The following is a 57,202-nucleotide window of genomic DNA, read 5'->3' on the forward strand; positions in this document are numbered from 1 at the left end:
CCGGCACCGGCGGCCGGACCGGCCGAGGAGCAGCTCCTCAAGCGGACCAGCGCGTTCGCCCACGTCGACGACGCCGAGCGGGTGGCGGTGTACCTGCGCCTGCTCGGCGACGGGTGGACCTACGACCAGCTGTCGGAGCGGGAGCAGCGGCTCGCGCGGATGATGTTCTTCTCGCTGTGGCCCAACGGCGGCGGTCACGCCAGCTACCAGGACGCGTTCGACGTCCTCGCGGCGCACCCGGCGGTGCGGGACGAGCTGCGCCAGGTCATCGAGCTGGGTCTGGCGAACGCCGAGCACGTCACCCTGCCGCTGGAGGCGGGGCTGCAGCAGGTGACCCTGCAGACGCACGCCCATTACGGCCGCGACGAGATCCTCGCTGCGCTTGACTGGGCCGGCATCGACGGCGACTCACCCCGAAAGACCCAGGGGCACGCGTCCGGAGTCGTGTGGGCGCAGGAGGCTGGGGCGGACGCCTTCCTGGTCACCCTGAACAAGGACGAGAAGCACTTCTCGCCGCAGACCATGTACAGCGACTACGCCATCAGCCGGGACACGTTCCATTGGGAGTCGCAGAACGCCACCGCGGCAGCGTCCCCGACGGGTCAGCGTTACGTCCGCCACGCGGAGCGGGGGAGCCACGTGCTGCTGTTCGTTCGGCCGACCCGGAGCAACAGCTGGGGCGGGGCGGCGACGTACCAGTGCCTGGGGCCGGCGACGTACGTGTCGCACGAGGGGGAGCGGCCGATGGCGATCACGTGGCGGCTGCGGCACGGGATGCCGGTGGACACGTTCCGGGTGGCGTCGGTGGTGGCTTGATGCCCTGAACCTGCTAGGTCCGAGCTAGCAACGAGACCGAACGCCTGAACACGCGCCAACCTGATGGTGTTCCCCCAACCGGCTGACGCCACCCCCCGCCGTCCCACACGATGCCCGCAGCGTCCGACGTCGTGGGCGAGGGGCTGGGGGAGCACATGAACGCGGGAGCAGGGGCGGAAGAGCAGTCCCGCCGGCACGGCACGAGGATCGCGGACCTGGAGGCGCAGCTCGAGGCCGAGCGCAGGCGGCAAGCGGCGTGGGAGGCCGGCGCGGAGGGCGAACGCCGGGTCGGCGCCGCCCTGGAGGTACTCGGCCCGGAATGGCGGACCGTCCACGACGTCCACTGGCCCGGTCGGCCGAAGGCCAACCTGGACCACGTCGCGGTCGGACCGACGGGTGTCTGGGTCGTCGACGCCAAGAACTGGACGGGACGCGTCACGACCACCGACGGCATGCTCTGCCAGAACGGCTACCGGCGGAACGAGTGCGCCGAGGCCGCCGAACGAGCCGCGGCGGCGGTGGCCGCTCTCCTCGAGCCGCGGCATCGGATGCTGGTCCGACCGGTCATCTGCCTCGCCGGTTCCGGGGCCGACCTCGCGGCGGTCCCGTCGACGAGTTCGATGACGGTGGTGGGGCTCCAGAACCTGTCCGGGTTGCTCAGCGCGCGGGAGGAGCGTTTGTCCCCGGCCGAGGTCATTACGATCGGCCGGTACCTGGCTCGGCACCTGGGTGGAGCGACGAGCCCGGCTCAGCTGACCTCCGCCGTCGTGCCGGCCCCCGGTGAGGCCGTCCTGCGGGAGATGACCGGCTCGGCGACCCAGCCGCGAGTGAGTCGGGGCGGATCGACGCGAGCGGCGCGACGGCAGCCCCGCAGCGGCACACCTCGCGCTTCCAAGCGCAGTGCGGCCGGGCGGCCGACCCGCGGCCTGTTCGCGGGCTGCCTGGTCGTGATGCTCAAGGTGGTCGCGATCATCGTGGCGTTCTGGCTGTTCGCCGGACTGCTGATGGTGCTGATGCCGCACCTGGTCGAGCTGGTGACGAGTTCGCTCGTGCCGGCGATGACCCCTGACCTGACGACCCCAACGCCAGGACCCACCCCGTGACCGCGCACTCCCACCCCGAGTAGCCCGACATCGCGTCCGAGGCCGAACGGGTCGTCTGTCAGGCGCTCCTGCAGGCCCTGCCCGTCGACCCCGTCGACCCCGTCGGACAGGCGTCCCGGGCCAAGCACGCGGTGGTCTCCCACCGCACCACCGGGAACTCGTGCGCGAGCAGCTCGGGCATGCCGGCGTGCCAGGTCCAGCACGTCGAGCGTGTCCTGCAGGTGGAAGCAGACTCAAAGGCGCAGAACCCGGCGGATCACCTGCTCGACCTGTGCCAACACCACCGGGTCCACCTGGCCGGCGCGGGTGGTGAGGCGCTTCCTGCTGACGGTCCGCACCTGCTCAGCCTGCACGTACGACACCTCGGCCAGGCCGGAGCCTCCGGCCTCGAGCTCCACGCGGGTGGGGTAGCTGCTCCTGGTCCGCGTGATGGGGCAGAGGCTCACGAGACCGTGCACGTTGAACCGGTCGTCGCTCAGCACCAGTCCCGGTCGCACGGCGGCGGCCTCATGACCGATGGGCTCTCCGAGGTCGACCCACCACACCTCACCCCGCCGGACGACCGGCTCGCTCACGCCGGACCGTCGGAGGAGGTGCGCTCCCACAGCTCGTCGTCAGGGTCCACCTGCGTCCCGGTCTCGGACTCGTTCCGGGCCGCTTCGGCGTAGCGGGCCCAGAACTGGTCGTCTTCGTAGCGGTCGAGCGCAGTGGTCAGCAGGTCGTTGGTGCTCGTCTGCCGCTCGTGCCTCAGTCGGTTGATGCGGTCGCGCAACTCAGTCGTGACGCGCAGCGTGGTGCTCATGCGTTCAGCCTACGATTAAGTAGCCGTAGCGGTCTACAGATCTGGCTACGGCGCTCGGGTGAAGAGTGAATGGACCTACGCGAAGGCCGAGATCCCCGTGATGTCGCGCCCGACGATGAGCGCCTGGACCGTCTCGGTGCCTTCGTAGGTGTGGATGGCCTCGATGTCGGCGAAGTGCCGGACGACGCGGTGACGCAGCAGGATGCCGTTGCCGCCGAGCAGGTCACGGGCCTCGGAGGCGATGACGCGGGCGGTGCGGGTGGCGGTGTACTTGGCGAGCGAGGCCTGGGCGCCGCGGATGTCGCCGGCCTCGGCGAGGCGGGTGAGCGACATGAGCAGGGCCTGCAGCGAGGTCAGCTGGCTGAGCATCCGGGCCAGGCGTTCCTGCACCACCTGCGAGGCGGCCAGCGGTCGGCCGAACTGCACCCGCTGCCGGGCGTAGTGCACCGCGGACTCGTAGCAGGCGGTGGCGTGCCCGAGCGCCGACCAGCCGACGCCGAGGCGAGTGGCCGCGAGCACGCGCGCCGCGTCCTTGAAGCTCTGGCCGCCCGGCAGCATCGCGTCCGCGTCCAGGCGGACCCCGTCCAGACGGATGTGCGCCTGCCAGATCGCCCGGAGCGCGACCTTGCCCTCGATGGTGCGCCCGTCGTAGCCGGGGGAGTCCTGCGGGACGAGGAAGCCGTGGACCTGCTCGTCGTCGCCGCGGGCCCACACCACGGTCATGCCGCCGGCCGACCCGTTGCCGATCCACTTCTTCTGCCCGTCCAGCACGTAGCCGTCCGCGACGGTCCTCGCCCGGGTCTCCAGGCTCACCGAGTCCGAACCGTGCGTGGGCTCGGTCAGCGCGAACGCCCCGAGCTCGCTCGCCGACGCGAGCGGCTCTAGCCAGCGCTGCTTCTGCTCGTCCGAGCCCAGCATCGCGACCGACCGCAGCGCCAGGCCGCCCTGCACCCCGACCATGGTGGCGACCGAGCCGTCGCCCCGGCTGAGCTCGTGCTGCACCAGGCAGGAGGCCAGCAGGCTCATCGGCGGCCGACCGGGCACGTCCACCCCGTCCCGGACCAGGTCCAGCTCGCCGAGGCGGCGCAGCAGGTGCACCGGGTACTCGGCGCGGTCCCAGAAGCCGTCGATGACCGGCAGCACCTCGTCCTGGACGAAGGCGCGCGCCCGGTCGCGGTAGGCCACGTCAGCGGCGGGCAGGTCGCGGAAGACGCCGGCCATGTCCGGGTCGAGCGGCTCCGTGAGGTCGTAGTCGGGCTCCTCGACCCCGACCTCGGTGTGTGAGCGGGCCGGCGGGGGCGACGGTGCGTTCGGGGCGGCGGGCGCGTCGGTCGTCGACATGCCCCATCCTCCCGCGGCCGTCCCGGGTGCGCCCGGCGAGCGCCTGCCCCGCAGCTCGTCGTGCGGCGTGATGCCTCAGCATCACGGTGGACACGTGGCGTCCTGGTGAGGCGTCCGGGCGGGCTGAGCACCGGCGACCGGACTTCCCGGCCGGCCGGGCCCGGTGGCTACCAGGCGGTAGGGACCCCGTACCGGCGCACGGCGTCGTCCTTGGACACCAGGACCAGGTTCTCCACCCGGGCCTGGGCGACGAGCATCCGGTCGAACGGGTCGCGGTGGTGCAGGGGTAGGTGGGCCGCGGCGGTGGCGTGCTCCGCGCTGATGGCCAGCACCTCGACGTCTGCGCGCCGTGCCGACCCGGCGACCGGGGGGACAGCGAGGTGGCCCGCCGCCCGCTTGATCTCCGCCTCCCACACCGACGCCGCGGACAGCAGGACGACCTCTGCTCCCGCCACCAGCGCCCGTGCGCTGGCCGGGAGACGTTCGTCACCGGCCACGAGCCACAGGAACGCGTGGGTGTCCAGCAGCAGCCTCACGGCAGCGGGATCCCGAAGAGGTCGGCCATCTCGTCCTCGTCGGCCCAGTCGCCCGGGTCCTCGATCTCGGCCGCAAGCAGCCCGAACCGGTCGACGTGGCTCGGGGTGGCCTCCACCGGGACCAGGCGCGCGACCGCCCGCCCACCGCGGGTGACCACGACCTCGCCTCCGGCCTCGACCTCGCGCAGGAGCTCGGACAGTCGGGTCTTGGCGTCGTGGACGCCCACCTCGGTCATCTGGTCAGGTTAGTCGTGGTAGTCCGCATCAACAACCAGTCTGGTTGTCGGGCCATCGGTGGAGGCCTGGGCGACGGTGCGGAGAGGTGAAAGGATCCGACATGGCCCAGACCCTGTCCTCACGCCTGCTGCCAGCCCTGGTGTCCGGCGCCGCCACCGCCGCGTACTACGCCACCCCCGACGTGATCGGCTCGCGCGCGGCCCGGGGCTGGGCCAAGACGGGTCTGACGGTCGTCGTCCTGGCGACGGCCGTGCCGGAGTCCCTCGCCGCGCTGGCGGACATACGCCGGGCCCGCCGCGACGTCGCGGACGCCATGGCCGACGCGGAGCCTGTGCCCCCGCGCGGCAAGGCGGTCGCGGTCCTGGCCGGTGTCGTCGCGGTGGGCGGCGCGATCGCCGGGGTGGTCGCCACCGAGCGATGGATCTTCCGTCGGGGGCAGGCGCGCGCGGCCGCCGGGCAGAGCTGGCCGCACACCCGGACGGGCCTCGCGATCGGCGCGGTCGCCGCCGGCCTGGCCCTCGTCCCTCTGCCCCCGGCCCCGGAGGCGTCGAGCCACGACCGCTAGAGGGTTAGGCTCCCCACAGGTCCAGGTGCAGCCGGTGGACCGGGCGTTGTCCACGGTTCCGGACAGCCGGTCGCCGTCCACAGCGCTGGACGCGGCGAGGTCCCGGGGGACGGCGCACCGGGCATGATCGGGCCCGTGCCCGTCACCGCCGAGGACCTCCGCCAGCTGGACCCCGACGCCCTGGCCTTGCTGCTCGCCCTTCGTCCGGACGCGCTCGGCCCCGCCGACCCTCGATCGCTGGACGAGGTCGCCGCCCGGCTCAACCACCACGCGTCGCTCGAGCGCGCCGTGCGGACCCTGGACACCCCGACGCTCCAGGTCGCGCGGGCCCTGGTGCTCGTCGGCTGCCACGACGACCCGACGACACTGCCGCAGTTCCTGCGGCTGTCCACCGCCGCTGAGCTCGAGGCCCTCGAGCTGTGCCTGGAGGTGCTCGACCACCTGCTGCTGCGCGAGGACTGCGGGTGCCTCGCCGACGGCCTGGCCGAGCGGTGGATCCCCTACGGACTGGGCCCTCACGTCCTCCGGGCCCTGGGGTGGCGCACCAACGACCGGCTGCGCGAGGCGTTGCGGGCCTGGGGCGAGCCCACCGACGGCAACAAGCTCGACCTCGTCGAACGCCTGGCCGCCGTCCTCACCGACGGCGAGCGGTTGCACCAGGCGCTCACCCGGGCGCCGGAGCAGGACCGGCGGCTCCTGGCCGACGCTGTGGCCGGTGACGGGATGGTCGCCCTGGGGTGGTCGACCTACGGTCCACGGCGGGGTCCGGGGGCCTGGCTGGTCGAGCGGGGCCTCACCGACGCCGACCGGTTCGGTCCCGACCAGCTGCCCGCCCAGGTGACCATCGCGCTGCGGGGGCAGCTGTGGCGGCCGCCCTTCGACTGGCAGGAGCCCCTGCTGCCGACGACCACGCTGGCCCGGGAGCAGGTCGACCGGGACGCCGCCGCGGCTGCCCTCCGTGGGCTGCGGCTGGTCACCGACCTGGTGCGTGAGGCCGGGCGTGCCCCTCTGCGGCTCAACCGCGACGGCACGCTGGGCAAGCGGGAACGGGCCCGCCTGGCCGGCCTGCTGCGCGCCGAGCCGGCGCACGTGACGTTCGCCGTCGCACTGGCCTACGCCGCAGGGTTCGTCGGCCACCTGGACGACCGGTTGTCACCCACCGCCGAGGCGTCCGAGTGGGCGGGGATGCCCCCGGCGCAGCGCCACGCCCAGGTGGTCCTGACCTGGCTCGGGATGCAGCAGGAGGTCCTCGCCGACCCAGGCACCACGTGGTGGCCCGCGTCGCACCTGACCTCGGCCGGCAGCAAGCACGTCCTGCTGCGGGTGCTCGCCGCCGAGCCGGACCGGGCCGCCGTGGACCAGGACGACCTCGTGCGGCTGTGCGCCTGGGTGGCGCCTGTCCGCCTGGGCGCTGAGGACGGCGCCGCCCTGGTGGCGGGTGCGCTCGCGGAGGCCACCGCGCTGGGGGTGGTCGGGACCGGGGCGCTGTCGAGCCTAGGCCACGCCCTGCTCAGCGGGGACGACGCCGTCGCGGTGCTGGAGCGGTGGCTGGGGTCGGCGGCCGGGACGGCGCGGCTGCAGGCCGACCTGACCGCGGTCGTCCTGGGTGACCCGTCGGAGCGGCTCGCCCGGGTGCTCGACCTGATGGCCACCCGGGAGTCCAGCGACCAGGCCACGACGTGGCGCTTCGACGCCCGGTCGTTGGCCGGGGCGCTGGACGCCGGGCACAGCGCGGACGGCCTGCTGGGGGCGCTGGCCGCCGTCGCCGAGGGCGAGGTCCCGCAGCCGCTGACGTACCTGGTCCGCGACACGGCGCGACGCCACGGGGTGCTGCGCCTGGGCGAGGCGGCCTGCTACCTGCGTTCCGAGGACCACGCGCTGCTCGCCGAGGTCGCCGCGGACTCCCGGCTGCGCGGCCTCGGCCTCCGGTTGCTGGCCCCCGGCGTGCTGGTCGCGGACGCGCCGGCCGGGCGCGCCCTGGAACGCATCCGAGCCGCCGGGTACCTGCCGGTGCACGAGGGCGCCGACGGGACCGCGGTCGTCCCCGACGGCGAGTCACCCCTCGCGGAGGTGTCCGACTACGTCAGCGAGACCTCGCTGCGGCTGCAACCGCCCGGGTCCGCGCCGTCACCCCACGACGAGGCGGTGCTCCTGCTCGCGCTGCCCGATCGGGCTCCGTCGCCTCTGGTGGAGTTCGGTGGCAGCGTGGTCGACAGCGAGTCGATGGGCGAGCTGTTCTCCCGGCAGGTGCGGGACCTCGGTGGGTGAGTGGTGACGCCGACGCGAGACCTCGTCGTCCGGGGCGGCCGGAACGGGCACCAGCCCGTCGAGGCCACCGACCGGTTCATCCCGTACCTGCAGGCCAACGGGCGTGACGATCGAGCAGGACGAGGTGGCCGGGCTGCGGGCCGCGGTCGAGGCCGGGGCGCCCCTCGTCCGACGAGGCCAGGCGGTCAGGCCTGTCGCTGAACCAGTACCTGCTCGTCCAGTACCAGCGCCTGGCCCACCGCGCTGACAACCGCCGCGTGCTCGAAGGGCTCGCCGAGCTCGAGGGGCCGCGCCCCACGCGGGAGCAGATCCTGGAACAGCTGGACCGTGACCGGGGCCGCGGCGTGTGATCGTCGTCGACGCCTCCGTCATGGTCGAGGCGCTGCTGCGCGGCGGCCGGTCGCGCGACAGGATCGCGGCGGCGGACCTCGCGGCACCGCATCTGCTCGACATCGAGGTCGCGGCGGCCGTCCGAGGACAGCTGCTCGGCGGCGTCGTCGAAACGGCGCTCGCCTCCGCTGCTCTGCAGGCCTACCGCCGCCTCGAGGTCGACCGCTTCGACCACGCGGGGTTGCTGTCCCGGGTGTGGGAGCTCCGCGGCAACCTCACCGCCCACGACGCCACGTACGTCGCCCTCGCGGAGGCGCTGGCCGTGCCGCTGGTCACCGGCGACGCCCGGATCGCGGCGGCCCCCGGGCTCCGGGCGGCGATCGAGGTCGTGCCCGCCTGAGCCCAGGCCGACGACGCCCGGACCCTGGTCCGCGGCCACCGCCCCTGGGACCCTGGATCGTCCGAGGCGCCGCGCGCGGCGCCGGACCAGCAGGGGGTGCCCGAGACCCGCACCGATGCTGCGTCTGCCCGGCCCCTCGGGCTCCCTGCCCGTCCACCTGGGAGGTTCCTTCACGACCACGGCCCGGGCGAGGTGACGGTCGTGTTCCGGGTGCTCGGGGCGACGGTGCACGACGGCTTCCACGGACCCAGCGCGGCTGGCACCCGGTCGCGGATCCTCGAGCTCTTCCGCCGGCACCTGGACCCGGCCTGACGTCACTCCGACGACACGGCGACGCCCGGCCCGCCGACGGCCCCGCCCAGCACGAACTGCTCCCGCGCCAGCCACTCCCGCAGCCGTCCCGGACCCAGCGCCCGGACCAGCTGCGGCGTCTGCGAGCGGTGGGCCCTCAGCGCCGACACCTTGCGGTCGAGCACACGGCCGTCCAGCTGCAGGTCCAGGGCCAGCTCGTCGTCGGCCACGCCGTGCGGCAGCCGCGGGTCGTCCAGGTCCATCCGGACGTCGAGCCAGCTCCCGGGTCCCTCCTGCCACCAGTGCCGGGTGCGCGCCACGTGCAGTAGCCGGGAGCCGTCCCGGCCCGCGAGCCGGAACGCGGCGTCGGTCCAGGCGCCCACCCGGCGGTGGTCGCCGTGGCCGGTGAACCCGTCGGGGGCGAACGTGACGACGGTGTCCGGGGCCGTCCGGGCGATCAGGTCGGCCACGGCCACCACGCCCCGCTCCCACGGCACCTCGTGCAGCCGGCCGTCGACCAGGCCCGCCCCGGGCGCCCGCAGGTACTGGTGCTCGTCGACGCCGAGGCGGCGCAGCGCCCGTCGCAGCTCCCGGTCCCGTTGCGCCGCCAGCCGGTGCGGGGGCCAGCGGGCCGGGTCGTCGGTGCCGCGCTCGCCGCGGGTCGCCGTGGCGCAGACGACGCGGGAGCCGCCGCCGCGCAGCAGGTGCATGAGCCCGCCGGCCAGCATGGTCTCGTCGTCGGGGTGCGCCCACACGCCGAGCACCGTGCCGAGCCGACCGGGGTGCAGGTCGGCGACGACGACGGGTCGACGGGTGGCGAGCTCCGGCACGGGCGCTCCTCGGTCGGCGCCGCCCGCGGGTCGCGGTGGGCGGCGGTGACGGCTGGTTCCTGCCGACATGGAGGGCCGTGGGGCGGGCGGTGATACCCCGGTCGGGTGCGAGGGGGCGGCCGCGCCGCGGGCGACGACCCGGCCCCGTATCACGCGATCCGCACCTGACCTCCTGAGGCTGCCCGACCTCCGCCGGGCACCACCCACTCGCCTCGGAGGCACCGATGAGCCTTGACCCTCCCGAGCCGACCGGCGGGACGGACGGGCAGCCGCCCGTCACCCCCGCGGTCCGGCTGATCTTCACCTACGACGGCGACGAGGTCCGGCTGCTCCAGCAGCAGCCCGTGGACGTCGCCGTCACCGGCTTCGACGTCGACCAGCCGGCCCCGCTGGACGGTCATGTCGTCGAGGTCCGCGCCGACGACGGCAGCGCCCTGGCGCGCGTCGTCGTCCGCTCCGGCCCCCCCACCAGCGCCGAGGTGTTCCCGGAGCAGCCGGGGGAGCCGATCGTGCGCGTCGAGGCCCCGACGACGGGGGCCTTCACCGTGGTCGTCCCCGCCCCGGAGGCCGCCGCCCGCATCACGTTGCTGCGCGTGACCCCCGCGCCGGAGGCCGACGTCGACGCCGACGCGCGCGCGGAGTCGGGCGACGGCGCGGCCCCGCCCCCCGGGGACGGCGCCCCGTCGGTCGCCACCGAGCTCGGCACCTACGAGCTGGAGCGCTGAGCCATGACCACCGCAGACGGTGCCGTCATCGGCACGACCCAGGTGTTCGGCAGCGCCCCGCGCAACCGGGCGTTCAACGTCGTCCTGCTCGGGGACGGCTTCACCGCGGCCCAGCAGCCCGCGTTCGACGCGGCCGCGGCCGCGTTCGTCACCGCGTTCACCACCACGCCGCCGTTCGACGACCTGCGACCGGCCATCAACGTGTTCCGGGTCAACGTGCGTTCCACCGACTCCGGCGCCGACGACCCCGCCTCGGCGGGCGGCACGGGGGCCACGGCCCGCACGTACTTCGACGCCACGTTCGGCGGGGCCGGCATCCGACGGCTGCTGCTGTGCAACACCGCCACGGTGCTGGCCACGGCCGCGGCGCAGGTGCCGGAGTTCACCCTCGCCCTGCTGGTCGTCAACTCGACCGTGTACGGCGGGGCGGGTGGGGCGGTCGGCACGTACTCCCTGGCGAACGGCGCGACCGAGATCGCCATCCACGAGGCCGGGCACACCGCCTTCGGCCTCGCGGACGAGTACCCCTACTGGGCCGGCGGCAACGAGCCGGACCGGGCCAACCACCCCGGCCCCGAGCCCACCGAGCCCAACGTCACGCGCAACCGCAACCGCGCCACCCTCAAGTGGCGCTGGGCCGTCGCCGCGGCGACACCGATCCCGACCATGACCAACCCGGACTGCGCCACCGAGGACTACCGGCCCAGCCCGCTGCCCGCCGGGACCGTCGGCACGTTCGAGGGCGCGCACTACTACCACTGCGGCGCGTTCCGGCCCGAGCACGACTGCAAGATGCGCAACCTCGGGGCCCCGTTCTGCCGGGTCTGCCGGCAGGTCATCTGGAACCGGCTGGGGCCGCTGACCACGCTGCTCGCGCGGGCGAAGGCACCCATCACGGTGCTGGCCCGCTTCCCCGAGCACCTGGACGTGTTCGCCGTCGCCACCGACGGGCGCACGATGAGCAACTGGTGGAGCCCTCCGGTCGGCTGGGCCGGCTGGTTCCACGTCTCCGGCGGCATCGCCTCACCCGGCGGCGAGGGTTCCCCCGTCACCGGCGTCCACCGCTACGCCGGTCACCTCGACCTGTTCACCGTCGGCACCGACAACCGCGTGTGGAGCGCCTGGTGGGACCAGTCCACGGGCTGGTCCGGCTGGTTCCGGGTGGGCACGCTCGTGGCCCGCGCCGGCTCCACCGTGGACGTGGTCTCGCGCTACGACGACCACCTGGACCTGTTCACGACCGCCTCCGACGGGCGCACGATGTCGACCTGGTGGAACGCCCGCACCGGCTGGGCGCGGGACTGGTTCCACGTCTCCGGCGGCGTCGCCGCGGCCGGGGCCCCGGTGACGGCCGTCGCCCGCTACCCGCACCACCTCGACCTGTTCACCGTCGGGACCGACAACCGGGTCTACTCGACGTGGTGGGACGAGCGCTCCGGCTGGGCCCGGTGGTTCGCGCTGCCGGGCATCACCTGCCGACCCGACTCCAAGGTCACGGTCGTCACCCGGCACAAGGACCAGATCGACCTGTTCACCACGGCCGCCGACGGCAAGATCATGTCGACCTGGTGGAACGCCCGGACGGGCTGGGGCCGCTGGTTCCAGGTCTCCGGCGGGGTCGCCTCGCCCGGCTCGGACGTCACGGCGGTAGCCCGCTACGACCACCAGCTCGACCTGTTCGTCGTCGGCACCGACAACCGGGTCTACTCCACGTGGTGGAACGCCTCCGGTGGGTGGGCGGGCTGGTTCAACGTGTCCGGCGGGGTGAGCCGCCCGGGCGGTCAGGTGGCCGCGATCTCACGGGTCACCGAGCACCTGGACGTGTTCGTCGTCGGCAGCGACGAGCGGGTGTACTCGACCTGGTGGAACGCCACCGGCGGGTGGGCCGGCTGGTTCGCGCTCGGGGTCACCTGAGGTCCGGGGGGTCAGGCGACGGCCTGCCGGACCAGCGCCGCGATCGTGTCGGCGGCCTGCTCGGTGAGCTCGGTCACGGCGTAGGCGGTGGGCCACAGACCGCACTCGTGGTCCAGCGCCGCCTCGGTCGAGAAGCCGAACGTCGAGTACCGCTCCTTGTCGCCCTGACCGCTGCGGAAGAAGCAGACGACCGTGCCCTTCCTGGCGTAGGCCGGCTGCCCGTACCAGAGCTTGGGGGACAGCTCCGGGGCGGTGGTGGTGACGATGAGGTGGATGCGCTCGGCGATCTCGCGGTCGCCGTCGGCCATCGCCGCGATGGCGGTGAGGACGTCCAGCTCCTCGGCGGCCTTCTTGCCGCCGCGAGGGCGGGCGGCCTCCTCCTGCAGCTCCTTCGAGCGCTGCTTCATCGCGGCTCGTTCCTGCGCCGAGAACCCTCCGGTGCTGGTGCTCGCGGTCATGGTCGTCGCCCTCCTGCCGATGCCTGCCTGCCTGCGTCACGCTAGGCGGGCCGGGACCCCGCGCGCTTCTCGGTTCGTGACCGGTCCTGCCTCCGCAGCCAGGCTCCGGCGAGGTCAGCCGCGCAGCCCCGCCCGCAGCTCGGCCATCGCGTCGGCCAGCCCGACCTGCGGCGTCCAGCCCCACCGTCGCGCCCGGTCCGCCCGCAGCCGACCGGTCCACACCGGCTCGTCCGTCCACTCGGGCGCGACGCCCAGGGCGTCGGTGACCGTGCCGTGGTAATCGCGCCACGTCGCGTGCTCGCCCGCGACCACCACCGCCGTGGTCCCGCCCGCCACCGGTCCCTGCTCTGGGTCGTCGGAGACGACGGTCGCCCCGGTGGCCAGGTCGGCGACGAGGCTCGCCAGGTCGTCCACGTGCACCCACGCGAACGACCTGTCGGGGTTGGCGCCGCGCTCGCCGTCCCGCACCTGCGCCGGGCGCAACGTGTTCCAGACCGACGTCCGGCCCGCGCCGAGGACGGCGGGCGGGCGCACCAGCACCGTGGTCAGGCCGTCGACCCCGGCCAGGGCACGGTCGGTGTCGAGCTTGGTCACGGCGTAGTCGCCCCCGTCGGCCCCGACCAGGGCGCTGTCCTCGCTCACGTCACCGACACCGGCCGAGCGGTCGTACACCCCGGCCGTCGACACGTGGACGAACCGGTCCACGCCGGCGTCACGGGCGGCCCGGGCCAGGACCGGCGTGCCCTCGACCGCGACCTCGTGCTGGACCTGCCGGTCGGAGCCCATCGGGTGCACGGTCGTCACGACCGCGTCGGCGCCCGAGACCACCTCCCGGGCCAGGTCGGGGTCGGCGAAGTCGCCGACGTGCTCGGTGACGCCGGTCAGGTCGGGGGCGGTACCCGGACGTCGGACGACCGCCCTCACCCGGGCCCCACGCTCGACGAGGGCGGCGCAGACCTGGGCCCCGACCAGTCCGTTGGCACCGGTCACGACCACGACGGGGGAGGTGTCAGCCATGCCTCCAGCCTGCCAGCGGCCCGGCGCTCCCGCCGTCCGTGACGACGCGTGTGGGGTGCGGCGGTGGGCACACCCCGGCAGCACCCCCTGGCCGCACCCTCTCGTCTGCCCCGGGGTCGCGGGTCACTGCACCGCTGACGTCAGCCGCAGCAGGTTGTCCAGCACCCGCTGCCGTCGCGGACGGTGCTGCCACTCCGCCAGCGTCAGCTCCCGGCTGGTGGCCCGGTAGTCGTCCTCGACCCGGCGCAGCTCGTCGACGAACGACCGGCCCTGGATCAGCAGCGACGACTCGAGGTCGAGCTCGAACGAGCGGATGTCGAGGTTGCTGGACCCGACCACGGCGACGTCGTCGTCGATGCTGACGTGCTTGGAGTGCAGCACGAACGGCTCCGGGTACAGGTAGATCCGGACGCCGGACAGCAGCAGCACCTCGAAGTACGAGCGCTGGGCGTGGTGGACCATGAACTGGTCGGCCTGCTCGGGCACGAACAGCTCCACGTCCAGCCCGCGCAGGCCCAGGGCCACGATGGCGTTGAGCAGGGACTCGTCCGGCACGAAGTAGGGGCTGGTGATGCTGACCCGGGTGCGGGCGGAGTAGAACAGCGCGTTGAACATCAGCAGGTTGTTGTCCGTCTCGAACCCGGGACCGCTCGGCAGGACCTGGATGGCCAGGGGGCCCTCGTCGGCGGCGCCGTCGGGGTCGACGCTGCGCTGCGGCGACCGCACCGGCAGCAGCTCGTCGCTCTCGCTGAACCAGTCGGTGACGAACACGGCGTCGAGCTCCTGCACCACCGGACCGCGCACCCGCACCATCAGGTCCTGCCACTGCAGCCCCTTCCTGATGTTCTTCGGCTTGCCGTAGGAGCGGTCGATCATGTTCATCGACCCGGCCCAGCCGACGACGCCGTCGACGACGACGAGCTTGCGGTGGTTGCGCAGGTCGGGGCGCTGGTAGCGGCCCTTGAGCGGTTGCACCGGCAGCATCAGCCGGTAGGGGATGCCCGCCGCCCCGAGCCGGGCCAGCGTGGCCTTGTAGCCGGGGTAGCCCGCCGAGCCGATGTGGTCGAGCAGGACCCGCACCTCGGCGCCGTTGGCCAGGGCCTGCTCGAGCGCGGCGAAGAACGGCTCCGTGGCCGCGTCCAGCGACAGGATGTAGAACTCGACGTGCACCAGCCTCGTGGCGGCGGCGATGTCTGCGGCCATCGCGGCGATCCCGCCGTCGTAGTCGACGTGGATGACCGCGTCGTTGCCGCGCAGCATCGGCAGGTGGCCGACGTTCTGGTTCTGCCGGGCCACGCCCTCCAGCCACGGCGGGCCGGGCGCCACCTCGTGGGCCAGGCCCTCGGCCACGGCCCGGTCGGCCAGACGGCGGTCCATCTCCTTCTGCCGGGCGCGGCGGGACGCGGGCAGGCGCGGGCTGCCGATGACGAAGAACGCGAGCAGCCCCAGCAGCGGCACCAGGTAGATGAGCAGGATCCACGCCAGGGCCGACGTCGGACGCCGGTCCTTGGGCACGACCACCACGGCGGTCCACGTGGCCGTGACCGCGAGGGCGAGCACCAGGACCAGGGCGATGACGTTGCCGATCTGGATGCCGGCCTGCTCCTCGCTCACGGCGGTGACGCTACGGCGGCGGACGACCCGGCGACCAGACCCGTGGCGGACGACTTCAGCCGGCGGCGACGTCCAGCACCAGCCGCCCGCGTGCCTGCCCGCCCTGCAACCGCTGCAGCGCCGGGACCACGTCGTCCAGCGGGAAGGTCCGGTCCACGACCGGGCGGAGCCGGCCCCGGGCGACCAGGTCGGCCAGCCGGGCCAGGCGCTGCGGGCGGGGTGTCGAGCGTCGGGGCCGGGGCAGCTGGGGGACCACGAGCGAGGCGGCCGTCATGGCCAGCACGGGCGCGATGCTGCCGGTCACCCGGTTCATGCCGTGGCCGTAGTGGTCGTGGCCGACGCGGACGTAGCCGCCGCCCGGCTCGACCACGCGTCGCCAGTCGCGGAACGGTCGGTTGCTCGGCACGTCCACGACGAGGTCGTACCGCTCGGCGCGCCGGGTGACGTCCTCGGCCCGGTGGTCGACGGCGTCGTGCGCACCGGCCGCCCGCACCAGGTCGAGCCGGTCACCGGCGTCGACGCCGGTCACGCGGGAGGCGCCCAGCGCCACCGCGAGCTGGACCACGAAGCCGCCCAGCGCGCCCGCCGCGCCGTTGACCAGGACGCTGCGGCCCGCCTGGAACCGGCCCTGGTCGACGAGCACCTCCAGGGCCAGCAGCGCGGGCGTGCCGAGGGCGGCCGCCTCGACGTCGCCGAGGTCGTCGCCGGTCGCCACCAGGCCGTCCTGCGGTGCGGTGGCGAGCTCGGCCCAGGCCCCGCCGTTGACCCACTGGATGCCGCGGACGGTCTCGCCCCAGACGCGCTGACCGGGCCGGAACCGGGTGACGTCGGCCCCGACGGCCTCGACCGTCCCGGCCACGTCGGTGCCGGGGACCCGGTGCCGGGGTGCGCGGACGCCGTTGCCCATCAGCCGCAGCGCGTAGGGCAGGCCGGTGACGGTGTGCCAGGCGTCGACGTGCACGGAGCTGGCCGCCACCCGGACCAGCACCTCGTCGGCCGCCGGCGCGGGGACGGGGACCTCGCCCAGCCGGAGCCCCTCGACCGGGCCGTACCTGTCGTGGACCACCGCGCGCACGGCGCTCATCCTGCTGGCGCGCGGACGTGTCCCACCAGGTGTCCGTCCGATCGGGCACCCAGCGACCCGGACACGTACGCCTGCACCGCCAGGGCCGCCGCACCGCCGGCCCACACCTCCGGCGGGCAGCGCAGGAACTGCACCTCCAGCTCTGCGGCGGCCGGGTCGCGGTGGGCCTGCACCTCCGCCCGCACCCGGTCCTCCACCAGCAGGGCCAGGTCGACACCCTCCCCGGACACCAGCACCAGCGGTGACAGCGTGGTGTTGGCGACCAGGGCGACCAACCGCCCCAGCGACACCGCGACCCCCTCCAGCAGCCGCTCGACCGCGGGGTGGCCGCCCTCGCGGGCCAGGTCGTGGAGCTGCCGCGACGTCACGGGCCGCTGCAGGGCGGTGGCGGCCGAGGCCAGCAGCGACCCGTCGGTCAGGCTCACCTCCGCACAGCCCTGGTGCCCCCGTGAGCACAGCGGCCCGGGCACGCCCAGCAGGGCGTGGGCGAGCAGTCCCACCCCGGCCTCGGGCCCGGACAGCACGCGCCCGCCGACCACGAGCCCCTCGCCGATGCCGGCGCCAAGGGTGACCACCGCGAAGTGGTCCCGCCCGGCCCCGGCCCCGAACCAGTGCTCGGCGGTGGTGAGGGCCACCAGGTCGTTCTCCACGCAGGTGGGCACCCCCGTCGCGTCCGCCAGCAGGTCGGCCAGCGGGACCCGTCCCCACCGGAGGAACGGGGCCCGCAGCACCACCGACGTGTCCTGGACCTGGCCCCCGAGCCCGACCCCGGTCGCGCTCACGCCGCCGTCGGGGGCCAGCCGCTGCACCAGCCCGGCGACGACGGCGACGACCGCTTCGGGCGCCAGGTCAATCAACGGGGCGTCGACCACGTCGAGCTGACGGGCCCGCAGGTCCGTGAGCACGGCGGTCGCGGCGGTCCGCGTGAGGCGCACCCCCACGAAGCGGTGCCCGTCGGCCACCACGTCCAGCGGGCGGACGGGTCGGCCGAGCGGGGCGACGCGCGGGGTGGCGTCCTCGACGAGCACCCCCCCGTCGAGCATCGGACGGGTGAGCCGGGTGAGCGACCCCGGCGACAGGCCGAGCCGGCGGGCCAGCTCGCTGCGCGACAGCGGCCCGTGACGCAGCACCTCCAGCGCGACGGAGCGCGAGGTGCCGTCCAGGGACGTCCAGGCGTCGCTCGGCGTCGTCATCGGGCCTCCTCGCCGCGTCGGGTCGCACTTAAAGTTCTATCACGGCACGAATGCGCGACACAGGACGGTACGGAGATGGTTGACGACCGCCCTTGACCCTCTGAGGCTTTCGTGGTGAAACTAACTCATCCACATCACCTCGATGGAGAGGGAACCCGTGAGGACACCACCCGTACCGCTCGCCGCGGTCGCCGCGACCGCCCTGCTGCTGGCGGGCTGCTCCGGCGGCGAGCAGCGCACCGAGCTCGTGTTCTTCCAGTTCAAGCCCGAGGCCGTGGACTTCTTCGAGGCCGCCGCGGCGGAGTTCGAGGCCGCGAACCCGGGCGTCGACGTCGTCGTCGACAACGTCCCCGACCCCGAGGTCGCCCTGCGGACCCGGCTGGTCAAGGAGGACGTGCCCGACGTGATGACGCTCAACGCCAACGGCACCTACGGCGAGCTGGCCTCGGCCGGGATCTTCGCCGACCTGGCCGCGCTGCCGGTGGTCGACGACATCATCCCGGGCTACCTGGACGTCGTGGCCGACCTGGGTCGCAGCGGCCCGGACGCCGTGGACGGCCTGCCCTACGCGGCCAACGCCAGCGGGGTGCTCTACAACGTAGAGCTGTTCGAGGAGCACGGCCAGGAGGTCCCGCAGACCTTCGACGAGCTGGTGGCCACGGCCGAGGCGTTCGAGGCCGACGGCGTCACCCCGTTCTACGGGATGCTCGGCGACGCCTGGACCGCGCAGTCGCCGCTGGCGCCCCTCACGGCCCAGACCGCCCCCGACGGCTTCTTCGAGGCGCGGTTCGCCGGCGAGACCACGTTCGCCGAGGGCTGGCGGGAGTCCTTCGACAAGCTCGAGACCCTGTTCGGTTTCACCCAGCCCAACGTCGGCGCCGCCAACTACGTGGACGGCACCAGCGCCTTCGCCCGCGGCGAGTCGGCGATGCTGCTGCTCGGCAGCTACGCGGTGCCGCAGATCCGCAGCTTCGAGCCCGAGTTCACCATCGACACGTTCGCGCTGCCGGCCACCGACGACCCGGCCGACACGACCCTGGTCTCCGGCGTCGACGTGGTCCTCACCGTGGGCGAGGGCACCGACGTCCCCGACGAGGCCCGCGCCTTCGTGGAGTTCCTGCTGGAGCCCGAGCGGGTGCAGCGCTACAGCGAGGAGCAGGTCGCCATCCCGACCCTGCAGGGCCTGAGCAACGACGACCCCGCCCTGGCCGGTGTCCAGGACCTCATCGCCGAGGACCGGCTCGTCGGGTTCACCGACCACCAGTTCATCCCCGCCGTCCCCCTGACGGCCCTGCTGCAGGAGTTCCTCGTGACCGGTGACGCCGACGCCTCGCTGTCCCGCCTGGACACCGCCTGGGACCGCGTCGCCCAACGACGCACCTGGGGCATCGGGTCGGTGACGTCGTGAGCGCCCCGACCACCACCCGCCCCGCCTCGGCCACCGCCCCGCCCGCCCGGCGGCGCCGGCGGGCGGGCGTCCCCGGCGCGTTCTACCTGATGGTTCTGCCGGCCGCGCTGCTGTTCGTCGTGTTCCACACCGTCCCGGTCGTCAGCGGGGCGTTCTACAGCCTCACCGACTACCCCGGCTACGGCCCGTGGGAGTGGGTGGGCCTGTCCAACTACCAGGCGCTCCTCACCGACAGCCGGGTGCGGGACTCCTACCTGTTCACGTTCCAGTTCGCCCTGGTCGCCACCATCGCCGTCAACGCGCTGGCCCTGTCGCTCGCGGTCGGCCTGAACAGCCGGATCCGGCTCAAGAACACGCTGCGCGGGGTGTACTTCATCCCCAACGTCCTCGCGGTGCTCGTCATCGGCTACGTGTTCAACTACCTGTTCGCGCAGTCGGTCCCGGCGATCGCCGGCACCCTGGGGATCGAGCGGCTGTCCAGCTCGATCCTCGCGGACCCCGACCTCGCCTGGGTCGGCATCGTGGTCCTGGCGGTCTGGCAGGCCACGGCCTTCAACATCATCATCTACATCGCCGGGCTGCAGACGGTCGACCCCGAGCTGTACGAGGCGGCCGCCATCGACGGCGCCGGCCCGTGGCGTCGGTTCCGCAGCATCACGTTCCCGCTCATCGCGGGGTTCTTCACCATCAACATGGTGCTGTCGCTGAAGAACTTCCTGCAGGTCTTCGACCACATCGTCGCCACCACCAACGGGGGTCCGGGGACGGCGACGGAGTCCGTCGGCCTCGTCATCTACCGCGGCGGGTTCCAGGGCGGCGAGTACGGCTACCAGATGGCCAACGCCGTGGTGTTCATGGCCGTCATCGTCGTGTTCGCCGTCGTCCAGCTGAAGGTCCTGACCCGTCGGGAGGCGGACGTCTGATGAGCACGACCAACCTCGAGTCCCGTCCGGCCGTGGCCGGCACCGACCGCCCCCGTCGCCGTCGCCGGGGTCCCGGCCTGAGCGGCCCCAGCTGGTGGCTCACCGCCCTGCTGGCGGTGCTGTCGCTGACCGTCCTGGTCCCGCTGTACTTCACGGTCGTCACCGCGCTCAAGACCCCGGACCAGCTCGGCGGCAGCGGCTTCGGCCTGCCGACCGAGGTGCGCTGGGCCAACTTCGCCGACGCGTGGACGCTGACCGACTTCCCGCGGGCGCTGATGAACTCCGCGCTCATCACCGTGTCCACCGTCGTCCTCACGCTGCTGACCAACTCGATGGTGGCCTACGCCATCGCCCGCAACTGGGACCGGCGCCGGTTCCGGGTGCTGTTCTACTTCTTCGTGTCGGCGCTGTTCGTGCCGTTCCCCATCCTCATGCTGCCGGTGGCCAAGCAGACCGCGATGCTGGGGATGGACAACCAGGCCGGGCTGATCTTCCTCTACGTGGTCTACGGGCTGTCGTTCAACGTGTTCCTGTTCGTGGCCTACATCCGGTCGATCCCGCTGTCGCTGGAGGAGGCCGCGCACGTCGACGGCGCCGGCACGTGGACGGTGTTCTGGCGGATCATCTTCCCGCTGCTGGCTCCCATGAACGCCACCGTCGGCATCCTCACCTGCCTGTGGGCGTGGAACGACTTCCTCCTGCCGCTGGTCATCGTGTCCGACCCGGCCGCGGCCACCATCCCGCTGGTGCAGTACGTGTTCCAGAGCCAGTTCAGCGCCAACTACACCGTCGCGTTCGCCTCGTACCTGATGGCGATGGCACCGTTGCTGGTCGTCTACGTCATCGCCCAGCGCTGGGTCATCTCCGGCGTCACGAGAGGAGCCGTCAAGTGAGCAGCCGGACCCAGCAGGACGCACCGTGGTGGACGAAGGCCGTCGTGTACCAGGTCTACCCGCGGTCGTTCGCGGACTCCGACGGCGACGGCGTCGGTGACCTGGGCGGCATCCTGCAGCGTCTGGACCACCTGGCCGACCTGGGCGTGGACGTGCTGTGGCTGTCGCCGCTGTACCCGTCCCCGCAGGACGACAACGGCTACGACATCAGCGACTACCAGGACGTCGACCCCACGTTCGGCACGCTGCAGCAGCTCGACGAGCTCGTCGCCGGGCTGCACTCCCGCGGCATCAAGCTCGTCATGGACCTGGTCGTCAACCACACCTCCGACGAGCACCCGTGGTTCGTGGAGTCCCGGTCGTCGACCGACAACCCCAAGCGCGACTGGTACTGGTGGCGCCCGGCCCGCGAGGGCATGGCCGCGGGCGCCCCCGGCGCGGAGCCGACCAACTGGGAGAGCTTCTTCTCCGGGCCGGCCTGGGAGCTCGACGAGGCCAGCGGCGAGTACTACCTGCACCTGTTCAGCCGCAAGCAGCCCGACCTCAACTGGGAGAACCCCGCGGTCCGCGCGGCCGTCCACGAGATGATGCGCTGGTGGCTGGACCGGGGGGTCGACGGCTTCCGGATGGACGTCATCAACCTGATCTCCAAGCGGGTCGAGGCCGACGGCGGGCTGCACGACGGGCCGTCGCACGACGGGTCCCCCTACGGTGACCGTGGTCCGGAGACCGTGTGCGGGCCGCGCATCCACGAGTTCCTCGCCGAGATGCACCGCGAGGTGTTCGCCGGCCGGGACGCGCAGCTCATCACGGTGGGCGAGATGCCCGGCGTCACGGTCGAGCAGGCCCGGCGGTTCACCGACCCGGCCCGGGCCGAGGTCGACATGGTGTTCCAGTTCGAGCACGTCGGCCTCGACCACGGGCCCGGCGGCAAGTTCGACCCGAAGCCGCTGGCGTTGCGGGACCTCAAGGCCTCGTTCGGGCGGTGGCAGGCCGGTCTGGCCGAGGTCGGTTGGAACTCGCTCTACTGGGACAACCACGACCAGCCGCGGGCGGTGTCACGCTTCGGCGACGACAGCCCCGAGCACCGTCGGGCCTCCGCGACGTGCCTGGCCACGCTGCTGCACCTGCACCGCGGGACGCCCTACGTCTACCAGGGCGAGGAGATCGGGATGGCCAACCACCCGTTCGCGTCGCTCGACGAGGTGGCCGACATCGAGAGCGTCAACTGGGCGCGTGGGGCCCTCGCCGCGGGCCACGACCCGGACGCCGTGATGGCCGGCATCCGGTTCGGGGGTCGCGACAACGCCCGCACCCCGGTGCAGTGGGACGCGGGCGCGCAGGCCGGGTTCACCACCGGCACGCCGTGGCTGGCGGTCAACCCCGACCACGTCGACTGGAACGTCGCCGCCCAGCGGGACGACCCGCACTCGGTGCTCGCGCACCACCGCCGGCTGATCGCGCTGCGCCACGAGGACCCGGTGGTGCAGCTCGGCGACTTCCACATGCTGCTGCCGGAGCACGAGCAGGTCTACGCGTTCACCCGTCGGCTGGGGGAGGACGAGCTGCTGGTGGTCTGCAACGTGGGCTCCAGCGCCGTCCCGGTGGCCGACCTGCTGCCCGAGGTGACGGACGGCGACCTGGTGCTCGGCAACCACCCGGACACCGAGGACCGGCAGGTGCTGCGGCCGTGGGAGGCGTGGGTGCTGCGGGTCGGCTGAGGCCGGCTCACGCCGGGTCGTCGGTCAGCACCGGGTCCGCCGCCGCCCTGCGACCCCGCAGCAGCAGCCAGGCGACGGTGGCGACGACCGGCACCGTGGTCAGGACGACGAACTGCGGGAGGACGCCGGTGGAGATCGTGCTCCCGCCGTAGAGGCGGAGCAGCACCGACCCCAGCAGGACGGTCGAGGCGATCGCGACCAGGCCGAAACCCGTGCCCCGGCCCCAGTCCGGCGCGACGGGCCTCGCCATCAGGCGCGGGCCGGCCAGCAGCCCCGCGCAGGCCAGGGACACCAGCAGCCCCGCCACCACCAGCCAGGTCCACACCACCCCGTCGAAGCCCTCCCGCATGGCCACGAGCGTCGGCAGCCAGGCGCTGACCATGAGGACGACGAGCACCGTGATGCTCGCCGTCCGAGACCCGTCCTGTCGTGTGCTCACGCCGCGTGAGCCTACGGACCGGACGGGCGCGGGGCCACGGTCGGGCGACGCGCGGTCGAGGGCTGCTCGGCCCGCTCAGCCCGCTCCGACGATGAGCAGCGCGGACGCGAACACCACACCGGACACGACCAGGGTGACCATCGTGTAGCCGAGGATGTCGCGCATCTTGAGACCGGCGATGGCCAGCAGCGGGAGCGCCCAGAACGGCTGGATCATGTTGGTCCACTGGTCGCCGTAGGACACGGCCATGATCGCGACCCTCGGGTCGACGCCCAGCTGGGCGGCGGCGTCGAGCATGATCGGCGCCTGCACGGCGAACTGACCGCCGCCGGAGGGGACGAAGAAGTTGACGAGCCCGGCGGACAGGAACGCGAACACGCCGAAGGTCTGCTCGGTGGACACGCTGACGAAGAAGTCCGAGATCACCTGGATGAGGCCGGTGGCCGTCATCATCCCGAGGATCCCGGCGTACAGCGGGAACTGCAGCAGGATGTCGCCGACGTTTGACGCCGCCTCGCGGGTGAGCGCGATGGCCTCGAACGGGCTGCGCACCAGCAGGAAGATCAGGGCCAGGAACGACCAGTTGACGATGTCGAGGGTCGGGCTGCCGCCGCGGGCGTAGTAGACGACCAGGTAGGCGACCAGGGCGAGGCCCAGCAGCAGCGTGAGGACGCGGCTGGCGTCGACCCGGTCCGCGGGGGTCACCACCTCGTCGTCGAGCGCGACCTCGGCGGCGCGGGCGTCGACCGTCAGCTCGACGACGTCGTCCCCGCGCGGGGACACCAGGGCCAGGGCGATCCCGACGGCGACGACCGTGACCAGCGCCGCCACGACGTTCCACGTCGCGAAGGTGGTCTCGGAGACCGGGATGGTGGTGCCGAGCTGCTCGGCGATGAACGAGCCCTCGGTCGCGGCGGTCAGCGGGCCCGAGCCGGAGTAGCCCATGTGCCACACCACGAAGCCGGAGAACCCGGCCGCGACCAGCATCGGGAAGTGCAGCTTCAGCCCCTTCTCGCGGGCCTGCGCGGCGACCTCGCGGGCCAGCAGCCCGCCGACGACCAGCCCGAGGCCCCACTGGACCAGCGACGCCGCGGCGGCGACGGCGAACACGAACACGTAGGCCTGCACCGGGGTCCGGGGCAGCCCGCCGAGGCGCGTCAGCAGCCGGCGGACCGGACGGGTGTTGGCCAGCATGTGGCCCAGCAGCAGGATCAGGGCCATCTGCGTGATGAAGGCCAGCAGACCGGCGAGGCCGTCGCCCCAGCCGACGAGCACGTCGACCGGTCCGGAGTCGGTGAGCAGCAGCGCCATGAGCGCCACCACGACCGTCAGCACGATGGCGAAGACCAGGGCGCTGGGGATGTAGCGCTCCACGACGGTGTTGACCGGGCCCATCACCCGCTCGAACGGGTTGCGGCGGGCGGTGGGGGCGGTTGACGTCATCGTCAGGTCCTTCGTGGGCGGGGCGGAGCGGCAGGGGGCGGGGATGAACCTAGACGATCCGGGCGCCGGTCCCGCGTCGCCGGTCGTGCCGCCGGTTGGCATCATGCGGGCCACCGACCACGAGAGGACACCCCCGGATGATCTTCATCACCGCCACGTTCCAGGTGAAGCCCGAGCACGCCGACGCCTGGCCCGAGATCTCGCGCGAGTTCACGGAGGCGACCCGGGCCGAGCCCGGCTGCCTGTGGTTCTTCTGGTCGCGGTCGGTGGACGACCCCGCCCGCTACGTCCTGGTGGAGGCGTTCCGCGACGGCGAGGCCGGTGGCGCCCACGTGCGGTCGGCGCACTTCGCCGCCGCCCAGCAGACGCTGCCCCCCTACCTGGCGGCGACGCCCCGGATCGTCAGCCAGGAGGTCGACCAGGACGACTGGTCGGAGCTGGGGGAGATGGGCGTCGAGGGGTGACCGGACGACGACGCCCCCGACCGGTGCGTGCCGGTCGGGGGCGTCGTGCGGGTGCGGGTGGGTCAGCGCGAGCCGTAGTGGCCCTCGGCCTCGATCTCGACCAGCCAGCCGGCGACGGGCAGCGTGGCGACCTCGATGTTGGACCGCGCCGGGCGGGTCTCGTTCTCGTACAGGACGGGCGCGTAGGCCGGGATGACCTCGCCGGTCGTCCGGCTGACGTTGGCGACGAACTTGCGGTACGCCCGGTTCCAGCCGGCGTAGTCGCCCGTCGCGGCGCCGGGCGGGTTGTCGACGTAGATCCGCATGAAGGTCAGCGCGTCCAGCTGCAGCCCGGCCGCGGCGAAGTTCTCCTGCACCCGGGCCATCGTGTTGAGGCCCTGGGCCTCGGTGATGGACACCCCCGGGGGCAGCGCCCCGGCGGCCCGCTGCTCGGTGGTGGGCGCGAAGCCCGGGTAGAGCTCGGCCAGGACCGCGTAGTCGATGTAGCGCTCGGGTGACCCGGCCGGGGCGGCTGTGTTGCGGGCCGCCGGGCCGGTTCCTGACGACTTGTAGGTCGCGACGTTGACGCCCGTGCCGACCCCGGCCGCCAGGAACGGGTCGGGGCTGACCCCGCCGTTGGCCAGCGGCGGGATCGTGTAGACGACCTCGCGCGGACGGGGGACCAGGTCGGCGGCGACCGCGGCACCACCGGCGCCGAGGACGATGCCGGCGACGACGGACGCGGCGACGAGCACGCGGGGGCGGACGGGCATGCGCAGGGACATGGGTCTCCTTCGGGTGGGGTCGAGCGGGGGCGAGCGGAGGGGGGCGGGCTCAGGAGGCGAGGGCGCGGGCGTGCAGCGACGAGACGGTCTTGCGGGCGGACTCGAAGGCGCCGTGCTGCCAGGCGATGACGTGGCTCATGTGGTCGCCGGCGAAGTACACGTTGCCCGCGGGCTCGGTGAGGCGCCCGTAGGGGGTGCCGGGGCCGCCCTGGGTGCCCGACGGCCAGCTGACCCAGGCGCCCTGCTGCAGCGGCATCTTGTGCCAGGCCACGGTGAACGCGGTCTCCAGCTCCGACCGGTAGGCGTCGCCGTGGACGAGGGACCCGCGCTGGACGGTGCGCTCGACCCGCTCGGCGGGGGTGAGGTTGCCGTAGGCCGTGGCGTTCCCGCCGAAGTTGTACGACCCGACGACGATGCCCTTCTCGCCGAGGTAGCCCGAGGAGGGGTACCAGATGGTCCCGTTGTCCATGTTGGTGTTCGTGATGCCGCCCATGATCCCGTCGTCGGTCTCCCAGAACCGGCGCCCGTACTGCTGGCCGACCTTGCCGGCCGCGGCCCCCACCGGCACCGCGAGGTCCGCCTTGACCTGGGCGGAGAAGTTGGAGTCGATGCCCTTCACGACCTGCGGGGGGATGGTGCAGACGCAGTAGTCGGCCTCGATGGAGCGGGTGGTCGCGTTCTGGGAGTACGACACCTTCACCCCGGTGCTGGTGTTCTCGATGCGCGTCACCGCGGCGCCGTAGTTGACGCCCAGCGGCAGCTGCTCGGCCAGCGCCTGGGGGATGGCGTCCATGCCGCCGACGGGCTGGAACATGAGCATCGCCTGGTCCCAGCCGGCCTCGAAGCCGAAGTTGCGCCCCACCCCGGAGGCCAGCAGCGCGCTCAGGTCCAGCGGGGGGTTGGGGGTGCCGGTGTCGAACCAGCCGCCGGGCTCGGCGCCCTCGGGGTAGCCGGCGCGAGAGCTGCCCGCGTAGGTGTTGCTGCTGCTGATGGCCCCGAAGGAGCGCAGGAAGCCGATCATCTGCTCCTTGTCCGACGCGCTGAGCTCGGCGTCCAGGGCGCCGCTGCTCACGGCCTTGGCCAGCAGCTCGGAGGTGTAGCCGAACAGGTCCGCCTTGGCCTGGCGGTGCCGGACGGGGGTGCCGGCCAGCGGGCCGCCGGCGTTGGCCGCCGGCTGGTTGAAGTAGTAGCCGGAGGCGTTGGCGTTGGCGAAGACCTCGAGCTGGACGCCCAGCTCGCGGCAGTACTCCATCGTGGTGTGGTGCTGGGGGATCCGCGCGGGGCCCATGTTCATGTACTGCCCCTTGTCGAACTGGGCGCGCTGGCGGGTGCCGTCGGACTCGACCGAGACGTCACCGCGGCGCGCGGTCCAGCTGCGCCCGCCGACCCGGCGCGACGCCTCCAGGACGTAGACGCGGTAGCCGCCCTTGGTCAGCTCGTAGGCGGCGGCCAGGCCGGCGACGCCGGCGCCGAGCACGACCACCCGCTTGCCGTTGGACCGGCCCTGCAGGGTGAAGTCGCCGGAGCGGGGGGCGCTGAAGGCCGCGGTGTGGGCGCTGGCGGCGGGGGTGACCCCGAGGGTCTCCATGGCGCCGAGCATCGCGCCGGCGCCGCCGGTGACGCCGAGCGCGTGGAGGAAGTGGCGGCGGGACAGGCCGGTCGGCGTGGTCGTCATGGGTTCTCCCGAGGGATGCGATGGGGTGCGGCGCGGCCATGCTCGGGACCTTCTGTTGCGTCTGGTCGACGCTGTGCGACGAACGTGTTAATTCACGGGGACATGCTCGGTCAGCCCTTGATGACTCGAGCCCCCCGGCGGTCGCGCCGGTCCCTCAGGGCCTGGCGGATCGGAGGCACCACCACCCCGGCCTCGGCCATCCGGCGGCGGACCCGTCGACGGCTGGTCAGGATGCCGAGGACACCGACGACCCAGATCAGGTACTGCACCGACATCGCGACCCGGAAGTCGGCCAGCTCGTAGCCGGAGGAGCCGCCGGTGCGGAGGTCGAGGACCACCCCGACCAGCAGGATCGTCACCAACGAGGCGACGAAGCCGCCGACGTTCACGATGCCCGTCGCGGTGCCCAGCCGGTTGGGCGGGTTGAACGTCCGCGCGAAGTCGAAGCCGATGACCGACCCCGGCCCGCCGAGCGACATGCACAGGATCAGCAGGACGAGCACCGGCAGCGGGGAGGGCCCCGGCCAGGCCAGCACGAGGGTCCAGCCCGCCACGTTGGCGGCGATGATGGCCAGCACCAGCCACGAGCGGCGGAACGGGTGGCGCTGCACCAGCACGCCCAGCCACGGCCCGGTCGCGATCCCGGCCAGCACGAACAGGGTGAGCAGGGCGCTCGCGGTGCTCGGCGCGACGCCCTGGCCCGCCACCAGGAACGGGAAGCCCCAGAGCAGGGCGAACGCCGTCCCGGGGAACTGGGTGGTGAAGTGGGTCCACAGCCCGAGCCGGGTGCCCGGGTGCCGCCACGCGGTGACCAGGTCGCCGACCAGGTCCCGCGCGCTCGACGGCTGGGCCGCACCGGCCGGTCCGGGGTGGTTGCGGATGACCAGCAGGGCCAGGAACCCGACGAGGACCCCGGTGGCCGACGCCGCCAGGAACGCCACGGTCCAGCCGGGCCCGCCGAGCAGCGCCACCAGCGGCACCGCGCTCAGCACCTGGCCGAGCTGCCCGACCAGACCCGTCACCTGGGTCATCACGGGTACGCGTCGGGCCGGGAACCACGACGGCACCAGCCGGATGACGCTGATGAACGTCAACGCGTCGCCGACCCCGACCAGCAGCCGGCCGAGCACGGCGAGGCCGACGGGCTCGGCCACGGCCAGCACCGCCTGCCCCACGGCCATGACGAAGGCCCCGGTGACGATGAGCCTGCGGCTGCCGAACCGGTCCAGCAGCACCCCGACGGGGATCTGCAGGCCGGCGTAGAACACCAGCTGCACGACCGCGAGGGACGCCAGGACGCTGGCGGAGGCGTCGTAGCGGACACCCGCCTCGACCCCGGCCACGCCGAGGCTGGTCCGTTGCATCACGGCGACCACGTACGCGAGGAGCCCGGCGCCCCAGACCACCCACGCGCGGGAGGAGGGCGTCGGGCGGGGGGCGGCCGCGGGGGAGTTGTCGCTCATGAGCGACCGTCACGCTAGCCCCGCCCGGCCCGGACGCTGCGCCGGTCTCGCCGCCCGGTCAGGCCCCCAGCCGCTCCCGCAGACCCGTGGCCCGGGCCGCGGGCCGGGCCACCGCGGCCGCGAACGCCTCGACCGAGCCGATCACGCGCACCTGGGAGACCGCCCGGGTGATCGCGGTGTAGAGGGTCTCGCGGGTGGCCAGGGGTGACTCCGCCGTCGGCAGCACCACCGTGACGCGTCCGAACTGCGACCCCTGGCTGCGGTGCACCGTCATCGCGTGCACGGGGCGGACCGAGCCGAGGCGCACCAGCGGGATGCTCGCGGGCTCCCCGCCGCGCGCGAAGACCGCGCGCAGACCACCGCCCGAGCCGGCCGGCCCGGCGACGACCACCCCGGTGTCGCCGTTGAACAGACCGACCTCGTAGTCGTTGGTCGTCACCAGCAGCGGCTGCCCGGGCCGGTAGCCGTCGCCCCGGTGCTCCCCGAGGTCGTCGAGGTCGTCGAGCCAGCGGGTGGCCAGCCACTCCCAGTGCTGCACGCCGCGCGGGCCACGACGGTGGGCGCAGAGCAGGCGGTGCTCGTCCAGCGCGCGCAGGGCCCCCACCGCGTCCCCCGCGCTCGCCGTCCGCCGCAGGTCCGCCCCCCACCGGGCGACGTCCTCGCGGACCGGGGCCAGCAGCGTCTCGGTCAGCGGGGCGTCGTCGGCGACCTCGACCAGCTCGACCCCCTCGCCGCCGCCCTGCAGCAGGGCGACCGCACCGTCGGCGTCCCCGGCGCGGACGGCGTCGGACAGGGCCCCGATGGCCGACCCCGCGGCGAAGCGGTGGTTGACCGTCAGGCTCGCGATGCCGTCGCGCAGCCGGGCCGCGGGAGAGCCCGGTGCGGTCGTCGACCCGTGCCCGGGCAGGACCGTGTCGAGCGCGTCGGTCATCGCGGCGGTGCGTCGACCCAGCGCGGTCCGGTCGACCAGGTCGCCGAGCACCGCCCCGGCCTCGACCGAGGCCAGCTGGTCGGGGTCGCCGACCAGCACCAGGCGGGTGCCGTCGCGCAGCGCCTCCAGCAGCCGCGCCATCATCGTGAGCGGCACCATCGACGCCTCGTCCACCACGACGACCTCGTACGGCAGGCGGTTGCCGGCGTGGTGACGGAACCGGCTGCGCGTCCCGGGTTGCCAGCCCAGGAGCCGGTGCAGGGTGACGCCCACCAGCTCGCCGACGCGGTCGCGGTCACCGGGGTCGCTGAACCGGGCCGTCGAGGACCGGACCGCCTCCTCGAGCCGGGCGGCGGCCTTGCCCGTCGGGGCGGCCAGCGCGATCCGCGACGTCGGGTCCTGCTCCCGCAGCAGCGCGAGCACCCGCGACACCGTCGTGGTCTTGCCCGTCCCGGGCCCGCCGGCCAGCACCGACACCCGTGAGGAGGCGCAGACCGCGGCCCCGAGACGCTGGTCGGCGTCGCCGGCCCGGGGGAACAACCGTTCCAGTCCGGAGCGCAGCAGGTCGGGGTCCAGGTCGTCGGGCAGGGTCGCGGTCCGGCGGCGCAGCTCGTCCACCACCTGCTGCTCCTGCACGTCGTAGCGCGACAGCCACAACCGCGACCCGCGCATCGCCAGGGGCGCGGCGTACCCGGACACCAGGGGACTGGCCGCGACCCTCGGCAGCCACGCGTCCCGCTCCGGCCAGGGCAGGTCGATCGGGTCGGGCCCGCCCGGGCCGGCCTCGTCCGCGTCGGGGGCGATGAGGTCCGCCGCGGTGGCCAGGTCGACCACCACCGACCCCCCGCGCGTCGAGCGCACCGTGAGCGCGACGGCCAGCAGCACGGTCTCGTCGTCCTCGCCGAGCAGGGCGCCGAGGCGACCGGCGACGTGGACGTCGGCCGCGCTCAGCACACCGGCGTCGTTGAAGGCCCGCAGCAGGCCGTGGGCGCGCAGCGCGAGGTCGGGCGAGTACGGTCCTGCGGGCATCAGCGCCCACCGGCCAGCAGGTCGGAGAACGCCATCACGAGGTCCGCCGGCGGGCGCCACGCGAACACGCCGGGGACGTGCCCGTCGTGGCCGAGCACGCCGGGACCGCTCATGCCCCTCAGGTAGAGGTACAGCACCCCGCCCAGGTGCGTGCCGGGCTCGTACCCCGGCCGGCGCCAGCGCAGGTACCGGTGCAGGGCGACGGCGTACAGCAGCGCCTGCAGCGGGTAGTGCGCCTCGGTCATCGACTCCTCGAGCGCGGCGGCGCGGTAGTGCCACGCGGTGAGCGGCTGGTCCCGGGGGGCGAGCCGGTTGGTCTTGTGGTCGACGACCAGGTACCGCTCGGACCCGGGTGGGCCGACCCGGACGATGGCGTCCACCGACCCGCTCAGGTAGCCGCGCAGGGAGGCCTCGCCGAGCTGGGCCAGCACGTCGGGGTAGCCCGAGGTCGGCCCCGCGGGCACGTGCTCGCGCCACAGCCCCACGAGGTCGCCGAGCAGCGCCGGCGCGGCGGCGGGGGTGTCGCCCCCGGCCAGCGGCAGCTCGAAGTCCAGCTCGGGCAGCAGGTCGGCCCGGGCGACGTCGCCGAAGGCCAGCCCGTCCGCCAGCGGGCCCAGCGGGGTGGCGACCGCCGTCGCGACGGCGCCGGTCAGCGCGGCGACGTCGGCGCCCTGCCCGCGGGTGAGCGCACCGACGAGGTCGGCGAGCGACCCGCTGCCGCCGGGGCCGTGGACGGCGGGGTCGTACCGTTCGAGCACCCCGTGGACCAGCGTGCCGAAGCCCGTCCCGCCGGGCAGGTCCTGCCAGGGCGACACCACGTCGTGCAGGTGGGCGTCGGGGTCGCCGGGCGCAGGTCCACCGGTGACCGTGTCGTCGACGTCGGACTCGTCGTCCTTCTGCGTCACGTCCGCCTCGCGGCCGACGACACCCGGACCCGTGCCCCCGGGACCCGTGCCCCCGGCGGCCCCCGCACCGACCGCACCCGGCCCCGACCCGCCCGGCGCGTACGCCGCGTCGTGCGCGGCGGCGGTCAGCGCGCTGTAGGACGTCCGTCGCCAGCCCAGGTCCAGGCCTCGGTCGAACCGGGCCAGCTCGAGGCGGGGCGCGCCGGGGCGTGGCCCGGACCAGACCGGGACCGGCGCGACGGTGTCGCCGACCGGGACGGTCTGCACCGTCATGGCCCCGTCGCCGGCGCTCGCCCGGGCGTGGAACCGGGCGAGCGCGTCGGCGTCGGACGGCACGGGCAGCGTGAACGGCGCCACGGTCGACGGGTCGTCGTGGGCGAGCAACCGGTGCAGCGGCGAGGTGCCGGTGTTCGCGGTGGGCGCCCACCAGGTGATGACCTTGGACTGGGCGCGGGTGAGCGTCACGTAGGCCAGCCGGAGCTCCTCGTCGGCGTCCTCGCGCTGGTGGGCGCTGACGTGCGCCGCGAAGTCGCGTCCGCCGGGACCACCGACGTCGCGGGTGCGGACCCCGTGCTCGTCGTGGAAGCGCGGGTACGGCGGCTTCGGCGACCAGTGGCTCCACAACGACGGCGCCAGCACGACCGGGAACTGAAGGCCCTTGCTCATGTGCGAGGTCAGCACCTGCACGGCGTCGGCGTCGGTCTCCAGCCGTCGGCTGCGTTCGACGCCGTCGCCGGTGGAGGTGCGGCGGCGGTGCAGCCACGACGACAGCGCCGTGAGACCCAGGTCCTCGGCCAGGGCGGCCTCGTGCAGCACCTCGGCGACGTGGCGCAGGTCGGTGAGCAGGCGTTCGCCGTCCGGCTGCGCCAGCAGCCGCTCCTGCAGGAGCAACCCGGCCGACACCGCCTCGAACAGGGCGGCCACACCCCGGTCGCCCAGCACCCGGACCCACTCCCGCAGCTGGAGCCCGAGCCGGTCGAGCGCGTCGTCGTCCCCGGCCAGGTGGGCGGCGTCCAGGCCCACCAACCGGCCGAGCCCGAGGGTGCGGACCCGTGACGTGCGGTGCGGCTGCTCCAGCGCCTCCAGCAGCCGCTGCCACTCGCTCGCGGCGGGGGTGTCGAACACGCTGGTGCGACCCGACACGACCGCCGGCACCCCGGCGGCGCGCAGCCTGGCCTGGATCGCGACGGCCTCGCTGTTGAGGCGGACGATCACCGCGATGTCACCGGGGTGCAGCGGCCGGGGCCCGCCCGCGGTGGCCGCGTCGCCGCGAGGCCGCACCACCACGTCGCCGTCCAGCAGGGCGACCACCTGACGCGCGCAGTCCTCGCGGACGGTCGCCCGGGCGTCGGCGGCGGACACCAGGTCCGAGCGGTTGAGGGCGTGCCCCTCGCGCGGCACCACCCGCAGCTCGACCGGCGCGCCCACGTCGACCATCCGTCCGCGGTGCGCCGGGGTCACGGGGCGGACCCGGATCCGCTCGTCCCCCAGCGCCGCGCCGCCCAGCAGCGCAGACAGCCCGGTGAGGACGCCGGGGTCGGAACGGTGGTTGAACGGCAGGCTCGCCCGGCCGGCCGCGTCGTGCCGGGCCTGCAGGTAGGCGTGGACGTCCGCCCCCCGGAACCCGTAGACGGCCTGCTTGGGGTCGCCGACGAGCACCAGGGTGGCGTGGTGGTGGAACGCGGTGCGCAGGATGCGCCACTGCGCGGGGTCGGTGTCCTGGAACTCGTCGACCAGCACGACGCGGAACCGGGCCCGCATCCGGGTCGCGGCGACCACGGCGGTGTCGGGGTCCTGCAGCGCGGCGTCCAGCCGGGTGACCATGTCGTCGTAGTCCAGCAGCCGGCCCCGCCGCTTGCGCCGGTCGACCTCCTGGCGCACCGCCAGGGCCACCCGCGCCCGCAGCCGCGCCGCCGGGTCGTCGGTGTCCTCGAGCCGCGGGACCAGAGGGGTCGTCGGGTCGGCCGCCGCGACCCGGGCCAGCTCGCGGAACTGCTCGGGCGTCAGGTCCGCGGGCGCCGCACCGGGATGGCCCCACTTGCGCACGTAGAGGTCGTCGGCGACCTCGCCCACCAGGTCGGAGGGGTCCTCGACCAGGACGGCGTCCCGGTCGTGGTCCGCGGCCGTGCCCAGCTCGGTGAGCATGGCGTGGCAGAACGCGTGCGTGGTCGTCACGGTCGCCCCGTCGAAGTCCGCCAGCGCGCGGTCGAGCCGCTCGCGGACGGGCCCCGGTGCGGCGGCGTCCCGGTCGGTCACCAGCCGGTCGCGGACCCGTTCGCGCAGCTCCCGGGTCGCGTCGCGGCTGAAGCTGATGACCAGCAGCTGGTCCATCGGGACGGGACGGGGCGGTCCGCCGTCCCCGGGGTCGAGGCCCTCGCTGACGTACCGGGACACGAGCCGGGCGATCGTGTACGTCTTGCCGGTCCCGGCGCTCGCCTCCAGCACGCTCGTGCCGATCGGCAGCGGGCCGTCGAGGTCGAAGGGGAGCGGCTCCGGCTCCGGCTGGTCGCCGCTCACGGGGTGTCCACCGCCTCGTGCTCGAGCAGGGGCGCCCACAGCCGCCGGGCCAGCACGCCGAACCGGTCGCCCTCCTCGTCGCCGCCGCGGCCGCCCACCAGGTCGGCGGCGGTGGCCCGTTCCCGGAGCAGGTCCTGCAGGGTGGGCGGGGTGCCGCCGTGCAGCAGGACGTGCTCGGCGTCGGACTGCTCACCGGGGAACCGGCCGTCGGTCCACGTCTGCGCCGCGGCCTGGCGCGCGCTGTGCGGTCGCCGCCCCCGGGCCCGCTGGGCCGCGTACGCCTCGGCCGTCCTGCACGGCAGCGGCAAGGGTGAGGCGAGCCCGGACCGGTGGAGGGCCACCAGGTCCCGCAGGAGCGTCACGGCCCGGTCCGCCGGTACCGGGCCCAGCGTGCTGCGGACGCACGCGTCCTTGTCCCGGCCGGCGCCGCGACCCAGCACGACCGCCTGCCACGCCCGGTCGGGACGTGACGCGGCGAGGGCCAGCAGCTGGACCCACGCCGTCAGCCGGTGCTTGGGCCCCAGCGAGGAGTAGTGCACCGAGACGAGCCGGTCCCCGCGCAACCCCGAGACGGTGCCGTTCAGCCGGGTGTCGTCGCCCAGGTCGACCCCGACGTCGGCAGCCTCCGGGTCCAGGACCAGCAGCCCCGCCGCGGCGTGGGCGACGGTGTCGACCCGGGGGCCGACCGTGCGCAGCACCTCGTCGCCGAGCGGACCGGGCGGCAGCAGGCCGCGACCGCGCTCGAGCGTGGCGCAGCGTCGGGGGTCGAGGCCGGCGAGCCGGTCGCGCAGCATCCGGTCACCGACCTGCCACACCTGCAGGGCGTCCAGGCCGACCGGCAGCGCGTCGTCCGGGTCGTCGTCGCGTGCCCCGAGGCCGATCTGCAGCCGCTGTCGCAGGAACGCCTTGGCCGGGTGCACGAGCATGCGGACGAGGTCGTCGACCGCCACGTCGGTGTCGGGCGGGGCGCCCAGCGCCCGACCCATCAGCGGGGCCGGCTCGTGCCGCTCCCCGAGCGCGGCCGCGGCCCCGGCGTGCGCGCGGGGGTCGAAGCTGAACGGGCCGGGCCGGCCCAGGGCCCCGGCCGCGAAGCTGCGGGGGTCGAACGGCTGCAGCGGGTGGTGGGTGGTGACCGCGTCCCGGACCCGTCCGCCCGGCACCGCGCAGGTCCGGTCGACGGCGTCGAGCAGCTCGCCCAGCGGGACGGCCGGGGGGACGGGTGCCCCCGTGCGCTCGTCGGCGCCGGTGTAAGTGATGACCAGGTGCTCCCCGGCCGCGCAGACGGCGTCCAGCAGGAGCTGTCGGTCCTCGCTGCGCGGGTCGCGGTCGCCGACCTCGGGGTCGCGGGCCAGCAGGTCGTCGCCGTCGCGCACCGTCTGGCGCGGGAACGACCCGTCGTCCAGACCGAGCAGCACCACCACCCGGTGGGGGACCGAGCGCATCGGCACGAGCGTGCAGACCGTGAGGGCGCCGGTGCGGAACCCGGCCCGGGTGGGACGACCCTCGAGGGCACCCCGCAGGACGGGCCGCAGCTCGGCGAGCGACAGCGTCGAGGACCCGGTGGCCCCGGTCGCCCGGCCCGTCCCGCCCCCCGCGGCCGGCTCGGCCACGTCCACCTCGACCAGGGCCTCCTGCAGCACCTCCCGCAGCTGGATCTCCTGCCAGGCGCCGGCCGGCTCGTGCGCGGCCAGGCGCAGCACGGCCTGCTCGAGCCGGACGGCCCAGCCCTCGGCGTCGTGGTCACCGGCCAGGTCCGCGTGGGCGGTGTCGAGGCGGTCCAGCAGCTCGGCGAAGCGACCCGCGAGGTCGATGTCGCTGGAGTCCACGTCGTCCAGCGGCACCAGGTCGGCCACCGTCGCCGCGCCGGCCCCGTGCCCGGGGTCCACCGTCGCGCCGAGCAGGATCCGGTCGATCCCGCGCCGCCACGTGCCGTCCGGGACGGCTTGCAGCTGCCAGTCCGCGCGGTGCGCGTCGTGCAGGCCCCACCGCGTGCCGGAGGCCTGCACCCAGTCCCGCAGCCGCTCCAGGTCGTCGTCGTCCAGGCCGAAGCGCCGGGCCACCGCCGGGTGCCCGGCCAGGTCGAGCACCTCGGTGGCGCTCAGGCGGGCCGAGCCGAGGTCGAGCAGCCGGTCGAGCACCGCGAGCAGGGGGTTGGCCTGGTGCAGCGCGCGGTCGGCGATGCGGACCCGCAGCCGGGCGGCCGGGTGGGCGTCGGCGCAGGGGAGCTCGTCGCCGCGGGTGGCGAAGGTGGCCGCGAGCAGCGGCGCGAAGGTCTCGACGTCGGGGCACATGACGAGCACGTCACGCGGTTCCAGGGTCGGGTCGTCCGCGAGCAGACCCATGACCACCTCGCGGAGCACCTCGACCTGCCGGGTGCGCCCGTGGCAGGCGTGCACCTGCAGGCTGCGGTCGCCCGACGCCAGCGGCGGCGGGTGCTCGGGGACGCGGTCGTGGGCCAGGTCGTCGACCAGTCGGGACAGCAAGGTGGCCCCCGCGGCCGGCCGGCCGGCCGGTCCGGCCGGGTGGGCGTCGCCGGCGCCGGGGTCCAGGTGGACGGTGCGGTGCTCCGGGGCGTGCCGGCGCAGCAGCTGCTGCAGCTCGCGCACGTCGCGGGACAGGGAACGCAGCAGCGGGTTGGCCAGGGCGGCACCGACGGTGTCGTCGGCCCGGCGCCGGACGGGCTCGACCGCGGCGACCGCCCGCCACAGCGCGGGAGAGGCGTGGTGCAGCCACAGGTGCACGTCGCGGTGCTCCGCCAGCGCCGCGAGCAGCTCGATGTCCGCGCGGGACAACCGGCTGGCACCGAAGACCGACACCCGGTCGGGGGCGTCGATGCGGGTGGGGTCCGTCCGGACCGCGGCCAGGACGTCGGCCTGCAGGTCCACCGGCGACGTCCCGCCGAGGCGCTCGCGCACCGCGTTCCACAGCAGCATCTGCCACTGCTCGTACTCGCCCAGGCCGGTGCCGTCGGGCAGGACGGCGCGGTCGGCCGCCCACCGGGCCAGCAAGTCCGGACGGTTGCGGGCGTAGGAGTGGAAGAGCCGGGCCACGTCGCGCGCCAGGCTCAGCCGCCGACCGGTGCCGTGCGCCGCGGACGGCACGCCGTCGCGGTACAGGTGCCGGCGCAGGACCCGGCACCAGTCCTCGGTGATGACGTCGTCCAGGACCTGCAGCACGGGCCACGTCAACGGCTCCGGCGTCCACCGCTGCAGGGCGGCGGCCTGCGCAGGGGCGACCGTGGCCGTGGCGTCGGCCAGCAGGCGCTGGGGGGAGGGGAAGCGGACGTTGGCGCACACCCCGTCCGGACCGAGGCCTCGCGACTCCGTCCCGGTCGACGAACCGACCCCCGCGCCCCCGCTGGTGCCCAACCGGTGCGACAGCCGCTGCGCGAGCCAGCGCTCCACGCCCCGGGCGGGCACCGCGACGACCTCGGCCGCGAACGGGTCGGCCAGGGGGGAGGACAGCAGGTCGGCGAGCCCGTCGGCCAGGGCGGTGGCGCGCTCGGCCCGGTGGACGGTCAGCACGCGCACCCCCTCGTCGACGTGCCGTCCCGGTCGGGGGGCAACGCGTGCACGCTAGCGAGTACCCGGGACGCAACCGGACGGCGCACGGGCTGGCTGTGGACACCGCCGTGCGCCGGCCGGGCGGCGGCCGGCCGGCCGGGGGGCGGGTCAGGCGATCGTGACGACGACCTTGCCGCGGCCGTGGCCCTGGGCCGACAGGTCGTGGGCCGCTGCGACCTCGTCCAGGCCGAACGTGCGGGAGACCTCGACCTGGACCGAGCCGTCGGCGACGAGGCCCGCCAGGGTGGCCAGCTGGGCGCTGTCGGGCCGGACGAAGACGTACCGGCCGCCGCGCTCGAGGACGGGCGCGCCGTCGGTCACGGTGACGACGCGGGCGGGGTCGGCGACCAGCTCGAAGGACACCGCGACCGCCTCGTCCCCGCCGACGAAGTCCAGGGCCGCGGTGACGGGCGAACCGTCCAGGAGGGCCCTGACCCGGTCCGCCAGACCGTCACCGTAGGTGACCGGCTCTGCGCCGATCGAGCGAAGGTATTCGTGGTTGCCCTCGCTCGCCGTGCCCACCACGCGAGCCCCTCGCAGCCGGGCCAGCTGGACCGCGAAGGCACCCACGCCACCGGCCGCCGCGTGCACCAGGACGGTGTCGTCGGCGCCGACGCCGGCGGCCTCGACCGCCTGCAGGGCGGTGAGCCCGACGAGCGGGATGGCGGCCGCGACGGTCAGGTCGACGCCGTCCGGCAGCGGGGCGAGGTGACGCTCGGCGACGCGGACCAGCTCTGCGGTGGTGCCGTGCTGGACGTGGTCCTTGCGGGCGTACCCGAGGACCCGGTCACCCACGGCGTAGGATGTCACCGCAGGTCCGACGGCCTCGACCGTCCCGGCGACGTCCCAGCCGGGCACGATCGGGAAGCCCGAGGGGAAGGCGCCGTCCAGGTACCCGGCGCGGATCTTCCAGTCCACGGGGTTGACGCCCGCGGCCGCGACGCGCACCACGAGGTCGTCCGGACCGGTCACGGGGTCGGGCAGGTCGCCGACCTGCAGGACGTGGGAGTCGCCGTACTCGCTGTAGAAGACTGCTCGCATACGGGGTCCAGCCGCCGCCGCCCCGGGGATATTCCGGGTCCGTCCTGGCCCGATTGCTCCCCATAAGCGCCGCGAAGTCACCGAGCGTTCACCCATCAGTTTCCGACCGATCGTCCGCAAACCCTTGACCTCGGACGGAGTAACCGGACAAGGTTCGGAACGTCTTACCCATCCTGCTTCGAAGGGGTCCCGAAGTGTCCTTGAAGAAGGTCGCCCTCCTGGCGTCCGCAGCCCTTGCTGCCAGCTCCGTCATCCTCGTCGTGCAGCCCGCCTCCGGCGCGCTGCAGACCCGTTGCACCGGCGTCGCCGGTGCCGTCTCGGTCCCGGGCAACCTCGTTGTCCCGCGTGACCGCTCCTGCACCCTCGAGGGCACCACCGTCCTCGGCAACGTCATCGTCGCGCCCGGCGCCGACCTGCTGACCGATGGCGCCACCATCAACGGCAACCTGACCGTCCAGCTGGACGGCTACGCCGACGTCATCGACACCGAGGTCGGTGGCGCGGTCAACGGTCGCAGCCAGTTCGGCGTCTTCGTCGAGGAGTCGTCGGTCGGCAGCATCGACCAGCGCAACCCGCAGGCCAGCGAGTTCGCGCCGTTCATCTACACCTTCTCCTCCGACGTCGAGGGCACCGTCGTCTCCCGCGCAGGCGAGCTGCTGCTCGAATCCTCGGTCATCACCGGTGACGTGACCAGCGTCGACGGCGAGTACACCGACATCGTCGACTCGGTCCTCAACAACCGCCTCACGGTGCGCAACAACGCCCTGGGTTCCGTGGTCTGCGAGTCCGAGATCTACGGCGACACCCTGTACGCCAACAACGGTTCCACCCTGCAGATCGGTGGCAGCGGTGACACGGGTCCGTGCACCGGCGCCAGCTACTGGGGCGGCAACGTCACGTTCAACGACAACACCGCCGACGTGACCGGGTTCGTCCTGGCCAACAACATCGTCCGCGGCAACCTGGCCGGCACCGGCAACGACCCGGCCGCCACGCTGGGCGAGGGCAACCGCGTCCGCGGCAACCTCACGCTGGAGATCGCGGCGGACGCCGAGGGTGCTTCGGCTCCCGAGATGTCGCGCATGATGGTTCAGGAGGAGGCCTCCGTGGCCGTCGCCGAGGACCGCAGCGCGGAGCTCCAGGCCAAGATCGACGCCCGTCGTGGGGCGGCCGAGAAGGCTGCCGAGGCCAACAAGGGCCCGGCCCTCAGCTGATCACCTGATCAGCGGCACCACCTGAACCACCGCACCACCTGAACCACCGCACCACCTGAACCACCGCACCACCTGAACCAGACGAAGGGCGGTCCGACCTCACGGTCGGGCCGCCCTTCGGCGTCGTGCGGGCGGCTCGTCGGGGACGCCCGACGACGAGCCGGTTACTTCTTGGTGGGACGGACCATCTCGCCGGCCTTGCGCAGGCCGCGGGCGACCCGGGACGACGGGCCACGCTGGTCCTCGACCCGGTCGGCGAGCTTCTTCACCACGGTGGCGGCGAGCGGTACCGCGATCGCCAGGACGGCCCATCGGACCAGCTGTGCTCTCATCGTCTGTCTCCTTGTCAGCCGCGCACGGGGACGTGCGCCTGCCGGTGGGTACCCCGCGCAGAACGGGGCGAAACGAACGAGGGCGGCGGGAACCCGTCTGCAACAACCCCTGCGCTCCTGCATCCCTGACGCGGTTCCCGCCGCGCACGCTGGGGATACCCGCCGACGGTCGCCACAAACCCCCGCCGGGACCGCGGGTCGCCCCACGCGGCCCGTGAGCCCCTCTCACGCTGCGTCACGAACGGTCGAGGTGCCGACGCCCGCCGTCGCCTGTCGACGTGCTGGTGACACCGTCGAGTCTTGACGAAGGTGCTGGTCAAGGGGGCCACACGCGTAGTCACGGTGACGTAACAAGCGGGTAACTACCGGCCGTGACTCCTTGACCTCACCCCATCCATGACAAAAGGTGCGGGGGGCTGCCCGTCGAGGTGCAGCGGACGTCGAGAAGGGGACCCATCCGTGAGGACCAACCATCAGCAAGGTGTGCGCCTGGTCGCGGGCCTGGCCGGCACCGCACTCGTCGCCGCAGGCGTCGTCGGGATCACCGGTCCGGCCTCGGCCGAGCCGCTGCCGTTCGACGACGGGAGCTACGTCGTCCTGCTGGACGACCCGGCGCTCGCCTCCTACGACGGCGGGCTCGACGGCCTGGCCGCCACCAGGCCGGCCGAGGGGGAGTCGGTCGACATGACCGGCGCCGACGCCCGCCGCTACGCCGGCTACCTGGCCGAGCGCCAGGCCGAGCTGCTCGAGCAGGTCGACGCCGAGGCGACGTACACCTACCAGGTGGCGTTGAACGGCTTCGCGGTCGAGCTCGACGGCGCGAGGGCCACCAGGCTGGCCGGGCTGCCGGGCGTGACGGCCGTGCTGCCCAACGAGGTGCGCTCGATCGACACCGTCCAGTCGCCGGAGTACCTGGGCCTGAGCGGCGAGGACGGCGTCTGGGCCGAGCTCGGGGGCACGGACGCCGCGGGCGAGGGCGTCGTGGTCGGGGTGCTCGACACCGGCGTCTGGCCCGAGAACCCGTCGTTCGCCGGGGACGACCTGCGCCAGGGCCGGTCGCCGCGCACCGACGGCAAGGGTCGGGTCGTCGGCCGCAACCCGCTGGTGGGTGTGCCGTTCCGCACCGCCGACGACGAGGTCGTCATGCTCAAGTCCGACCGCACCGTGTTCCGGGGGGAGTGCGAGCTCGGCGAGGGCTGGGCCACCGCCGACCTCTGCAACGACAAGCTCATCACCGCGCGCTACTTCGCCGACTCGTTCCTGGCGTCGGTCCCGGAGGCCAACCGGGGGGAGTTCGAGTACCTGTCCGCCCGCGACGGCGACGGGCACGGGTCCCACACCGCGGGCACGGCCGCGGGCAACCCCGGTGTCGCCATGAGCGTGGACGGCCTCGACCTCGGCGAGGGCTCCGGCGTCGCGCCCGGCGCCAAGCTGGCCGTGTACAAGGTCTGCTGGGAGGACGACAACCCCAGCACCGGCGGCTGCTACACCGCCGACTCGATCGCCGCGGTCGAGCAGGCCGTCGTCGACGGCGTCGACGTGCTCAACTACTCGATCAGCGGGACGACCACCACGGTCGTCGACGCGGTCGAGCTGGCCTTCTACAACGCCGCCAACGCCGGCGTGTTCGTGGCCGCCTCGGCCGGCAACTCCGGTCCGGGAAGCTCGACCACCGCGCACAACAGCCCGTGGGTCATGACGGTCGGCGCGACGACCTTCAAGCGGGACGAGGGGACGGTCGTGCTCGGCAACGGAGCCACGTACAAGGGCGCCTCGGTCATCCAGGACGGCTTCCCGCAGAACGAGCTGGTGCTGTCCACCGAGGCCGGACTGCCCGGTGCCGCGGCCGCCCAGGTCGCGCTCTGCTACCCCGGCACGCTCGACCCGGCCGTCGTGACCGGCACGACGGTCGTCTGCGACCGCGGTGTCATCGACCGGGTGGCCAAGTCCGCCGCGGTCGAGCAGGCCGGCGGGGTGGCCATGATCATGACCAACACCAGCCCCGGTCTCAGCCTCGACCCCGACTTCCACGCCGTCCCGACGGTGCACGTGGACGATGTGGCCGGTGCGGCGATCAAGGCGTACGCGACGAGCGACGGGGCCACGGCCGCGTTCGAGCCGGGCGACACCACCGGTGGCGCGCCCACCCCGATCCCGCAGGTCGCGGGCTTCTCCTCCCGCGGGCCGACGCTGGCCGCGGGCAGCGACATCATCAAGCCCGACATCGCCGCCCCCGGCGTCGCCGTCGTCGCGGCGGTGGCCCCCGGCCCCAACGGCGGGAACGACTACAACGCGCTCTCGGGCACGTCGATGTCCAGCCCGCACGTGGCCGGCCTCGGGGCGCTCGTCCTGGGTGAGAACCCCCAGTGGCACCCCAGCGTGGTCAAGTCGGCGATCATGACGACGGCCACCAACCTGGCCACCGCCGACGGCAGCGAGGTGACCGACCCGTTCGTCCAGGGCGCGGGCTTCGTCAGCCCGGCCGACATGTTCACCCCCGGCCTGGTCCTGCCCAGCACCGAGGCGGAGTGGGGCGGCTTCTACGCCGGCCAGGGTCTGCAGCTCGGTGACCCCGGCTCGGAGTACGAGGAGATCGCCCCCACCGACCTCAACTACCCGTCGGTCGCCATCAGCCAGCAGGCCGGGCCGCAGACCGTGACCCGCACGTTCCAGGCGTTGCAGGCCGGTACCTGGGACGTCGAGGTCGACCTGCCCGGCTACGAGGTCAGCACCTCCACCCCGACCGTCCGCGGCAACGCCTCCGGTCGTGCGGCCACGTCGGTGGACTTCACGTTCACCCGCACCGACGCCGCGCTGGCAGAGTGGGCCACGGGCTTCATCACCCTCGAGGGCCCCACCACCGTCCGGATGCCGGTCGCCGTGCGCCCGGTGTCGGTGGCGGCACCGTCCGAGGTGAGCGGGGCCGTCGAGGATGGTTCGGTCGAGGTCGGCATCACCCCCGGGTTCGACGGGGAGCTCGAGCTCAGCACCCAGGGCTTCGCCGAGGGCGTCACCCGTTCGGGAGCCCTGAGCCCGGGCGCCGCCGCCGCGGCCGCCTACGTCACGCAGGTGCCCGCGGGGACGTCGCTGGCCCGGTTCGACCTGGACGCGACCAACGACGCCTCGGACATGGACCTGTTCGTCTACCGGATGAACGCCGCCGGGACGGCCCTGGTCGCCCTGGTCGGACAGTCCGCGACCGGCTCGGCCGACGAGCGGGTCGACGTGCTCGACCTGCCCGCCGGTCTCTACTACTCGGTGGTGGAGAACTACGCCAACGCCCCGGGGGAGACCCAGGCGGCGTTCGAGTTCACGACGTACACCGTGACGCCGCAGACGAACCTGGGCGGCCTGGCCGCCGAGCCGAACCCGATCGACGTGACCGCCGGTGAGCCGACGACGTTCGACGTCACCTGGTCGGGGCTGGACCCCGAGTCCAGCTACCTGGGCTGGGTCGGCTACGAGGGTGCCCTGGCACCGACCATCGTGTCGGTCGACTGACCCCGCACCACCGTCCGACGCGGCCCTCCACCTCTTGTGGTGGGGGGCCGCCGGTCGTCCCCGTCCTGGACCGTCACGCCTGGACCGTCACGCCTGGGCCTGGGCCGTTGCCTCGTCGCGCACGACCTGCGCGATCACCCGCTCCGACCGGGGCTCGGCGGTCCTCGCGTTGCGGGTGCTACGAGCTGCGGCGCAGCACCGGGGCGATCTTCTCGCCGTAGGCGGTGAGGGTCGACTCCGGCTCGTCGTGCATCAGGTAGAGCGCGAACTGGTCCACGCCCAGGTCCTGCAGCTGCTGCAGCCGCTCCAGGTGCGCCTCGACGGGGCCGAGCAGGCAGAACCGGTCGACGATCTCGTCGGGGACGAAGTCGGCGTGGGTGTTGCCGGCCCGACCGTGCTGGGCGTAGTCGTAGCCCTCACGCCCCTTGATGTAGTCGGTGAGGGCCTGCGGGACCGCACCGCTCTCGCCGTAGCGGGAGACCAGGTCGGCGACGTGGTTGCCGACCATGCCACCGAACCACCGGACCTGGTCGCGCATCTGCGGCAGCCGTTCCGTGGGCCCCACGTAGGCGGGTGCGGCGACCACGACGTAGAGGGAGTCCGGGTCCCGCCCGGCGGCGGCCGCGGCGGCCCGCACCGCGCCGATGGTCCACTCGGCGATCGACGGGTCGGCGAGCTGCAGGATGAACCCGTCCGCCTGCTCGCCCACCAGCTGCAGCGCCTTGGGCCCGTAGCCGGCCATGAGCACGGGCAGGTGCCCGCCCGCCCGCCACGGGAACGACAGCTCGGTCTCGTTGTGGGTGACCGTGCGCCCCTCGGCCAGGCCCTTGATGACGGCCATCGACTCGCGGACCTGCGCCAGGGTGCAGGGCTTGTTGCCGATGACCCGCATCGCGGAGTCCCCACGGCCGATCCCGCAGACCGTGCGCTCGCCGAACATGTCGTTGAGGGTGGCGTGCTGGCTGGCGATGACGGTCCAGTCCCGGGTGCCCGGGTTGGTGACCATCGGCCCGACGACCATGGTGTGCGTGGCGGCCAGGATCTGGCTGTAGACGACGTACGGCTCCTGCCACAGCACGTGGGAGTCGAAGGTCCAGCCGTGGCTGAAGCCCAGCGTCTCCGCGCGGCGCATCAGGTCGACGACCCGCCAGGCCGGCGGGTCGTTCTGCAGCACGAGGCCGAGGTCCATCGGGGTGTGTGCCTCTCAGTCGGGCGGGCTCGGTCGGGGCAGTCGGTGCGTCAGGTCAGTCGTTGCGGGGGAAGCCGAGGTCGATGGCCGACGTGGCCGGGTCCGGCCAGCGGCTGGTGACGACCTTGCCGCGGGTCCAGAAGTGGATCCCCTCGGGGCCGTACATGTGGGTGTCCCCGAACAGGGAGTCCTTCCAGCCGCCGAAGGAGTAGTAGCCCACCGGCACCGGGATGGGGACGTTGATGCCGACCATGCCCGCGGTCACCTCGTGCTGGAACCGTCGCGCGGCCCCGCCGTCACGGGTGAAGATCGCCGCGCCGTTGCCCCAGGGGTTGGCCTCGACCAGCCCGACGGCGTCGGCGTAGGTGTCGGCGCGGACGACGACGAGGACCGGGCCGAAGATCTCGTCGGTGTAGACCGTCATGTCGGGGGTGACGTGGTCCAGCAGCGTGACGCCGAGGAAGAAGCCGTCGCCGTCGAACTCGCGGTCCCGGCCGTCCACGACCACCCGGGCACCCGCCGCGGCCCCGGCCTCGACGTAGCCGGCCACCTTGTCGCGGTGCTCGCGGGTGATGAGCGGGCCCATCTGGGAGTCCGGGTCGTCGCCCGGGCCGATGGTGAGCTTGTCGACCCGGGCGGCGATGGCGTCGACCAGCGGGTCGCCGACGTCACCGACCGCGACCACGACGCTGATCGCCATGCAGCGCTCGCCGGCCGAGCCGTAGGCGGCGCTGACCGCGGCGTCGGCGGCCAGGTCGAGGTCGGCGTCGGGCAGCACGACCATGTGGTTCTTGGCCCCGCCGAGCGCCTGCACCCGCTTGCCCGCCCGGGTCCCGGTCTCGTACACGTGCCGGGCGATCGGCGTGGAGCCCACGAAGCTGACGGCGGCGACGTCGGGGTGGGTGAGCAGGTGGTTGACGGCGTCGGCGTCACCGTTGACCACGTTGAGCACCCCGGGCGGGAAACCCGCCTCGGCGAACAGCTCGGCGACGAACATCGGGGCCGACGGGTCCTTCTCGCTGGGCTTGAGGACGAACGTGTTCCCGCAGGCCACGGCGTTGGGGATCATCCACAGCGGCACCATCGCCGGGAAGTTGAACGGCGTGATGCCGGCCACGACGCCCAGCGGCTGACGGATCGAGTAGACGTCGACCCCGCCGGAGGCCTGCTCGGAGTAACCACCCTTGAGCAGCTCGGCCAGGCCGCAGGCGTACTCGACGTTCTCCAGCGCGCGGGCCACCTCGCCACCCGCGTCGGCCAGCACCTTGCCGTGCTCGCTGGACAGCCGTCGGGCGATCTCGTCGCGGTTGGCCTCGACGAGCTCGCGGAAGCGGAACATCAGCCGGGTGCGCTGGGCGATGGAGGTCTGGGACCAATCGACGGACGCCGCCCTGGCCGAGGCGACCACGGCGTCGACCTCGGCCGTCGTGGCCAGGTCGAGCTCGGCCGTGACCTGACCGGTGGCGGGGTCGGTGACGGGCGAGGTGCGCCCGGACGTGCCGGCGACGGTGCCGTTGTCGACCCAGTGCGAGATCCGCTTCATCGGTTGCTCCTCAGCGCAGGTAGGTGCTCAGCCCACGGGGCAGGAACCGCCCGTGGCCGGCGCGTCCGTGGAACGTACCCCGGTCGACCACGACGCTGCCCCGGGACATCACCGTCCGCACGCCCCCGCTGACCTGGAACCCCTCGTAGGCCGAGTAGTCCATGTTCATGTGGTGGGTCGAGGCGCTGATCGTGGTCAGGGCGTTCGGGTCGTAGACGACGACGTCGGCGTCGGCGCCCGGGGCGATGACGCCCTTGCGGGGGTAGAGACCGAACATCCGGGCCGGGGTCGTGGAGCAGGTCTCGACCCAGCGCTCCAGGCTGATCTCACCCGTGGCCACGCCCTGGTAGATCAGGTCCATCCGGTGCTCGACCCCGCCGATGCCGTTGGGGATGGCGCGGAAGTCGTCGCGGCCGAGCTCCTTCTGGTCCTTGAAGCAGAACGGGCAGTGGTCGGTGGCCACGATGGACAGGTCGTTGGTCCGCAGGCCCCGCCACAGGTCCCGGCCGTGGTTCTCGTGCTTGCTGCGCAGCGGGGCCGAGCAGACGTACTTGGCGCCCTCGAACCCGTCCTCGCCCTGGGCGTCGAGGTGGTCCTCCAGGGTCAGGTACAGGTACTGCGGGCAGGTCTCGGCGAACACGTTGTGGCCCTCGGCGCGGGCCCGGCTCACCTGCTCCAGCGCCTCGGAGCTGGACAGGTGGACGAAGTAGACCGGCGCCCCGGCGACGAGGGCGAGCTGGATGGCGCGGAACGTGGCCTCGCCCTCCAGCCGGGCGGGCCGGGTGAGGCCGTGGTTGACGGGGCTGGTCTCGCCGCGGGCGGCGGCCTGCTCGGCGAGCACGTCGATGGCGATGCCGTTCTCGGCGTGCATCGAGATCATCGCGCCGAGCTCGGCCGCGCGCTGCATGGCCCGCAGGATCTGCCCGTCGTCGGAGTAGAAGACGCCCGGGTAGGCCATGAACAGCTTGAAGCTGGTGATGCCCTCGGCGACCAGGTCGCCCATCAGCTTGAGGCTGGAGTCGTCGACCCCTCCGATGATCATGTGGAAGGCGTAGTCGATCGCGCACCTGCCGTCGGCCTTGCCGTACCAGGTGTCCAGGCTGGCGCGGACGTCGTTGCCCGCCGTCTGCACCGCGAAGTCGATGATCGTGGTGGTCCCGCCGTGGGCGGCGGCCCGGGTGCCGGTCTCGAAGGTGTCGCTGGCCTGCGTGCCGCCGAACGGCATCTCCATGTGGGTGTGGGCGTCGATCCCGCCCGGCACCACGTAGCAGCCGGAGGCGTCGATCACGGTGTCCGCGGTGATGCCGGTCGCCTCGGCCGTGCCAGGGGCCAGCAGCGCCACCACGCGTTCGCCCTCGACGAGCACGTCGTGGGGGATGGCGCCGGTCGCGCTGACGACGGTGCCGTTGCTGATCAGGGTCCTGGTGGCTGCAGACATGGTGTGCGGCTCCTCGCGTCCGGGGGAACCGTCGACGCTAGGCCAGGGTCGGGCCGGGGTAAAGGGTCGCGCTGCTCTGCCGGAGTCCTCGGTCGGGGCCGCCCGTGCGTGGAATACTCCGTGCACACGGGCCGATGGCGTGCCCCGTCGTGACGAGGATGCGGCCTCCATGACCGAGTTCCCCTGGGTGCAGCGCTACCCGGACGGCACCAGGCCGGACATCGGTGACGTCGCCGAACGCAACCTGCCGGAGCTGTTGCGGCGCTCGGCGCGCGAGTACGCCGACGACGTCGCGTTCACCCAGGTGATGCCCAACGGGATGAACGGGTCGCTGCGCTACCGCGAGGTCGACCGGATGAGCGACGAGGTGGCCGTGTACCTGCGCGAGGTCGTCGGTCTGCAGGTGGGCGACCGCGTCGCCGTGCAGATGCCGAACTGCCTGAGCTACCCGGTCGTCGCCTTCGGGATCCTCAAGGCCGGGTGCGTGCTGGTGAACACCAACCCGCTCTACACCCGCTCGGAGATGGTCCACCAGTTCGCGGACTCCGGTGCCCGGGCGCTGTTCATCAGCGACGTGTTCGCCGACCGGCTGCCCGAGGTGCTGCCGCGGACGTCGTTGGGGACCGTCGTCACGGTGCCGGTCTCCGCGTTCTTCCCGACGGTCGTCAACGGCATCATCCGTGCCACGCAGCGGTACTGGCAGCGCACGCTCCCGCCGGTCACCGTCGACCACACCACGCTGCGGTCGGCTCTCGCCCAGGGACGTGAGCGGCTCGGCAGCGGGGACGCCGGCAGCGGGGATGTCGGGCGCGTGGACCTCCAGTCGTACCTGGCGGACGTGGACCTCGACTCGATCGCGGCGCTGCAGTACACCGGCGGGACCACCGGGGTGTCCAAGGGCGCGATGCTCTCCCACGGCAACCTGGTCGCCAACACGCTGCAGATGCTCGAGATGCTCGGGACGCACGTCCGCCCGGGCAAGGAGACTGTCCTCACGGCCCTGCCGCTCTACCACATCTTCGCGTTCACGGTGAACCTGCTGGGCTTCCACACCATGGGCGGGCGCAACATCCTCATCCCCTCGCCACGGCCCCCGAGCACCCTCAAGCGGGCGTTCGAGAACTACCCGATCACGTGGCTCACCGGCGTCAACACCCTGTTCAACGCCCTGCTCAACGAGCGGTGGTTCGTCGAGCACCCACCGCGGACGCTGCGCGGTTCCGCGGCGGGCGGCATGGCGCTGCACGTCCCGGTCGCGCAGCGGTGGCGCGAGGTGACCGGGACGCCGATCGTCGAGGGGTACGGGCTGACCGAGTCCTCGCCGGTGCTGACGTTCAACCCGCTGGGCGGCACCGTCAAGGACGGGACGATCGGCATCCCCGTGCCCTCGACGGAGGTGCGGTGCGTCGCCGAGGACGGCACCAGGCTCGGTCCGGGACAGTCGGGCGAGCTCGTGGCCCGGGGTCCCCAGGTGATGAAGGGGTACTGGCAGCGTCCGGACGACACCGCCGCGACGATCAGGGACGGGTGGCTGTTCACCGGCGACGTCGCGGAGATGGACGCCGACGGGTTCTTCCGCATCATCGACCGCAAGAAGGACATGGTGCTCGTGAGCGGGTTCAACGTGTACCCCTCCGAGGTGGAGGCCTGCCTGACCGACCTGCCGGGGATCCAGGAGGCCGCGGTCGTGGGCGTGCCCGATGCACGTTCCGGTGAGTCGGTGCGTGCGTACGTCGTCGCCGACGACCGGGGCCCCACCGAGTCCGAGGTGCTGGCGCACTGCCGCGAGCACCTCGCCGCCTACAAGGTGCCGCGGGGCGTGGAGTTCCGCGACGAGCTGCCCATGAGCAACGTCGGCAAGATCCTGCGCAGACAGCTGCGCGACGAGCCGCAGCCGGCCTCGCTCCCGGCACCGGGAGACGCTCCGCAGGCAGGTCGGTCATGACCGGCGTCGGCGCCCTCGCGGTCGCCGCGGGGATCACGGGGCCGCCCGCGGACCACGAGGTCGTCACCGAGTTCGAGCAGGTGGTGCTCATCGCCCTGGTGTTCGTCATCATGTTCGGCCTCGGCGCCGGCCTGACACCGCGTGACTTCCTCTCGGCGCTCAAGCGCCCGCAGGGTCTGGTGATCGGGTGGCTGACCCAGTTCGGCATCATGCCGTTCCTGGCCTTCGTCCTCGTCCTCGTGTTCGTCCTGCCCCTGCCGGAGGAGTACGCGGTCCCGGTCGCCATCGGTGCGCTGCTCATGGGGTCGGTCCCCGCGGGCACGACGTCGAACATCTTCACGTACTTCTCCAAGGGCAACCTGGCCCTCAGCGTCATCATGACGACCAACTCGACGCTGTGGGCCCTGGTGATGACGCCGCTGGCGCTGCTGCTGTACGGCGGCCGCTTCCTGCCGGCCGACTCCGACCTGCAGATCCCGATCGAGAACGTCGTCGTCACCCTGGTGGTCCTGCTCGTCCCCGTGGTGATCGGCATGACCATCCGCCGCTACAGCGCCAACATCGGCGCGGTGCTGGAGCTCATGGGCGGGCTGGTCGGCGTGTTCTTCATCGTGTTCCTGCTCGTGACGTGGGTGCCCCGCAACTGGTTCCTGCTCGTGATCACGCCCTGGCAGGTGTACGCGGTCTCCCTGCTGCTCGGGCTGGGGGGGATCACCGTCGCCTACGTCATCTGCAAGGCGATCCGGCTGCACCCGGCCAACGCCCGGACCGTCGCCCTGGAGACCGGCATCCAGAACGGGCCGCTCGCCATCGCGATCATCCTGCTGTCGTTCCCGGACAGCCCCGTCCTGGGCACGCTGCTGCTGGTACCGGCGCTGTACTCGGTGTTCATCGTGCTCATCGCCACTGCGGTGACGCTGCGCTTCCGCCGCGCCAACGTCGCCGAGGAGCAGAAGATCCCGAGCCTGCTCTGACTCCCCGCGCGCCCGGGCGAGGCTCGGCTCCGGGACCCGGGCACCCAGGCGGGGGAGAGCGGGGCGGTACGTCGGGTCGCGTCGGCGCCCGCGGACAGGGCCGGTGTCGTCGTGAAGGAATCAGGCCGGCTCGTGGTCGACCAGCTCGGCCAGGCCGTCGAGCACCCGCAGCAGACCCCACTCGAACGCGTGCCCGGCGCTGTGCGCCCCGCCGTGCGCCCGGCCGGCCGCGGTGCCCACGCGGGAGGCCAGCGGGAACTGCTCCGGACCCATCACGTCGAGCAGGCCGGGTGGTGGCGACCCGGGCCAGCCACGGGTGGGCCAGGTGCAGGGCCCACTCCCGTCGGGCGTGCGCCTCGGTGGCCGCCCGCCAGCCGGGGGGCCGCCGCCGCTCGGCCGTACCGTCCAGCGACACGACACGCGGGGTCGACGGCGTTCTCGGCCCCTGGGGAGGTTGCTCGTCGCTGGGCGGTCCGCTGGTCGGTCCGTTCGTCGCCTCGCGGCCTGAACTCGTTCAAGCCGGACCGCATGCGCGGGCACCATGCCGACGGCCTGCTGCTGGCCTTCGTCGTGCCCGACGTCGACGCCGAGCACGACCGCCTCGCTGCGGGCGCCCCGGTGCTCACCCCGCCGGAGACCGAGCCGTGGGGGGAGCGCTACCTGCAGGTGATGGACCCCAGCGGGGTCGTCCTGCAGCTGGTCACGTGGGTGGAGGCCCCGACCGGCTGACGTCGCAGGTCACGCCGCGGTCGTCACCCGCGGTTCCCCTGATCGCCACCCCGGGGACCCTCGGAGGTCGTCGGACGGCCATCGCCCCGTCGCCGGATGGCCCGCAGCGGTCAACGGTGCAGTCACTGTCCGTATCTCATCCATTCACGGGGCGTTCCTAGCGTCCGGTCTCATGACTCCGTCCCCCTCCCGAGGCCGAGGCCTCCTGCCCATCCGACCCGTCCGTCCGCTCGCGCTGCTGGCCGCGGTGGCGGTGGCGACCACCGGCCTGCTCGCCGTCGGCCCCGCCTCCGGCGCCATGGTCGACGAGGCCACGCCCGTGCTCAGCGAGGACTTCTCCGACGGGGCCGTCCCGGAGGGCTGGCGGCCGGTCGACGGCACCTGGGAGGTCGTCGACGGCCGGTTGGTCGGCACCTCCACCGGCAGCCGGCTCTCGCGGCTGACGTTCGGCGAGCACCTGGACAACTTCCGGTTCGAGGCGACGGTGCGTTTCGACACGGTGGAGAACGGTGGCCGCTGGGCCGCGCTGGGCCTGGACCTGGCCGCCGACGGCTCGGTCCCCTGGTGGATCGCCACGATGCGCTCGCAGACCACGGCCGCCAACGGCATCGAGTTCGCCGAGCGGACCGCCGCCAACACCTGGAACGTCCCCGTCACGGCCGCCGCACCGACGGCCGCCGGCACCGGGCGCGACGTGCGGGTCGCCGTCGAGGTCCAGGGCCGTCAGGCCCGCTGGTACTACGACGGCACGCTGGTCCTCCAGACCAGCAGCCTGCGCCGCAGCGACGACGGCGGGCTCGGGTTCGTGGTCAACGGCGCGCGCGTCGCCTTCGACGACGTCGTCGTCACCGAGCTGCCCGAGCCCACCCTGGTCCGCCCCGACGGTGCCCCGCCCGCCGTCGTGGCCCACCGTGGCTACTCCTCCGTGGCCCCCGAGAACACGCTCACCGCCATCGAGCAGGGGATCCGCTCCGGGGCGGAGTACGTCGAGATCGACGCGCACACCACTGCGGACGGCGTACCCGTTCTCATGCACGACCAGCGGGTGGACCGCACCACCGACGGGACCGGGGACGTCGCCGGGCTGTCGACGGAGTACCTGGCCGGTCTGGACGCCGGCTCCTGGTTCGCGCCGGCGTTCGTCGGCGAGCCCGTGCCGACCCTGGCGCAGGCCCTGGACGCCGTCCGGGGCAGCGGTTCGACCCTGCTGCTGGAGGTCAAGGGCCCCGAGACCGCCGCCCAGGTCGAGGCCATGCTGGCGCTGGTCCGCGAGCGCGACATGGTCGACGAGGTCCTGCTGCAGAGCTTCGACACGAACGTGCTGACCTACGCCCGCGCCGCCGACGCGGACATCGCGCTCGGCCTGCTGCGCGGCGCCCTGGACCCCGACCCGGTCGCCACCGCGCGGCAGTACGACGTGGTGGCCTACAACCCGTCCGCCGGTGCCCTCGCCGCGCGGCCCGGGGCGGTCGAGGCCCTCAACGAGGCCGGCGTCGCCGTCATGCCCTACACGGTCAACACTCCCGCCCAGTGGGCGACGCTGGTCGGCCTGGGGGTCGACGGCATCATCACCGACCGACCCGGCGCCCTGGTCGGCTGGAGCTCGCGGCTGGTCCAGCAGGCCGAGGAGCCGGCACCGGCCCCGGCGGTGGCCGTCACGTCACCGGCCGACGGGTCCGACCTGGGGCGTGAGCAGGGTCCGGTGCTCGCCGTGGCCGCCACCGAGGCCGATCAGGTGGAGCTGACGCTGGACGGCGAGCCCGTCGAGGTCGGGACGCCTCTCGACCTGACCACGCTCGCGCTGGGCGAGCACGTGCTGACCGCGCGTGCCTCCGGCCCGGGCGGTGAGGTCGAGACCACGGGCACGTTCGTCGTCGTGCCCACCGAGGCCGGGCTGGCCGCGCTCGTGCTGGGCGCCGAGCCGGTGCGGGGCGACGGCGACGCCGCGGTGGCCGGCCTGCTGGGCCGGCTCGCGGCCGGTGACCTGGAGGGCATGGCGCGCCGGGCCGAGCAGGCCGCCGGGCGTCAGCTCGACGCGGCGACCATGACCACGGTGGCCGCCGACGCGAGGGCCCTCGCCGCCGGCTGAGCCGCGGCTCGACCCCGGTCCGCGGCGGCGCGGGCCGGGGTCACGCGCCTGCCGGCCGGGCCGGTGCGACGGGCACCGGGTCCTCGCCGTGGTGCCCGCTCGAGGGGGCCGCGTCGGCCGTGCGCTCGTCGGCGACCTCCGGACCGCCCTGCGGACCGACCTCCGGACCGACATCCGGACCGAGCTTCGCATCGGTCCCCGGACCGGTCTCGCGGGCGGCCGCGGCCTCCTCCGCCTCGTCGTGGCCGCTCAGGAACGAGACGACGCGGTAGACGACCGCGACGACGGGCACCGCGATGACGGCCCCGGCGACGCCCAGCACCAGCGTGCCCGCCGTCACCGCGCACGCGATGACCAGCGGGTGCAGCCGGATGACCTGGCCCATGATCAGCGGCTGCAGCAGGTTGCTCTCGACCTGCTGCACCACGACGACGACGACCAGGATGATGAGCGCGTCCGTGGGGCCGTTGGTCACCAGGGTCACGAGCACGGCCACGACACCGGCCACGAACGCGCCGATGATCGGCACGAACCCGCCGACGAAGGTGAGCAGCGCCAGCGACAGCCACAGCGGCACGTCCAGGACGACCAGGCCCAGACCGATCCCCACGGCGTCGACGAGAGCGACCAGAGCCGTCCCGCGGACGTAGCTGGTCAGCGTTGTCCAGGCGACCCGCCCGCTGCCGTCGACCTTGTCGCGGGTCTCCCCCCGCGGGAACCAGCGCAGCAGCCACTCCCACATCCGGCGGCCGTCCTTGACGAGGAAGAACACGGCGAAGACGGTCAGCACCACCCCGATCAGACCCCGGGCGACGGTGGTCGTGCCCGCGACGGCGCCGGGTGCCGCCTCCTCCGCCGCGCCGGCCGCCGACCCGGTGAGGTCGTCGATGACGGTCGGGTCGATCGCCAGGGGGCCGTCCTCGAGCCAGCCGCGGATGCCGTCGACCGCCTCGAGCAGGGCGGGACCCAGCTCGTCGACCTGGTCGGCGACGCTGGAGAAGATCAGCGCCCCGATGCCGGTGGGGATGCCGAGCAGCACCAGGATGCTGACCAGGGCCGCCAGGGCGCCCGGCAGCCCCGAGCGACGCAGCCGTTCCGACAGGGGCGCCAGCAGGGCGGCCAGCAGCACCGCGGCCAGCAGCGCGAAGCTGACCAGCCCGATCTGCAGCATGGCGGAGACCAGCAGGCTGCCCAGCAGCAGGACCACGAGCACGGCCACGCCGAACGCCACGGTCCGCCGCAACCACCCCGGCAGCGGGCTCAGCAGCCCCTGGGGGCGCTGGTCGACAGGGCGGGGCATGGGACCTCCATGGTCACGGGGGCGTCCCCAGGGACTACCCCGTCCTGGCCCGTCCCACGCCTCGAGGCCCCGGCGGTTCCGGCAGGCGGGTCCGACGGACGCTCAGCCGATGGCGTGGATGGCGTCCAGCAGCAGCTCGGCGCCCTCGTCGGCCTCGGCCTCGGTGAGGGTCAGCGGGGGCGCCATCCGTACGACGTTGCCGTACAGCCCGCCCTTGCCGACGAGCAGCGCCCGCGCCCTGGTCGCCTCCAGCAGGGCCGCGGCGCGGGCCGGGTCGGGCTCGATGCCACCGGGGACGACGCACTCCAGGGCCAGCATCAGGCCACGGCCGCGCATCTCGGCGATCCAGCCGGTCTGCTCGACCGTGGGCTGCAGTGCGGCGCGCAGCCGGTCGCCGACGCGCTTGGCGTTGCCCTGCAGGTCGTGCTCGAGCAGGTACCTCAGGTTGGCGTTGGCGCCCGCGGACACCAGCGGGGAGCCGCCGAACGTCGAGATGTGGTTGCCGGTGATGGCGTCGACGACCTCGGCGCGGCCGACGACCCCGCCCAGCGGCAGGCCGTTGCCGACCCCCTTGGCGAAGGTCAGCAGGTCGGGGGTGATGCCGTGCGCCTGGTAGCCCCAGAAGTGCTCGCCCGTGCGGCCCCAGCCGGTCTGCACCTCGTCGGAGACGAACAGGATGCCGTGGGCGTCCAGGACCTCCTTGATGGCGCCGAAGAAGCCGTCCGGCGGCGTCGCGAACCCGCCGACGCCCTGGATCGGCTCGGCGATGAGGCAGGCCACGTCGCCCGAGGTCGCCATGTCCAGCAGCTGGCGCAGGTCGGCCACGCAGGCGGCCGTGTACTCGCCGTCCGGCAGGTCCCGGAACGGGCTGCGCAGCCGGTAGCCGCCGTGGACGTAGGTGGTCTGCAGACCCGAGAACGAGGTCGGGCTCCAGGAGCGGTGGCCGGTGATGCCGATCGTGGAGAACGACCGGCCGTGGTAGCTGTTGCGCATCGCCAGCACCTGGTTGCTGCGCCGGTGCACGGTGGCCATGAGCAGGGCGGCGTCGTTGGCCTCGGTGCCCGACGGGGTGAGGAACACCTTGGCGTCGGGGATGCCGGACAGCTCGGCGATCCGCTCGGCCAGCTCGACCGTCTCCTCGTTCAGGTACAGCGTCGAGGAGTGCAGGATCTTGCCGGCCTGCTCCTGCACGGCCGCCGTGACCTCGGGCAGCGCGTGCGCGGTCATCGTGGTGAGGATCCCGCCGAAGAAGTCGAGGTAGCGGTTGCCCTCGACGTCCCAGACGTGCCGGCCCTCGCCGTGGCTCAGCGCGATCGGGTCCGCGTAGTACAGCGCCTGCCAGGCGGGCGTCACGGCTCGGTGGCGAGCCAGCAGGCCCTCGGTGGCCTCGCGACCGGCGCCGTCGCCGGGGGTGGAGGTCTCGACGTGGCCGGCCGGGTGGGTGGTCGTCATGAGTGGACGGTAGGCCAGCGAGCCGGTCCGCGTCAGCCCGCCCAGGACCAGCCGGTCACCACGGGCCGCGCCGGGTCCCCGGCCTCGAACTGCACCCAGCAGCGCGTCCCCTCCGGCGGGACCGCCACGGCGCCGGCGGTCAGGCCGGGCACCGGGTGCGACGTCTGCGCCCACACCGCGTCGAGCCCCAGCACGTCGGGCACCAGGACGAGCAGCCGACCGGCCCCCGACGGGTCGGCGCCGGCCCGGACGATGCCGCGGTACACCCCGACCAGCTCTGCCGCCACGGCGCGACGCTCAGCCCTGGACCAGGGGGCCGTACGCGTCGGGGCGGCGGTCCCGGTAGAACGCCCACTGGTTGCGGACCTCCTCGATCATCGACAGGTCGAGGTCGCGGACCACGAGCTCCTCCTCGTGCCCCGACGCCGCCTCGCCCACCAGCTGGCCCCGCGGGTCGGCGAAGTAGCTGGTGCCGTAGAAGTCGTCGTCACCCAGCGGCTCGACGCCCACCCGGTTGATCGCGGCGACGAAGTACATGTTCGCGGCGGCCGCGGCCGGCTGCTCGAGCTTCCACAGGTAGTTGCTCAGCCCGCGCGAGGTGGCGGAGGGGTTGAAGACGATCTCCGCCCCCGCCAGGCCGAGCGCGCGCCACCCCTCGGGGAAGTGCCGGTCGTAGCAGATGTAGACCCCGACCTTGCCGACGGCGGTGTCGAACACGGGCCAGCCCACGTTGCCGGGGCGGAAGTAGAACTTCTCCCAGAACCCCTTGACCTGGGGGATGTGGTGCTTGCGG

At 73.7% G+C, this 57,202-nt stretch carries 47 protein-coding genes and 1 pseudogene (1 of these 48 running past the window's edge); 19 read left to right on the forward strand and 29 right to left on the reverse strand.

The window, feature by feature from the left end; genetic code table 11:
* Together ACR80Q_RS02990 and ACR80Q_RS02995 are read left to right on the forward strand one after the other, a co-directional pair.
* On the forward strand, positions 1 to 816 hold an 816-nt coding region (locus ACR80Q_RS02990), incomplete at its 5' end, for a DUF3427 domain-containing protein (protein ID WP_435376082.1).
* 110 nt (positions 817 to 926) lie between these two features.
* Positions 927 to 1,919, forward strand: coding sequence for a nuclease-related domain-containing protein (locus ACR80Q_RS02995; RefSeq protein WP_435376083.1), 993 nt, complete (start codon positions 927 to 929; stop codon positions 1,917 to 1,919).
* Positions 1,920 to 2,152: 233 nt separating this feature from the next.
* Here ACR80Q_RS02995 and ACR80Q_RS03000 read toward each other — a convergent pair whose 3' ends face one another.
* From ACR80Q_RS03000 to ACR80Q_RS03020, 5 genes are all read right to left on the reverse strand, one after another.
* Complete coding sequence (locus ACR80Q_RS03000; protein ID WP_435376084.1) at positions 2,153 to 2,524, reverse strand: type II toxin-antitoxin system PemK/MazF family toxin; 372 nt, start codon at positions 2,522 to 2,524, stop codon at positions 2,153 to 2,155.
* Positions 2,491 to 2,721, reverse strand: coding sequence for a hypothetical protein (locus ACR80Q_RS03005; protein WP_435376085.1), 231 nt, complete (start codon positions 2,719 to 2,721; stop codon positions 2,491 to 2,493). The genes ACR80Q_RS03000 and ACR80Q_RS03005 overlap by 34 nt, the downstream gene beginning before the upstream one ends.
* A 75-nt stretch (positions 2,722 to 2,796) precedes the next feature.
* The gene (locus tag ACR80Q_RS03010; RefSeq protein WP_435376086.1) at positions 2,797 to 4,062 is read right to left on the reverse strand and encodes an acyl-CoA dehydrogenase family protein; all 1,266 of its coding nucleotides are present in this window, start codon (positions 4,060 to 4,062) and stop codon (positions 2,797 to 2,799) included.
* A 167-nt stretch (positions 4,063 to 4,229) separates the two neighbouring features.
* Positions 4,230 to 4,598, reverse strand: a complete 369-nt coding sequence (locus tag ACR80Q_RS03015) for a type II toxin-antitoxin system VapC family toxin (protein ID WP_435376087.1) — start codon at positions 4,596 to 4,598, stop codon at positions 4,230 to 4,232.
* Complete coding sequence (locus tag ACR80Q_RS03020) at positions 4,595 to 4,834, reverse strand: type II toxin-antitoxin system Phd/YefM family antitoxin (RefSeq protein ID WP_435376088.1); 240 nt, start codon at positions 4,832 to 4,834, stop codon at positions 4,595 to 4,597. The genes ACR80Q_RS03015 and ACR80Q_RS03020 overlap by 4 nt, the downstream gene beginning before the upstream one ends.
* Before the next feature lie 101 nt (positions 4,835 to 4,935).
* Between ACR80Q_RS03020 and ACR80Q_RS03025 the strand changes: the two genes are divergently transcribed.
* The 4 genes and pseudogenes from ACR80Q_RS03025 to ACR80Q_RS03040 all read left to right on the forward strand — a co-directional run bounded on the left by ACR80Q_RS03025 (position 4,936) and on the right by ACR80Q_RS03040 (position 8,398).
* Positions 4,936 to 5,400 (forward strand): hypothetical protein, encoded by a 465-nt coding sequence (locus tag ACR80Q_RS03025; protein WP_435376089.1) that lies wholly within the window; start codon positions 4,936 to 4,938, stop codon positions 5,398 to 5,400.
* Between the two features lie 135 nt (positions 5,401 to 5,535).
* Complete coding sequence (locus ACR80Q_RS03030) at positions 5,536 to 7,668, forward strand: helicase-associated domain-containing protein (RefSeq protein WP_435376090.1); 2,133 nt, start codon at positions 5,536 to 5,538, stop codon at positions 7,666 to 7,668.
* Between the two features lie 3 nt (positions 7,669 to 7,671).
* Positions 7,672 to 7,782, forward strand: a pseudogene (locus tag ACR80Q_RS03035) (ThuA domain-containing protein); the annotation flags it as partial.
* Positions 7,783 to 8,014: 232 nt separating this feature from the next.
* Complete coding sequence (locus ACR80Q_RS03040; protein WP_435376091.1) at positions 8,015 to 8,398, forward strand: type II toxin-antitoxin system VapC family toxin; 384 nt, start codon at positions 8,015 to 8,017, stop codon at positions 8,396 to 8,398.
* 314 nt (positions 8,399 to 8,712) lie between these two features.
* Here the strand turns inward: ACR80Q_RS03040 and ACR80Q_RS03045 are convergent, their stop codons facing one another.
* Positions 8,713 to 9,519, reverse strand: coding sequence for a PIG-L deacetylase family protein (locus tag ACR80Q_RS03045; protein WP_435376092.1), 807 nt, complete (start codon positions 9,517 to 9,519; stop codon positions 8,713 to 8,715).
* 224 nt (positions 9,520 to 9,743) lie between these two features.
* On the opposite strand from ACR80Q_RS03045, the gene ACR80Q_RS03050 reads away from it, so the two are divergent.
* The gene (locus tag ACR80Q_RS03050) at positions 9,744 to 10,244 is read left to right on the forward strand and encodes a hypothetical protein (protein WP_435376093.1); all 501 of its coding nucleotides are present in this window, start codon (positions 9,744 to 9,746) and stop codon (positions 10,242 to 10,244) included.
* Between the two features lie 3 nt (positions 10,245 to 10,247).
* Entirely contained in the window at positions 10,248 to 12,158 is a 1,911-nt protein-coding gene (locus tag ACR80Q_RS03055; protein ID WP_435376094.1) for a M64 family metallopeptidase, read from the forward strand.
* A gap of 11 nt (positions 12,159 to 12,169) precedes the next feature.
* Here the strand turns inward: ACR80Q_RS03055 and ACR80Q_RS03060 are convergent, their stop codons facing one another.
* The 5 genes from ACR80Q_RS03060 to ACR80Q_RS03080 form a co-directional block, all read right to left on the reverse strand.
* Positions 12,170 to 12,616 (reverse strand): DUF1801 domain-containing protein, encoded by a 447-nt coding sequence (locus ACR80Q_RS03060; RefSeq protein ID WP_435376095.1) that lies wholly within the window; start codon positions 12,614 to 12,616, stop codon positions 12,170 to 12,172.
* Between the two features lie 114 nt (positions 12,617 to 12,730).
* Positions 12,731 to 13,633 carry an NAD-dependent epimerase/dehydratase family protein gene (locus tag ACR80Q_RS03065; RefSeq protein ID WP_435376097.1) on the reverse strand — a complete coding sequence of 301 codons (903 nt, stop codon included), beginning with the start codon at positions 13,631 to 13,633 and terminating at the stop codon, positions 12,731 to 12,733.
* 123 nt (positions 13,634 to 13,756) lie between these two features.
* On the reverse strand, positions 13,757 to 15,247 hold the full coding sequence (gene cls, locus ACR80Q_RS03070) for a cardiolipin synthase (RefSeq protein ID WP_435376098.1): 1,491 nt from the start codon (positions 15,245 to 15,247) through the stop codon (positions 13,757 to 13,759).
* 55 nt (positions 15,248 to 15,302) lie between these two features.
* Entirely contained in the window at positions 15,303 to 16,331 is a 1,029-nt protein-coding gene (locus ACR80Q_RS03075) for an NAD(P)-dependent alcohol dehydrogenase (RefSeq protein WP_435376099.1), read from the reverse strand.
* The gene (locus ACR80Q_RS03080) at positions 16,328 to 17,524 is read right to left on the reverse strand and encodes an ROK family protein (protein ID WP_435376100.1); all 1,197 of its coding nucleotides are present in this window, start codon (positions 17,522 to 17,524) and stop codon (positions 16,328 to 16,330) included. Before ACR80Q_RS03080 ends, ACR80Q_RS03075 begins: the two co-directional genes overlap by 4 nt.
* A gap of 157 nt (positions 17,525 to 17,681) precedes the next feature.
* Between ACR80Q_RS03080 and ACR80Q_RS03085 the strand changes: the two genes are divergently transcribed.
* The 4 genes from ACR80Q_RS03085 to ACR80Q_RS03100 are packed head-to-tail and all read left to right on the forward strand — an operon-like array spanning position 17,682 to position 22,469.
* Complete coding sequence (locus ACR80Q_RS03085; protein WP_435376101.1) at positions 17,682 to 18,932, forward strand: ABC transporter substrate-binding protein; 1,251 nt, start codon at positions 17,682 to 17,684, stop codon at positions 18,930 to 18,932.
* Complete coding sequence (locus tag ACR80Q_RS03090; RefSeq protein WP_435376102.1) at positions 18,929 to 19,855, forward strand: carbohydrate ABC transporter permease; 927 nt, start codon at positions 18,929 to 18,931, stop codon at positions 19,853 to 19,855. Before ACR80Q_RS03085 ends, ACR80Q_RS03090 begins: the two co-directional genes overlap by 4 nt.
* On the forward strand, positions 19,855 to 20,748 hold the full coding sequence (locus tag ACR80Q_RS03095; RefSeq protein ID WP_435376103.1) for a carbohydrate ABC transporter permease: 894 nt from the start codon (positions 19,855 to 19,857) through the stop codon (positions 20,746 to 20,748). Before ACR80Q_RS03090 ends, ACR80Q_RS03095 begins: the two co-directional genes overlap by 1 nt.
* On the forward strand, positions 20,745 to 22,469 hold the full coding sequence (locus tag ACR80Q_RS03100) for a glycoside hydrolase family 13 protein (protein WP_435376104.1): 1,725 nt from the start codon (positions 20,745 to 20,747) through the stop codon (positions 22,467 to 22,469). The genes ACR80Q_RS03095 and ACR80Q_RS03100 overlap by 4 nt, the downstream gene beginning before the upstream one ends.
* A gap of 7 nt (positions 22,470 to 22,476) precedes the next feature.
* Here the strand turns inward: ACR80Q_RS03100 and ACR80Q_RS03105 are convergent, their stop codons facing one another.
* Positions 22,477 to 22,908 carry a hypothetical protein gene (locus ACR80Q_RS03105; RefSeq protein ID WP_435376105.1) on the reverse strand — a complete coding sequence of 144 codons (432 nt, stop codon included), beginning with the start codon at positions 22,906 to 22,908 and terminating at the stop codon, positions 22,477 to 22,479.
* 75 nt (positions 22,909 to 22,983) lie between these two features.
* Positions 22,984 to 24,351: a short-chain fatty acid transporter gene (locus ACR80Q_RS03110; RefSeq protein ID WP_435376106.1), complete on the reverse strand. Its 1,368-nt coding sequence runs from the start codon at positions 24,349 to 24,351 to the stop codon at positions 22,984 to 22,986.
* A 137-nt stretch (positions 24,352 to 24,488) separates the two neighbouring features.
* Between ACR80Q_RS03110 and ACR80Q_RS03115 the strand changes: the two genes are divergently transcribed.
* Complete coding sequence (locus ACR80Q_RS03115; protein ID WP_435376107.1) at positions 24,489 to 24,815, forward strand: putative quinol monooxygenase; 327 nt, start codon at positions 24,489 to 24,491, stop codon at positions 24,813 to 24,815.
* A gap of 62 nt (positions 24,816 to 24,877) precedes the next feature.
* Here ACR80Q_RS03115 and ACR80Q_RS03120 read toward each other — a convergent pair whose 3' ends face one another.
* From ACR80Q_RS03120 to ACR80Q_RS03150, 7 genes are all read right to left on the reverse strand, one after another.
* Entirely contained in the window at positions 24,878 to 25,579 is a 702-nt protein-coding gene (locus ACR80Q_RS03120; protein ID WP_435376108.1) for a Rid family hydrolase, read from the reverse strand.
* Positions 25,580 to 25,628: 49 nt separating this feature from the next.
* Positions 25,629 to 27,254: a flavin monoamine oxidase family protein gene (locus tag ACR80Q_RS03125; protein WP_435376109.1), complete on the reverse strand. Its 1,626-nt coding sequence runs from the start codon at positions 27,252 to 27,254 to the stop codon at positions 25,629 to 25,631.
* A gap of 110 nt (positions 27,255 to 27,364) precedes the next feature.
* Entirely contained in the window at positions 27,365 to 28,717 is a 1,353-nt protein-coding gene (locus ACR80Q_RS03130; protein ID WP_435376110.1) for an MFS transporter, read from the reverse strand.
* A 58-nt stretch (positions 28,718 to 28,775) separates the two neighbouring features.
* On the reverse strand, positions 28,776 to 30,677 hold the full coding sequence (gene recD, locus ACR80Q_RS03135; protein WP_435376111.1) for an exodeoxyribonuclease V subunit alpha: 1,902 nt from the start codon (positions 30,675 to 30,677) through the stop codon (positions 28,776 to 28,778).
* Positions 30,677 to 34,099 carry a UvrD-helicase domain-containing protein gene (locus ACR80Q_RS03140; protein WP_435376112.1) on the reverse strand — a complete coding sequence of 1,141 codons (3,423 nt, stop codon included), beginning with the start codon at positions 34,097 to 34,099 and terminating at the stop codon, positions 30,677 to 30,679. The genes recD and ACR80Q_RS03140 overlap by 1 nt, the downstream gene beginning before the upstream one ends.
* Positions 34,096 to 37,623: an exodeoxyribonuclease V subunit gamma gene (gene recC, locus ACR80Q_RS03145; RefSeq protein WP_435376113.1), complete on the reverse strand. Its 3,528-nt coding sequence runs from the start codon at positions 37,621 to 37,623 to the stop codon at positions 34,096 to 34,098. Before recC ends, ACR80Q_RS03140 begins: the two co-directional genes overlap by 4 nt.
* Positions 37,624 to 37,770: 147 nt before the next feature.
* Positions 37,771 to 38,703 carry an NADP-dependent oxidoreductase gene (locus ACR80Q_RS03150; RefSeq protein ID WP_435376114.1) on the reverse strand — a complete coding sequence of 311 codons (933 nt, stop codon included), beginning with the start codon at positions 38,701 to 38,703 and terminating at the stop codon, positions 37,771 to 37,773.
* Positions 38,704 to 38,897: 194 nt separating this feature from the next.
* Between ACR80Q_RS03150 and ACR80Q_RS03155 the strand changes: the two genes are divergently transcribed.
* Positions 38,898 to 39,917, forward strand: a complete 1,020-nt coding sequence (locus ACR80Q_RS03155; protein WP_435376115.1) for a hypothetical protein — start codon at positions 38,898 to 38,900, stop codon at positions 39,915 to 39,917.
* A gap of 164 nt (positions 39,918 to 40,081) precedes the next feature.
* Here the strand turns inward: ACR80Q_RS03155 and ACR80Q_RS03160 are convergent, their stop codons facing one another.
* Positions 40,082 to 40,249 (reverse strand): hypothetical protein, encoded by a 168-nt coding sequence (locus ACR80Q_RS03160; RefSeq protein ID WP_435376116.1) that lies wholly within the window; start codon positions 40,247 to 40,249, stop codon positions 40,082 to 40,084.
* A gap of 459 nt (positions 40,250 to 40,708) precedes the next feature.
* On the opposite strand from ACR80Q_RS03160, the gene ACR80Q_RS03165 reads away from it, so the two are divergent.
* Complete coding sequence (locus ACR80Q_RS03165) at positions 40,709 to 43,750, forward strand: S8 family peptidase (protein WP_435376117.1); 3,042 nt, start codon at positions 40,709 to 40,711, stop codon at positions 43,748 to 43,750.
* 178 nt (positions 43,751 to 43,928) lie between these two features.
* Here ACR80Q_RS03165 and ACR80Q_RS03170 read toward each other — a convergent pair whose 3' ends face one another.
* From ACR80Q_RS03170 to hydA, 3 genes are read right to left on the reverse strand one after another with little or no spacing between them, the layout of a single operon-like run.
* Positions 43,929 to 44,939: a TIGR03842 family LLM class F420-dependent oxidoreductase gene (locus tag ACR80Q_RS03170; protein WP_435376118.1), complete on the reverse strand. Its 1,011-nt coding sequence runs from the start codon at positions 44,937 to 44,939 to the stop codon at positions 43,929 to 43,931.
* A gap of 55 nt (positions 44,940 to 44,994) precedes the next feature.
* Positions 44,995 to 46,482 carry a CoA-acylating methylmalonate-semialdehyde dehydrogenase gene (locus tag ACR80Q_RS03175; RefSeq protein ID WP_435376119.1) on the reverse strand — a complete coding sequence of 496 codons (1,488 nt, stop codon included), beginning with the start codon at positions 46,480 to 46,482 and terminating at the stop codon, positions 44,995 to 44,997.
* A 10-nt stretch (positions 46,483 to 46,492) separates the two neighbouring features.
* Positions 46,493 to 47,920 (reverse strand): dihydropyrimidinase, encoded by a 1,428-nt coding sequence (gene hydA / locus ACR80Q_RS03180; protein WP_435376120.1) that lies wholly within the window; start codon positions 47,918 to 47,920, stop codon positions 46,493 to 46,495.
* Positions 47,921 to 48,089: 169 nt separating this feature from the next.
* On the opposite strand from hydA, the gene ACR80Q_RS03185 reads away from it, so the two are divergent.
* Complete coding sequence (locus ACR80Q_RS03185; protein WP_435376121.1) at positions 48,090 to 49,865, forward strand: AMP-binding protein; 1,776 nt, start codon at positions 48,090 to 48,092, stop codon at positions 49,863 to 49,865.
* Positions 49,862 to 50,839: a bile acid:sodium symporter family protein gene (locus tag ACR80Q_RS03190; RefSeq protein ID WP_435376122.1), complete on the forward strand. Its 978-nt coding sequence runs from the start codon at positions 49,862 to 49,864 to the stop codon at positions 50,837 to 50,839. Before ACR80Q_RS03185 ends, ACR80Q_RS03190 begins: the two co-directional genes overlap by 4 nt.
* A 120-nt stretch (positions 50,840 to 50,959) precedes the next feature.
* Here the strand turns inward: ACR80Q_RS03190 and ACR80Q_RS03195 are convergent, their stop codons facing one another.
* The gene (locus ACR80Q_RS03195; protein ID WP_435376446.1) at positions 50,960 to 51,112 is read right to left on the reverse strand and encodes a hypothetical protein; all 153 of its coding nucleotides are present in this window, start codon (positions 51,110 to 51,112) and stop codon (positions 50,960 to 50,962) included.
* Between ACR80Q_RS03195 and ACR80Q_RS03200 the strand changes: the two genes are divergently transcribed.
* Both ACR80Q_RS03200 and ACR80Q_RS03205 read left to right on the forward strand, forming a co-directional pair.
* The gene (locus ACR80Q_RS03200; RefSeq protein ID WP_435376431.1) at positions 51,053 to 51,568 is read left to right on the forward strand and encodes a VOC family protein; all 516 of its coding nucleotides are present in this window, start codon (positions 51,053 to 51,055) and stop codon (positions 51,566 to 51,568) included. The two genes, ACR80Q_RS03195 and ACR80Q_RS03200, sit on opposite strands and share 60 nt — an antisense overlap.
* A 172-nt stretch (positions 51,569 to 51,740) precedes the next feature.
* Positions 51,741 to 53,657: a glycerophosphodiester phosphodiesterase gene (locus ACR80Q_RS03205; RefSeq protein WP_435376123.1), complete on the forward strand. Its 1,917-nt coding sequence runs from the start codon at positions 51,741 to 51,743 to the stop codon at positions 53,655 to 53,657.
* 40 nt (positions 53,658 to 53,697) lie between these two features.
* Here ACR80Q_RS03205 and ACR80Q_RS03210 read toward each other — a convergent pair whose 3' ends face one another.
* From ACR80Q_RS03210 to ACR80Q_RS03225, 4 genes are all read right to left on the reverse strand, one after another.
* Positions 53,698 to 54,957 carry an AI-2E family transporter gene (locus tag ACR80Q_RS03210; RefSeq protein ID WP_435376124.1) on the reverse strand — a complete coding sequence of 420 codons (1,260 nt, stop codon included), beginning with the start codon at positions 54,955 to 54,957 and terminating at the stop codon, positions 53,698 to 53,700.
* 102 nt (positions 54,958 to 55,059) lie between these two features.
* Positions 55,060 to 56,409 carry an aspartate aminotransferase family protein gene (locus ACR80Q_RS03215; protein WP_435376125.1) on the reverse strand — a complete coding sequence of 450 codons (1,350 nt, stop codon included), beginning with the start codon at positions 56,407 to 56,409 and terminating at the stop codon, positions 55,060 to 55,062.
* 32 nt (positions 56,410 to 56,441) lie between these two features.
* Positions 56,442 to 56,696, reverse strand: a complete 255-nt coding sequence (locus ACR80Q_RS03220; RefSeq protein WP_435376126.1) for a phage baseplate assembly protein V — start codon at positions 56,694 to 56,696, stop codon at positions 56,442 to 56,444.
* A 10-nt stretch (positions 56,697 to 56,706) separates the two neighbouring features.
* Positions 56,707 to 57,202 carry the 3' portion of a nitrilase-related carbon-nitrogen hydrolase gene (locus ACR80Q_RS03225; protein ID WP_435376127.1) on the reverse strand. It continues 347 nt past the right edge of the window, so only the last 496 of its 843 coding nucleotides appear in the window; its start codon lies beyond the right edge, outside the window; it ends in the stop codon at positions 56,707 to 56,709.

Origin of the sequence: Aquipuribacter aurantiacus (genome assembly GCF_051216895.1) — a bacterium.
Lineage (GTDB): Bacteria > Actinomycetota > Actinomycetes > Actinomycetales > JBBAYJ01 > Aquipuribacter.

Coding starts and splice junctions, on each gene's coding strand:
- ACR80Q_RS02995 (WP_435376083.1), top strand. CDS start 927: ATGCCCGCAGCGTCCGACGTCGTGGGCGAGGGGCTGGGGGAGCACATG.
- ACR80Q_RS03005 (WP_435376085.1), bottom strand. CDS start 2,721: ATGAGCACCACGCTGCGCGTCACGACTGAGTTGCGCGACCGCATCAAC.
- ACR80Q_RS03010 (WP_435376086.1), bottom strand. CDS start 4,062: ATGTCGACGACCGACGCGCCCGCCGCCCCGAACGCACCGTCGCCCCCG.
- ACR80Q_RS03020 (WP_435376088.1), bottom strand. CDS start 4,834: ATGACCGAGGTGGGCGTCCACGACGCCAAGACCCGACTGTCCGAGCTC.
- ACR80Q_RS03025 (WP_435376089.1), top strand. CDS start 4,936: ATGGCCCAGACCCTGTCCTCACGCCTGCTGCCAGCCCTGGTGTCCGGC.
- ACR80Q_RS03050 (WP_435376093.1), top strand. CDS start 9,744: ATGAGCCTTGACCCTCCCGAGCCGACCGGCGGGACGGACGGGCAGCCG.
- ACR80Q_RS03055 (WP_435376094.1), top strand. CDS start 10,248: ATGACCACCGCAGACGGTGCCGTCATCGGCACGACCCAGGTGTTCGGC.
- ACR80Q_RS03060 (WP_435376095.1), bottom strand. CDS start 12,616: ATGACCGCGAGCACCAGCACCGGAGGGTTCTCGGCGCAGGAACGAGCC.
- ACR80Q_RS03065 (WP_435376097.1), bottom strand. CDS start 13,633: ATGGCTGACACCTCCCCCGTCGTGGTCGTGACCGGTGCCAACGGACTG.
- ACR80Q_RS03075 (WP_435376099.1), bottom strand. CDS start 16,331: ATGAGCGCCGTGCGCGCGGTGGTCCACGACAGGTACGGCCCGGTCGAG.
- ACR80Q_RS03080 (WP_435376100.1), bottom strand. CDS start 17,524: ATGACGACGCCGAGCGACGCCTGGACGTCCCTGGACGGCACCTCGCGC.
- ACR80Q_RS03095 (WP_435376103.1), top strand. CDS start 19,855: ATGAGCACGACCAACCTCGAGTCCCGTCCGGCCGTGGCCGGCACCGAC.
- ACR80Q_RS03110 (WP_435376106.1), bottom strand. CDS start 24,351: ATGACGTCAACCGCCCCCACCGCCCGCCGCAACCCGTTCGAGCGGGTG.
- ACR80Q_RS03115 (WP_435376107.1), top strand. CDS start 24,489: ATGATCTTCATCACCGCCACGTTCCAGGTGAAGCCCGAGCACGCCGAC.
- ACR80Q_RS03120 (WP_435376108.1), bottom strand. CDS start 25,579: ATGTCCCTGCGCATGCCCGTCCGCCCCCGCGTGCTCGTCGCCGCGTCC.
- ACR80Q_RS03125 (WP_435376109.1), bottom strand. CDS start 27,254: ATGACGACCACGCCGACCGGCCTGTCCCGCCGCCACTTCCTCCACGCG.
- ACR80Q_RS03130 (WP_435376110.1), bottom strand. CDS start 28,717: ATGAGCGACAACTCCCCCGCGGCCGCCCCCCGCCCGACGCCCTCCTCC.
- recD (WP_435376111.1), bottom strand. CDS start 30,677: ATGCCCGCAGGACCGTACTCGCCCGACCTCGCGCTGCGCGCCCACGGC.
- ACR80Q_RS03150 (WP_435376114.1), bottom strand. CDS start 38,703: ATGCGAGCAGTCTTCTACAGCGAGTACGGCGACTCCCACGTCCTGCAG.
- ACR80Q_RS03160 (WP_435376116.1), bottom strand. CDS start 40,249: ATGAGAGCACAGCTGGTCCGATGGGCCGTCCTGGCGATCGCGGTACCG.
- ACR80Q_RS03170 (WP_435376118.1), bottom strand. CDS start 44,939: ATGGACCTCGGCCTCGTGCTGCAGAACGACCCGCCGGCCTGGCGGGTC.
- ACR80Q_RS03175 (WP_435376119.1), bottom strand. CDS start 46,482: ATGAAGCGGATCTCGCACTGGGTCGACAACGGCACCGTCGCCGGCACG.
- hydA (WP_435376120.1), bottom strand. CDS start 47,920: ATGTCTGCAGCCACCAGGACCCTGATCAGCAACGGCACCGTCGTCAGC.
- ACR80Q_RS03185 (WP_435376121.1), top strand. CDS start 48,090: ATGACCGAGTTCCCCTGGGTGCAGCGCTACCCGGACGGCACCAGGCCG.
- ACR80Q_RS03190 (WP_435376122.1), top strand. CDS start 49,862: ATGACCGGCGTCGGCGCCCTCGCGGTCGCCGCGGGGATCACGGGGCCG.
- ACR80Q_RS03195 (WP_435376446.1), bottom strand. CDS start 51,112: ATGGGTCCGGAGCAGTTCCCGCTGGCCTCCCGCGTGGGCACCGCGGCC.
- ACR80Q_RS03205 (WP_435376123.1), top strand. CDS start 51,741: ATGACTCCGTCCCCCTCCCGAGGCCGAGGCCTCCTGCCCATCCGACCC.
- ACR80Q_RS03210 (WP_435376124.1), bottom strand. CDS start 54,957: ATGCCCCGCCCTGTCGACCAGCGCCCCCAGGGGCTGCTGAGCCCGCTG.
- ACR80Q_RS03215 (WP_435376125.1), bottom strand. CDS start 56,409: ATGACGACCACCCACCCGGCCGGCCACGTCGAGACCTCCACCCCCGGC.